Annotated in this window: 47 protein-coding genes (1 of these 47 running past the window's edge); 30 read left to right on the top strand and 17 right to left on the bottom strand. The window is 67.2% G+C overall.

Annotation, left to right across the window (positions count from 1 at the left end; genetic code table 11):
• The first annotated feature begins 11 nt into the window (after positions 1 to 11).
• The 5 genes from petA to ACUSIJ_RS08225 all read left to right on the top strand — a co-directional run bounded on the left by petA (position 12) and on the right by ACUSIJ_RS08225 (position 4351).
• Positions 12 to 572: a ubiquinol-cytochrome c reductase iron-sulfur subunit gene (gene petA / locus ACUSIJ_RS08245; RefSeq protein ID WP_449307897.1), complete on the top strand. Its 561-nt coding sequence runs from the start codon at positions 12 to 14 to the stop codon at positions 570 to 572.
• A 97-nt stretch (positions 573 to 669) separates the two neighbouring features.
• Positions 670 to 1935 (top strand): cytochrome b, encoded by a 1266-nt coding sequence (locus ACUSIJ_RS08240; protein ID WP_449307896.1) that lies wholly within the window; start codon positions 670 to 672, stop codon positions 1933 to 1935.
• Positions 1936 to 1991: 56 nt separating this feature from the next.
• Complete coding sequence (locus tag ACUSIJ_RS08235) at positions 1992 to 2930, top strand: cytochrome c1 (protein WP_449307895.1); 939 nt, start codon at positions 1992 to 1994, stop codon at positions 2928 to 2930.
• A 102-nt stretch (positions 2931 to 3032) separates the two neighbouring features.
• On the top strand, positions 3033 to 3578 hold the full coding sequence (locus tag ACUSIJ_RS08230) for an adenine phosphoribosyltransferase (protein ID WP_449307894.1): 546 nt from the start codon (positions 3033 to 3035) through the stop codon (positions 3576 to 3578).
• A complete protein-coding gene (locus tag ACUSIJ_RS08225; protein WP_449307893.1) occupies positions 3575 to 4351 on the top strand; it encodes a tRNA1(Val) (adenine(37)-N6)-methyltransferase in 777 nt (258 codons plus the stop codon). The genes ACUSIJ_RS08230 and ACUSIJ_RS08225 overlap by 4 nt, the downstream gene beginning before the upstream one ends.
• Here ACUSIJ_RS08225 and ACUSIJ_RS08220 read toward each other — a convergent pair.
• The 3 genes from ACUSIJ_RS08220 to ACUSIJ_RS08210 form a co-directional block, all read right to left on the bottom strand.
• Positions 4341 to 5207, bottom strand: coding sequence for an NAD(P)-dependent oxidoreductase (locus ACUSIJ_RS08220; protein ID WP_449307892.1), 867 nt, complete (start codon positions 5205 to 5207; stop codon positions 4341 to 4343). The two genes, ACUSIJ_RS08225 and ACUSIJ_RS08220, sit on opposite strands and share 11 nt — an antisense overlap.
• On the bottom strand, positions 5204 to 6382 hold the full coding sequence (queG, locus tag ACUSIJ_RS08215; protein WP_449307891.1) for a tRNA epoxyqueuosine(34) reductase QueG: 1179 nt from the start codon (positions 6380 to 6382) through the stop codon (positions 5204 to 5206). Before queG ends, ACUSIJ_RS08220 begins: the two co-directional genes overlap by 4 nt.
• Positions 6383 to 6559: 177 nt before the next feature.
• Positions 6560 to 7252 (bottom strand): glutathione S-transferase family protein, encoded by a 693-nt coding sequence (locus tag ACUSIJ_RS08210; protein ID WP_449307890.1) that lies wholly within the window; start codon positions 7250 to 7252, stop codon positions 6560 to 6562.
• A 288-nt stretch (positions 7253 to 7540) separates the two neighbouring features.
• Here ACUSIJ_RS08210 and ACUSIJ_RS08205 point away from each other — a divergent pair, with 288 nt between their 5' ends.
• Positions 7541 to 8356 carry an undecaprenyl-diphosphate phosphatase gene (locus ACUSIJ_RS08205; protein ID WP_449307889.1) on the top strand — a complete coding sequence of 272 codons (816 nt, stop codon included), beginning with the start codon at positions 7541 to 7543 and terminating at the stop codon, positions 8354 to 8356.
• Positions 8357 to 8922: 566 nt separating this feature from the next.
• Positions 8923 to 10431, top strand: coding sequence for an extracellular catalytic domain type 1 short-chain-length polyhydroxyalkanoate depolymerase (locus tag ACUSIJ_RS08200; RefSeq protein ID WP_449307888.1), 1509 nt, complete (start codon positions 8923 to 8925; stop codon positions 10429 to 10431).
• Positions 10432 to 10570: 139 nt separating this feature from the next.
• Here ACUSIJ_RS08200 and ctrA read toward each other — a convergent pair whose 3' ends face one another.
• The 6 genes from ctrA to ACUSIJ_RS08170 form a co-directional block, all read right to left on the bottom strand.
• On the bottom strand, positions 10571 to 11272 hold the full coding sequence (gene ctrA, locus ACUSIJ_RS08195) for a response regulator transcription factor CtrA (protein ID WP_449307887.1): 702 nt from the start codon (positions 11270 to 11272) through the stop codon (positions 10571 to 10573).
• Between the two features lie 540 nt (positions 11273 to 11812).
• Positions 11813 to 12475 carry a MarC family NAAT transporter gene (locus tag ACUSIJ_RS08190; RefSeq protein ID WP_449307886.1) on the bottom strand — a complete coding sequence of 221 codons (663 nt, stop codon included), beginning with the start codon at positions 12473 to 12475 and terminating at the stop codon, positions 11813 to 11815.
• A gap of 244 nt (positions 12476 to 12719) precedes the next feature.
• Positions 12720 to 13832, bottom strand: coding sequence for a hypothetical protein (locus ACUSIJ_RS08185; protein ID WP_449307885.1), 1113 nt, complete (start codon positions 13830 to 13832; stop codon positions 12720 to 12722).
• A gap of 392 nt (positions 13833 to 14224) precedes the next feature.
• Positions 14225 to 14608, bottom strand: coding sequence for a glycine cleavage system protein H (locus tag ACUSIJ_RS08180; RefSeq protein WP_449307884.1), 384 nt, complete (start codon positions 14606 to 14608; stop codon positions 14225 to 14227).
• Between the two features lie 22 nt (positions 14609 to 14630).
• Positions 14631 to 15239 (bottom strand): hypothetical protein, encoded by a 609-nt coding sequence (locus ACUSIJ_RS08175; RefSeq protein ID WP_449307883.1) that lies wholly within the window; start codon positions 15237 to 15239, stop codon positions 14631 to 14633.
• A gap of 99 nt (positions 15240 to 15338) precedes the next feature.
• Positions 15339 to 15872, bottom strand: a complete 534-nt coding sequence (locus ACUSIJ_RS08170) for an invasion associated locus B family protein (protein ID WP_449307882.1) — start codon at positions 15870 to 15872, stop codon at positions 15339 to 15341.
• 913 nt (positions 15873 to 16785) lie between these two features.
• Here ACUSIJ_RS08170 and coxB point away from each other — a divergent pair.
• The 11 genes from coxB (at position 16786) to tgt (ending at position 26476) form a co-directional block, all read left to right on the top strand.
• Positions 16786 to 17604: a cytochrome c oxidase subunit II gene (gene coxB / locus ACUSIJ_RS08165; RefSeq protein ID WP_449308035.1), complete on the top strand. Its 819-nt coding sequence runs from the start codon at positions 16786 to 16788 to the stop codon at positions 17602 to 17604.
• Between the two features lie 72 nt (positions 17605 to 17676).
• Entirely contained in the window at positions 17677 to 19293 is a 1617-nt protein-coding gene (gene ctaD, locus ACUSIJ_RS08160) for a cytochrome c oxidase subunit I (RefSeq protein ID WP_449307881.1), read from the top strand.
• A gap of 21 nt (positions 19294 to 19314) precedes the next feature.
• Positions 19315 to 20316: a heme o synthase gene (locus ACUSIJ_RS08155; protein WP_449307880.1), complete on the top strand. Its 1002-nt coding sequence runs from the start codon at positions 19315 to 19317 to the stop codon at positions 20314 to 20316.
• 14 nt (positions 20317 to 20330) lie between these two features.
• Positions 20331 to 20510, top strand: coding sequence for a hypothetical protein (locus ACUSIJ_RS08150; RefSeq protein ID WP_449307879.1), 180 nt, complete (start codon positions 20331 to 20333; stop codon positions 20508 to 20510).
• 13 nt (positions 20511 to 20523) lie between these two features.
• Positions 20524 to 21150: a cytochrome c oxidase assembly protein gene (locus ACUSIJ_RS08145; protein WP_449307878.1), complete on the top strand. Its 627-nt coding sequence runs from the start codon at positions 20524 to 20526 to the stop codon at positions 21148 to 21150.
• 42 nt (positions 21151 to 21192) lie between these two features.
• Complete coding sequence (locus ACUSIJ_RS08140) at positions 21193 to 22044, top strand: cytochrome c oxidase subunit 3 (RefSeq protein WP_449307877.1); 852 nt, start codon at positions 21193 to 21195, stop codon at positions 22042 to 22044.
• 110 nt (positions 22045 to 22154) lie between these two features.
• A complete protein-coding gene (locus ACUSIJ_RS08135) occupies positions 22155 to 22943 on the top strand; it encodes an SURF1 family protein (protein WP_449307876.1) in 789 nt (262 codons plus the stop codon).
• 122 nt (positions 22944 to 23065) lie between these two features.
• On the top strand, positions 23066 to 23653 hold the full coding sequence (locus ACUSIJ_RS08130) for a peptidylprolyl isomerase (RefSeq protein ID WP_449307875.1): 588 nt from the start codon (positions 23066 to 23068) through the stop codon (positions 23651 to 23653).
• 56 nt (positions 23654 to 23709) lie between these two features.
• Positions 23710 to 24204, top strand: a complete 495-nt coding sequence (locus tag ACUSIJ_RS08125) for a peptidylprolyl isomerase (protein WP_449307874.1) — start codon at positions 23710 to 23712, stop codon at positions 24202 to 24204.
• A 41-nt stretch (positions 24205 to 24245) separates the two neighbouring features.
• Positions 24246 to 25337, top strand: a complete 1092-nt coding sequence (gene queA / locus ACUSIJ_RS08120) for a tRNA preQ1(34) S-adenosylmethionine ribosyltransferase-isomerase QueA (RefSeq protein ID WP_449307873.1) — start codon at positions 24246 to 24248, stop codon at positions 25335 to 25337.
• Positions 25334 to 26476: a tRNA guanosine(34) transglycosylase Tgt gene (gene tgt / locus ACUSIJ_RS08115; RefSeq protein WP_449307872.1), complete on the top strand. Its 1143-nt coding sequence runs from the start codon at positions 25334 to 25336 to the stop codon at positions 26474 to 26476. The genes queA and tgt overlap by 4 nt, the downstream gene beginning before the upstream one ends.
• On the opposite strand, the gene ACUSIJ_RS08110 is transcribed toward tgt, so the two are convergent.
• Together ACUSIJ_RS08110 and ACUSIJ_RS08105 are read right to left on the bottom strand one after the other, a co-directional pair.
• Positions 26427 to 27620, bottom strand: coding sequence for a hypothetical protein (locus tag ACUSIJ_RS08110; RefSeq protein ID WP_449307871.1), 1194 nt, complete (start codon positions 27618 to 27620; stop codon positions 26427 to 26429). The two genes, tgt and ACUSIJ_RS08110, sit on opposite strands and share 50 nt — an antisense overlap.
• 86 nt (positions 27621 to 27706) lie before the next feature.
• Positions 27707 to 29578 carry an extracellular solute-binding protein gene (locus ACUSIJ_RS08105; protein ID WP_449307870.1) on the bottom strand — a complete coding sequence of 624 codons (1872 nt, stop codon included), beginning with the start codon at positions 29576 to 29578 and terminating at the stop codon, positions 27707 to 27709.
• Positions 29579 to 29582: 4 nt separating this feature from the next.
• Between ACUSIJ_RS08105 and ACUSIJ_RS08100 the strand changes: the two genes are divergently transcribed.
• Together ACUSIJ_RS08100 and ACUSIJ_RS08095 are read left to right on the top strand one after the other, a co-directional pair.
• Complete coding sequence (locus tag ACUSIJ_RS08100; protein ID WP_449307869.1) at positions 29583 to 29729, top strand: hypothetical protein; 147 nt, start codon at positions 29583 to 29585, stop codon at positions 29727 to 29729.
• Between the two features lie 231 nt (positions 29730 to 29960).
• Positions 29961 to 30758: an invasion associated locus B family protein gene (locus ACUSIJ_RS08095; RefSeq protein ID WP_449307868.1), complete on the top strand. Its 798-nt coding sequence runs from the start codon at positions 29961 to 29963 to the stop codon at positions 30756 to 30758.
• A gap of 160 nt (positions 30759 to 30918) precedes the next feature.
• Here ACUSIJ_RS08095 and ACUSIJ_RS08090 read toward each other — a convergent pair whose 3' ends face one another.
• On the bottom strand, positions 30919 to 32775 hold the full coding sequence (locus ACUSIJ_RS08090) for an AsmA family protein (protein WP_449307867.1): 1857 nt from the start codon (positions 32773 to 32775) through the stop codon (positions 30919 to 30921).
• Between the two features lie 452 nt (positions 32776 to 33227).
• Here ACUSIJ_RS08090 and secE point away from each other — a divergent pair, with 452 nt between their 5' ends.
• The 8 genes from secE to rpoC all read left to right on the top strand — a co-directional run bounded on the left by secE (position 33228) and on the right by rpoC (position 45900).
• Complete coding sequence (gene secE, locus ACUSIJ_RS08085) at positions 33228 to 33422, top strand: preprotein translocase subunit SecE (RefSeq protein WP_449307866.1); 195 nt, start codon at positions 33228 to 33230, stop codon at positions 33420 to 33422.
• Between the two features lie 118 nt (positions 33423 to 33540).
• Positions 33541 to 34074 (top strand): transcription termination/antitermination protein NusG, encoded by a 534-nt coding sequence (nusG, locus tag ACUSIJ_RS08080; protein WP_449307865.1) that lies wholly within the window; start codon positions 33541 to 33543, stop codon positions 34072 to 34074.
• 221 nt (positions 34075 to 34295) lie between these two features.
• Complete coding sequence (gene rplK, locus ACUSIJ_RS08075) at positions 34296 to 34727, top strand: 50S ribosomal protein L11 (RefSeq protein WP_449307864.1); 432 nt, start codon at positions 34296 to 34298, stop codon at positions 34725 to 34727.
• 10 nt (positions 34728 to 34737) lie between these two features.
• A complete protein-coding gene (gene rplA, locus ACUSIJ_RS08070; protein WP_449307863.1) occupies positions 34738 to 35436 on the top strand; it encodes a 50S ribosomal protein L1 in 699 nt (232 codons plus the stop codon).
• Positions 35437 to 35987: 551 nt separating this feature from the next.
• Entirely contained in the window at positions 35988 to 36503 is a 516-nt protein-coding gene (gene rplJ, locus ACUSIJ_RS08065) for a 50S ribosomal protein L10 (protein ID WP_449307862.1), read from the top strand.
• A gap of 48 nt (positions 36504 to 36551) precedes the next feature.
• Positions 36552 to 36932: a 50S ribosomal protein L7/L12 gene (rplL, locus tag ACUSIJ_RS08060; RefSeq protein ID WP_449307861.1), complete on the top strand. Its 381-nt coding sequence runs from the start codon at positions 36552 to 36554 to the stop codon at positions 36930 to 36932.
• 394 nt (positions 36933 to 37326) lie between these two features.
• On the top strand, positions 37327 to 41448 hold the full coding sequence (gene rpoB, locus ACUSIJ_RS08055) for a DNA-directed RNA polymerase subunit beta (RefSeq protein ID WP_449307860.1): 4122 nt from the start codon (positions 37327 to 37329) through the stop codon (positions 41446 to 41448).
• A gap of 222 nt (positions 41449 to 41670) precedes the next feature.
• Positions 41671 to 45900, top strand: a complete 4230-nt coding sequence (gene rpoC / locus ACUSIJ_RS08050; RefSeq protein WP_449307859.1) for a DNA-directed RNA polymerase subunit beta' — start codon at positions 41671 to 41673, stop codon at positions 45898 to 45900.
• 115 nt (positions 45901 to 46015) lie between these two features.
• On the opposite strand, the gene ACUSIJ_RS08045 is transcribed toward rpoC, so the two are convergent.
• Positions 46016 to 46411 carry a RidA family protein gene (locus tag ACUSIJ_RS08045; RefSeq protein ID WP_449307858.1) on the bottom strand — a complete coding sequence of 132 codons (396 nt, stop codon included), beginning with the start codon at positions 46409 to 46411 and terminating at the stop codon, positions 46016 to 46018.
• A gap of 183 nt (positions 46412 to 46594) precedes the next feature.
• On the opposite strand from ACUSIJ_RS08045, the gene ACUSIJ_RS08040 reads away from it, so the two are divergent.
• A complete protein-coding gene (locus tag ACUSIJ_RS08040; RefSeq protein WP_449307857.1) occupies positions 46595 to 47110 on the top strand; it encodes a DinB family protein in 516 nt (171 codons plus the stop codon).
• A 32-nt stretch (positions 47111 to 47142) separates the two neighbouring features.
• On the opposite strand, the gene ACUSIJ_RS08035 is transcribed toward ACUSIJ_RS08040, so the two are convergent.
• Both ACUSIJ_RS08035 and hrpB read right to left on the bottom strand, forming a co-directional pair.
• Complete coding sequence (locus tag ACUSIJ_RS08035) at positions 47143 to 47865, bottom strand: 3-keto-5-aminohexanoate cleavage protein (protein WP_449307856.1); 723 nt, start codon at positions 47863 to 47865, stop codon at positions 47143 to 47145.
• A gap of 88 nt (positions 47866 to 47953) precedes the next feature.
• Positions 47954 to 50485 carry an ATP-dependent helicase HrpB gene (gene hrpB / locus ACUSIJ_RS08030; protein ID WP_449307855.1) on the bottom strand — a complete coding sequence of 844 codons (2532 nt, stop codon included), beginning with the start codon at positions 50483 to 50485 and terminating at the stop codon, positions 47954 to 47956.
• Between the two features lie 301 nt (positions 50486 to 50786).
• Between hrpB and ACUSIJ_RS08025 the strand changes: the two genes are divergently transcribed.
• Entirely contained in the window at positions 50787 to 51797 is a 1011-nt protein-coding gene (locus tag ACUSIJ_RS08025) for a GNAT family N-acetyltransferase (protein ID WP_449307854.1), read from the top strand.
• Between the two features lie 64 nt (positions 51798 to 51861).
• Here ACUSIJ_RS08025 and hrcA read toward each other — a convergent pair whose 3' ends face one another.
• Entirely contained in the window at positions 51862 to 52956 is a 1095-nt protein-coding gene (hrcA, locus tag ACUSIJ_RS08020; RefSeq protein ID WP_449307853.1) for a heat-inducible transcriptional repressor HrcA, read from the bottom strand.
• Between the two features lie 184 nt (positions 52957 to 53140).
• Positions 53141 to 57671 carry the 3' portion of an MBG domain-containing protein gene (locus ACUSIJ_RS08015; RefSeq protein WP_449307852.1) on the bottom strand. 1757 nt of this gene lie beyond the right edge of the window, so the window shows 4531 of its 6288 coding nt (coding positions 1758-6288); its start codon lies off the right edge, out of view — the gene reads right to left on this strand; it ends in the stop codon at positions 53141 to 53143.

The following is a 57671-nucleotide window of genomic DNA, read 5'->3' as shown; positions in this document are numbered from 1 at the left end:
GGGGAGCTAACGTGGCAGAGACTGCGAACGTCGAGCCGACACGGCGAGACTTTCTCTACATCGCAACCGGAGCGGTGGGCGCGGTGGGCGTCGCGGCGCTGGCCTGGCCCTTCATCCACCAGATGAACCCCGATGCTTCGACGCTGGCGCTGAGTTCGGTTGATGTCGATCTCAGCCAGGTGACCGAGGGCCAGAGCATCACGATCAAGTGGCGCGGCAAGCCCGTGTTCATCCGCCACCGGACTCCCAAGGAGATCGAGGAGGCGCAGGCCGTCGAGGTCAGCCAGCTCGTCGACGGCTTGGCGCGCAACGACAACCTGCCGGCCGACGCGCCGGCGACCGACGAGAACCGCGCCGCCGACGGCAGGGAGGCGTGGCTCGTCATGGTCGGCATCTGCACGCACCTGGGCTGCGTGCCGCTGGGCAACTCCGGCGACTACGACGGCTGGTTCTGCCCCTGCCATGGCTCCCACTATGATTCGGCCGGCCGCATCCGGCGCGGCCCCGCGCCGGAGAACCTCCACATCCCCGCCTATCAGTTCATTTCCGACACCAGCATCCGCATCGGCTGAGGTGGCCTCCGCCGGAACAGCGCTTCGCTACGCTGCCGTCGCTCAGTGCCATAGCAGAGAAGAGCCAGATTTCGAGAAAAGCCCGCGAGAAGAGCCTATGCACGGACATTCGACCTACGTTCCACAAAGCGGCGTCACGAAGTGGCTGGAAAGCCGGCTGCCCATCATCAGCCTTCTCCATTCCTCGTTCGTCGCCTTTCCGACCCCGCGCAACCTGAACTACCTGTGGACGTTCGGCGCCATTCTCTCGTTCATGCTGGTGGCGCAGATCCTCACCGGCGTGGTGCTCGTGATGCACTACACGCCGCACGTGACGATGGCGTTCTCCTCGGTCGAGCACATCATGCGCGACGTGAACTTCGGCTGGCTGCTGCGATACCTGCACGCGAACGGCGCGTCGATGTTCTTCATCGCGGTCTATATCCACATGTTCCGCGGCCTCTACTACGGCTCCTACAAGGCGCCGCGCGAGGTGCTGTGGATTCTGGGCGTGGTCATCTTCCTGCTGATGATGGCGACCGCCTTCATGGGCTATGTGCTGCCGTGGGGGCAGATGAGCTTCTGGGGCGCGACCGTCATCACCAACCTGTTCTCGGCGCTGCCGTTCGTCGGCGATCCGATCGTGACCTGGCTGTGGGGCGGCTTCTCGGTCGACAACCCGACGCTGAACCGCTTCTTCTCGCTGCACTACCTGCTGCCCTTCATGATCGCGGGCGTCGTCGTGCTGCACATCTGGGCGCTGCACCATGTCGGCCAGAACAACCCGACCGGCGTCGAGATCAAGGACATCCGCAAGGATTCGGTGCCGTTCACGCCGCACGCGACCATCAAGGACCTGTTCGGCGTCATCGTGTTCTTCGTGTTCTTCTCGTGGTTCGTGTTCTACACGCCGAACTTTCTCGGCCACGCCGACAACTACATCGAGGCCAACCCGCTGGTGACGCCGGCGCACATCGTGCCCGAATGGTACTTCCTGCCGTTCTACGCCATCCTGCGCGCCATCCCCTCCAAGCTCGGCGGCGTGATCGCGATGTTCGGCTCCATCGCCGTGCTCGCCTTCCTGCCATGGCTCGATACGTCGAAGGTGCGCTCCGCCATCTACCGGCCGCTGTACAAGCAGCTGTTCTGGGTGTTCGCGGCGGTGGCCGTGGGGCTTGGATACCTCGGCGCCATGCCGGCCGAGGGCGGCTATGTCATCGCCGCCCGCATCCTGACGGCCTATTACTTCGCGCACTTCCTCATCATCCTGCCGCTGCTCGGCCTCGTGGAAAGGACGAAGCCGCTGCCCAGCTCCATCGCCGAGGCGGTGCTGAAGCCAGCGCCGGCGCCCGCCGCCGCCGGCAAGCAAGTCGGAGCAGGCTGATGTCGACGATCCGCGCAGATGAGAACGAAAGCCTGCTCTCTCGGGAGAAACGGGAAATGAGCCAGAACAACGATACCGGCGCCGCCGCCGAAAAGCCCGGGTTCGCAAGGGGCATCAAGCGCGTCGTGGCTGCCCTGGGCGTTGCTGCCGGACTTTCCGTCGCGGGGCTTGCGGCTGCGGGTCTCGCGCCTGCCCACGCGGCCGGCGAGGCGGTGCATCCGCCGGCGGTATCGTGGTCGTTCGCCGGCCCCTTCGGCACGTATGACCGGGCGCAGCTCCAGCGCGGCTTCAAGGTCTATCGCGAGGTGTGCGCCGGTTGCCATGCGCTGAGCCGCGTGGCGTTCCGCAACCTGGCCGAGCCCGGCGGTCCCGGCTTCACCGAGGATCAGGTCAGGACGCTCGCCGCCGAGTACCAGATTCAGGACGGCCCCGACGACTCCGGCGACATGTTCGAGCGTCCGGGCATTCCCTCCGACCGCTTCCCGTCGCCCTTTCCCAATGAGCAGGCGGCACGCGCGGCGAACGGCGGCGCCTATCCGCCGGACTTCTCGCTGCTGGCGAAGGCGCGCACCTACACGCGCGGCTTTCCGACCTTCATTTTCGATATCTTCACCCTGTATCAGGAGCAGGGGCCGGATCTGATCCACGCCATTCTGACCGGCTACGAGGAGCCGCCGGAGGGCGTCACGCTGCAGCCCGGCCAGTATTACAACGAGTACTTCCCCGGCCACCTGATCGCCATGCCGCCGCCGCTCGCCGACGAGCAGGTGGAGTTCCCCCGGGGCGAGGACGGACGCGCCGTCGTGCCGGAGACGGTGGATCAGTACGCCCGCGACGTGACGGCGTTCATGATGTGGGCGGCCGAGCCGCATCTCGAGGCGCGCAAGCAGCTCGGGTTCAAGGTGATCATCTTCCTCGTCGTTTTCGCCGGCCTGCTCTACTTCACCAAGAAGAAGATCTGGGCCAGCACCCACGCCGAGGAGCACCACGCCTGAGGCGGCGCGATTCTTTTGAGCTTGCCAGAGACCCCCGCGAGGGGGTTTCTTTTTGAGGCGGGCGGAAATCGGGTTATCCTGCCGCGGCATGAGGGGGTGTTCATGAGCCAGAGCTTGACGGGCGACATCAGGGCGGCGATCCGCTCCATTCCCGACTATCCCCGTCCCGGTGTCGTCTTCCGCGACATCACCACCCTGCTGGGCAACGCCCGTGCGTTGCGGCGCGCGGTCGACGAGCTGGTGCAGCCATGGCCCGGCGCCAAGATCGACAAGGTGGCGGGCATCGAGGCGCGCGGCTTCATCCTCGGCGGCGCGGTGGCGCATCAGCTCTCCGCCGGCTTCGTGCCGATCCGCAAGAAGGGCAAGCTGCCCTACGAGACGGTGTCGATCGCCTATTCGCTGGAATACGGCCTCGACGAGATCGAGATGCACCGCGACGCCATCGCCGCCGGCGAGCGCGTCATCCTGGTCGACGATCTGATCGCCACCGGCGGCACCGCGACGGCGGCCGTCGACCTGCTGCGCCGCATCGGGGCGGAGGTGGTGGCGGCCGTGTTCGTCATCGATCTGCCGGACCTCGGCGGCGCGGAGAGGCTGCGCCGGCTCGGCGTGACCGTGCGCACGCTGGTGCAGTTCGAGGGCGAATGACGGACGCGTTCCAGGACCTCTGCGCGGACATCGTCGAGGACAGGCTGCTCGGCGAGCGGCTGCGGCTGTTGCAGCCCCGGCGCGGGCACAGGGCGGGCACCGACGCGCTGCTGCTGGCGGCAACCGTTCCGGAGGGTTTCGCCGGGCATGCCGCCGACCTCGGCGCGGGCGTCGGCACGGTGGGGCTCGCTGCGGCGGCTCTCGCGCCCGCGGCGCGCGTCACGCTGGTGGAGCGCGACGCGCAGGCGCTCGATCTGGCGGCGCGCAACATCGGGCTGAACGGGCTTGCGGGGCGCGTGTCCACGGTGGCGGTCGACCTGTTCTCGCCCGCCGGCCGGCGCGACGCCGGACTGCGCGAGAGCGCCGATCTCGTGCTCACCAACCCGCCGTTTCATGACGAAGGACAGGTGCGCCGCTCTCCCGATGCGGCGCGCCGCGCGGCGCATGTGCTCTCGGGCGGCACGCTCGACGACTGGCTGCGCGCCTGCGCCGACGTGGCGCGGCCCGGCGGGGCCGTCGTCGTGGTGCACCGGGCCGACGCCCTGCAGGAACTGCTCGCCGGCTTCGAGGGCCGGTTCGGCGCCGTGACGGTGCGTCCCGTCCACCCGCATGCGGATCAGCCTGCGGTGCGGGTGCTGGTGGCCGGAATCAAGGGCTCGCGCGCGCCGCTCAGTCTGCTCCCGCCCGTCGTGCTGCACGAGGCCGACGGGCGGTTCACCGCCGCCGTCGCCGCGATCAACCGGGGTGAGGCGCGGATCGCAATCAGGCCGTAACCCGGCCTTCGCCGGCGGCGAACAGGGCGGCGAGCCCCTCCCGATAGGTCGGATACGTCAACGAAAAACCCGGCAGTGCCTTGAGCCTGGCATTGCTCACGCGCTTGTTTTCGAGGTGGAAGCTGCGCGCCATCTCCGAAAGTGCCGCGGTTTCGAAGGGCACGGGCGCCGGAGAGGGCACCCCGAGCAGCCGGGCGGCGAAGGTCACTACCTCGCCCTGGGAGGCCGGTTCGTCGTCGGTGACGTTGTAGACGCCGCCCGGCGCATCCGCCGCGAACGTGGCCGCGATGGCAGCGGCGATGTCGGCGACGTGGGCGCGGTTGAACACCTGTCCGGCCTTGACGATGTTGCGCGCCTTGCCTTGCGCGACGTCGCGCAGGCTGTTGCGGCCGGGGCCGTAGATGCCCGGCAGGCGGAAGACGAAGCCGCGCGCGCCCACCGCCCCGGCGAGGTCGAGCCATGCCTGCTCCGCCGCGATGCGCCATTGCGAGCGGGCGTTATGGGTCAGTGTCGGGGAATTCTCGTCGACCCAGGCGCCGGCGTGGTCGCCGTAGACGCCGACCGTCGACAGGTAGCCGATCCAGCCGGCGGAAGGCGTCACGCGGGTCCGCCCGAGCCATTCCAGCGCCGGATCGCCTGCGGGCGAGGGCGGCACGCTGGCGAGGACGGCATCCGCGCGCGCGGCGTCGGTGATGGCGGCATCGTCGCCGAACACGTGCGCATCGACGCCGTCCACGCGCAGCGCTTCAGCCTTCTCCGGTGTCCGCACGGTGCCGGCGATGTGCGAGAACCGGCCCCGCTCGCGCGCGATCAGGGTCAGCGCCGTATAGCCGAGGCCGAATACGAAAAGTCTCATGCGGCGTCCCTCTCGGTGAGCGCGGCGCGCCATTCCCCGATGACCTCCCCGTCATTCTCACGGGCGAGGCGGCCGCGCGCGAGCGCCGCGAAGGCGTCCGGCGCGAGCAGTTGCGACAGCGCCCAGACCGCCGCGCCGCGAATGAGGGGCGAGGGATCGGCGAGCAGATCGCGGGCCGCGGGTACGAGATCGGCATCGCCGGAATTACCGATGGCGATCAGCACGTTGCGGATGAAGCGCTCACGCCCGGTGCGCTTCACCGGCGACCCGGCGAAGCGCTCGCGGAAGGCGGCGTCGGTGAGACGGGCGAGTTCCGCGAGCGGGGGCGCGGTATTGTCCGCGCGCGCCATCAGCCTGGCCTCGCGGGCGGTCTGGGCGAACTTGTTCCACGGGCAGACGGCGAGGCAATCGTCGCAGCCGAACACGCGGTTGCCGATGGCGGTCCGGAATTCGCGCGCGATCGGCCCCTTGTGCTCGATGGTGAGGTAGGCGATGCAGCGGCGCGCGTCGAGCTGGTAGGGCGCGGGGAAGGCATCGGTGGGGCAGATATCGAGGCAGCGCCGGCAATTGCCGCAATGGTCGCGTTCGGGCGTGTCGGGCGGCAGCTCGGCGGTGGTGTAGATGACGCCGAGCAGGAGCCAGCCGCCGAACGCGCGCGAGACGACGACCGAATGCTTGCCCACCCAGCCGAGGCCGGCGGCCTGCGCCAGCGGCTTCTCCATGACCGGCGCCGTGTCCACGAACACCTTGACGTCCGCTCCCGCGCGGGAGGCGAGAAAACCCGCGACCTGCTTGAGCTTGGCCTTGATGATGTCGTGATAGTCGCGGTTGCGGGCATAGGCCGAGATGACGCCTTGGGAACGACGCGTGAGCAGTTCCATCGGGCCGTCGGCGGGGCCGTAGTTCATGGCCAGCATGACGACCGAGCGCACCTGCGCCCACAGGGCGCGCGGCGAGGCGCGCCGGTCGGCGGTCTCGGCCATCCAGTCCATGGAGCCGTGGTGGCCCGCCTCCAGCCAGCGGTCGAGCCGCTCGCGCGCTTCAGGGATGCTGTCCGGGCCGGTGACGCGCACCACGTCGAAGCCCTCGGAGTGTGCGCGCGCGACCAGGTCGCGCTTCAGCCGCGCGGCCTCGGATACCGGAAGGGCGGGGGAGCGGGCGTCCAAACGGGTCATCCTCTGTCGTCCATGCGCCGTGAAGGTGCACCGCGACTGACCCTAAAGGATTTCGCCGTTTCACGGAAACGGTGAAATCCTTTAGGGTCTTCAATCTGGAGCACTTTCCGATCAAATGATTCCATTTGATCGGAAAGTGCTCTGGCACGGATGCCCCCGGCGGCGAAAAGCCGGCGGTCAGAAATCGAGGTCGGCGTAGTGGCTTGCCGCCGGCATGCCGGGAACGCGGTCCGCCAGCAGGGTGCGGAAGGAGGGGCGCGACTTGACGCGCGCATACCAGCCCTTGGCGGTCTCGTCCTCGTCCCAGGGCACGTCGCCGAGATAATCGACGCTGGAGAGATGGGCTGCCGCCGCGAGATCGGCGTAGGTGAGGTCGGAGCCGGCGAGCCAGTTCCGCCGGGAGATGAGAAAGCCGATATATTTCAGGTGGTAGCGCACGTTGGCGCGGGCGGCGCGGATGGCGCTCATGTCCGGCGGGCCGCCGCCGTCGGCGACGCCGATGAAGCGCTTGTAGATCTTCTCGGTCACGAGATACCCGGACACTTCTTCGTGGAACTTGGTCAGGAACCATTCCATCAGCCGGCGCACCTCGACCCGCGCGGCGGGGCTTTCCGGCAGCAGGCGGCGGCCGTCGAGCCCGAGGCCACGGGTTTCATCGAGATATTCCGCGATCACCGTGGGGCCGGGCACGGCGAAACCCTGCTCCTCCAGGAACACCGGCAGGCTGCCGGCCGGGTTCATGATCAGGAACTCCTGACGGCGCTCCCAGGGCTTCTCCTCCATGAGAGCCGATTCGAGGCCCATCTCCGCCATGACGAGGCGGATGAAGCGCGAATGAGGGCAGAAGGGATAGTGAAACAAGGTCGCCATGGGGTCAGCCGTACATGCCGGGAAGGCAGGATTGTGGCGCGACGAAGCGCGAATGGACGTCAACAATCGTTCGGTGTGGAAGAATCCCGCCGACGAAGTCCACGCCCGCACTACCTGTCACTCATAGAGCCGGCATGCGGCGTAAACAACCGGTTTTTATAGAGGGTATTGGCGCAAAACCGGGATGTCATTAAAGGTTCGCTAACGCTACGGGCGCAGAAGTGCGGTAGCTCGGTGGAACGGCTTTGGTGATCGCTTTGGGCGGGTTCCCTGCGGAAAGGAACAATCATGGTGCTAGGAGCTGCGTTCGGCGATCTGTTTGAGGCGGCGGTGCTCGGGATCGTGGAGGGGCTGACGGAGTTCATTCCCGTCTCGTCCACCGGCCATCTGCTGCTGCTCGGGCATTTCATCGGCTTCGAGTCGAACGGCAAGACCTTCGAGGTGCTGGTGCAGCTCGGCGCCATTCTCGCCATCATGCTGGTCTATTTCGGGCGGCTCCTCACGATGGCCCGGACCATCCGCACGGACCCGAAGGTGCAGCGTTTCGTGCTCGGCGTGTTGTTGGCCTTCCTGCCGGCGGTGGCGATCGGCGTGCTGGCGCACGGCTTCATCAAGAACGTGCTCTTCAATCCCTGGATCGTCTGCGTCACGCTGATCATCGGCGGTTTCGTGCTGATCGTCATCGACAATCTGCGGCTCGCGCCGAAGTTTGACGATGCGACGCAGTTTCCGCTCAGAAATTGCGTCATCATCGGATTCGCCCAGTGCGTTGCCATGATCCCCGGCGTCTCGCGGTCGGGGGCGACCATCGTCGGCGCCATGCTGACCGGGGCGGACAAGCGCTCGGCCACGGAGTTCTCCTTCTTCCTGGCCATGCCGACCATGGTCGCGGCCTTTGCCTACGACCTGTTGAAGAACTATCAGAACCTCAGCACGAACGATGTCACCCTGATCGTCGTCGGCTTCGTCACCGCGTTCCTGGCTGGCCTCTTGGTGGTGCGCTCGCTGCTCGTCTTCGTGTCGCACTACGGCTTCGGCGTGTTCGCGTGGTGGCGCATCGTCGTGGGCGCGGCGGGCCTTGCCGGCCTCCTCGTTTTCGGGTGAGGCGGCGCCGGACCGGCGAACGCCCCGGCGCAACGGACTGACCGGGATTCCGGGCACCTGTAATCTTGCTATCTTGGACCCCATGTTAACATGGACGCCGTGGTGACGAGCGCGCGGCGCGGGCGTCCGCGCTCCGATGCGCGTCGCCGTCGTCGTCTTTGTTGCATAGCGGCACGGCGGCCGGAAAGAGGCGTGCGGAACTGCAATAAATCGTGATGCCGGCGGTCTCATCCGGCGTTGCCTCGCCGGTCGTTCTTGTGGAAAATCCACCCACCGACTGGTGTGGCCGAGGGTGGACGGAATCGGACTATTGATGTATTTTCAATGCCGATGGAAGGTACGGACCGAATATTTGTTTCGCGCCGGTACGTCTTGATCAATGTGTGATGGAGCACATCTTGATCTGGTTGACACCGTTTTGCTGCAATGCGGCAGCATTGATGCGTGAAGGTCCGCTGTAAACCGGCGGAATACGGGTGATACAGGGTCGCAAGACGACGTTTCGCTTTTTTTCATCGTCTTTCCTGTTGCCCCCGGCGGTGTGAAAACAAGAAAGATGGAACTGAATGACGGGAATTGCATCGACGACAGCCAATCTCGCCCTGTGGCGGTTGCAGTGGGAGACGCTGTTCTCCCTGCCGCATCTGCTGGACGAGAGCGAGATGGACGATGAGGAGGGCTGTCGGCTCTCGGAGGTCGAGAATTTCGGCGACAACCCCGGCAACCTGCGCATGTTCCAGTACGTGCCGGAGGGCCTCGCCCCGCAGGCGCCGCTCGTCGTGGTGCTGCACGGCTGCACCCAGACCGCGCCGGGCTACGACCGCTCTTCCGGCTGGTCGTGGCTGGCGGAGGAGCACGGGTTCGCGGTGCTGTTCGCCCAGCAGCGCGGAGAGAACAACCCGCGCCGCTGCTTCAACTGGTTCCGGCCGAGCGACATCACGCGCGATCTGGGCGAGGCGGCGTCCATCCGTCAGATGGTCGGCTTTCTGGCCGAGCAGCACGATCTCGACCGCCAGCGCATTTTCATCACCGGCCTGTCGGCCGGGGGCGCGATGGCGAACGTCATGCTCGCGACCTATCCCGACGTCTTTGCCGCCGGCGCCATCATCGCCGGATTGCCCTACCGGTCGGCGGTGACGGTGCACGATGCGCTGCAGGTGATGATGGACGGCGCCACCCGCTCGCCCACGGCCTGGGGCGACGAGGTGCGGGCGGCGTCCCCCCTCGGCGATCTGACGGACAGCAGGATCGCCATGCCCTGGCCGCGGGTGGCCGTGTGGCAGGGCCTCGGCGACGATGTCGTGAAGCCGTCGAACGCGGTGGAGATCGTCAAGCAGTGGACGGATGTCCATGGCCTCAGCGAACTGGCGACCGAGGAGGAGGACGTCGGCGGCACCAAGCGCATGCGCTGGCGCGATGCCGACGGCGAGGTCGTGATCGAGGCCGTGGCCATCGAGCATCTCGGCCACGCCGTCCCGATCGCCGCCGCGCGGGCGGACCTGCACGAGCAGCCGGGACCGCATTTCGCCGATATCGGCCTGTCGTCCACGCTCGAGATCGCGCGCTTTTTCGGTTTGCTCGCCGATGAGCCCGCATCCCGTGACAAGAAGCCCGTTGACAAGAAGCCGATTGAGGAGAAAGCCGGCGCCGCGGTGCTTTCGAGTGCGCTCGCCGCGCTGCCGCCGGTCTTGCGCGGCCGCCGTCCCCGCGCCCGGGGGCGGGAGGGCGCCGGCCGCACGCGCCCCGCCGTTTCCGGCCTGCCTCCGCCCGCGGTTCCGGACGACGAGGGGCCGCCGGTTCCGCCCGCCGCCCCGCAGCAGGCGGAAGCGCCGCCGCAGGCCGAGCCGGCGCTCGCCGAGCGTGTTGCGCTGGTCTCGCCGCCGCCGGCCGCCGCGCTGCCGCCCGAGCAGCGCGAGGCGCAAGGCGCCGAAACCGTGGCGACCGTCGAGAAGGGGGAGGCGGTGCTGAGCGCGCCGGATACTGGGGGCGGCGAAGCCGTGGACGCTGGCCAGCCGGCCGCCAGGGGCATCCTTGCCCGCATCGCGCGCCTGTTGGGGTTGACGCGCGAGAAGTAACCGCAACTATCGCATTTGAACTGCCGCATCTGAGCGGCGCCGATTCAGATTGTCTATTCGCCGTCCCCGGGCAATGAGGGCATGCCGGGAAGCGGCTTCAGCCCGATGGGCGGGCATGCGTGGGAGCAGGGGCGCGCGTTCAGCCGGCCATCCGCTCTTCCGACGATCCCGGCTCGCGCAGGACATAGCCACGGCCCCAGACGGTCTCGATGTAGTTGGTGCCGGCCGAGGCGTTGGACAGCTTCTTGCGCAGCTTGCAGATGAAGACGTCGATGATCTTGAGCTCCGGCTCGTCCATGCCGCCGTAGAGATGGTTGAGGAACATCTCCTTGGTCAGCGTCGTGCCCTTGCGCAGCGAGAGCAGCTCGAGCATCTGGTATTCCTTGCCCGTCAGGTGCACGCGCGCGCCGGCCACCTCGACCGTCTTGGCGTCGAGGTTCACGACGAGGTCGCCGGTGGTGATCACCGACTGCGCGTGGCCCTTGGAGCGCCGGACGATGGCGTGGATGCGCGCCACCAGCTCGTCCTTGTGGAACGGCTTGGTGAGGTAGTCGTCGGCGCCGAAGCCGAGGCCCTTGACCTTGTCCTCGATCCCGGCGAGGCCCGAGAGGATCAGGATCGGCGTCTTGACCTTGGCGACGCGCAGGCTGCGCAGCACCTCGTAGCCCGACATGTCGGGCAGATTCAGATCGAGCAGGATGATGTCGTAGTCATAGAGCTTGCCGAGGTCGACGCCCTCCTCGCCAAGGTCCGTCGTATAGGCGTTGAAATTCTCGGACTTCAGCATCAATTCGATGCTTTGCGCAGTGGCGCTATCGTCCTCTATGAGCAATACGCGCATGGCCTCGTCCCCAACCTCGTTTCCGAGGCTCCCTGTGCTGTTGGCCCAAAACGATCAAGCTTCAAGCTATTCGAACTTTCCGGCGATCAAGCTTCGCGACATCCAGCCTCCGGGTTTGCCGACATCGGGCACGACGGTAGCGTGAGCGGCTCATCGCCACTCCGTCGTTCGTCCCGAACGTCTTCAACCCGAAACGCTATGCTCTAATGGTTAACAAAACGTGATTCGCGCTGGCAAGTTATTTACGCTGAAAGATCGCTCTTTCGATGCAAATCTCTGTGCAAGGCGAATCGGGTGGGATTCAGCTTGGATTCGTCAAAAGGTGAAAACTCAGCCTAACCGATTCTATTGACTCAATACTTTTGCGTGGCGTGCCGGCTGCCCCCCTGACCGGCGCGGTTGGGAGAGATTCTTAAGGAGAGCGGTAAACGAATGGTTGATGCGGGCGGAAAATCGCGAATCAATCGGCTTTGCGGCGAATCAATCCGCAATGTGTGGATCCGCTGCCACATGTCCGGCTGCCCCAGGCGTTAACGGGCATTAACGGGCGATGCCCTCGAGGATGAATTCCCTGACGCCGGAGGCGGTGATCTGGACCGAGATGCAGGCGAGCAGGAAGCCCATGATCTTGGTCGTGGCCGAGACGCCTTGCGGGCCGAGGAAGCGCGACAGCATGTTGGCGCAGCGCAGCACCCCGTAGGTGAGGCCCACCACGACGCCGATGCCCATGAGGATGACGATGTAGCCGCCCACGACGTGGTTCTCGGGCACGCCCGAGGCGAAGCTGAGCATCGCGGCGATGGAGCCTGGCCCGCTCATGATCGGCATGGCGAGGGGAGAGAACGAATAGTCGATGCTGGTGCTGCGGATCTGCTCCATGTCCTCGCCCACGGACGAGGCCTCGCTGTCGCCCGAGAACAGCATGCGCGTGCTTGCCACCAGCAGGATGAGGCCGCCGGCGACGCGGATGCCGGCGAGCGAGATGCCGAACAGTGCGATGACGCCGTGCCCGGCGATCAGGAACGTCGCCAGAATGCCGAAGGCGTAGAGGCAGCACTTGCGCGCCTGCTGCCGCCGGAAGCTGTCCGGCGCGCGTTCCGTCAGCGACAGGAACAGCGGCATCGTGCTGACGGGGTTCATGATCGGCAGCAGGCCGACCACGACGGTGATCAGAAATTTCAGTCCGGTCAGAAAAAGATCCATTGATGTCTTGCAATCAGATTTGGACCGACGCCATTGGCGCGGCGGCGCAAATTCGCCCGGGAGAACCATCCGCCGCCAGCCGGTGTGGCAAGTCCTCGTAGCACACGATGAAGACTGCACCGTTATCGGGGCGGATGAAGGAAAACTGTTTCCACCCGCCTAACGGGTATTTGTGGCATAAAAATGCGCAAAACTGCGTCCGTTGCCTTCCCGATGCGGGTTCGACAATGGGTATGATCGGGAATTACTGTTCGGATTCTGGCAGCAGCGCTCTGGTATGCTCGGCAACTGTCGTCCCGATTGTCAGCAACAGCCTTTCGCCATCGATCATCAGATCGTCTTTGCGGCCAACCGAGAAACGGGAGATGGCCTTCTCGTCGCCCAGCGCCATGTCGATGCTGGAACGGAGGATCTCCTTCTCGCTCTCGGGGACGAAGGGGATGCGGCGCGGCCCGCTGCGGCCCGCCGGCACGGACCGCTCCGGCGGCGTTTGCGCACGCACGAAGTCTTCGAGCAAGGCGTCGTCGTCCCTGCTGTCTTGAGCCAGCCTCTGCAACCGGCCGATGGCGTTCACGTAGTCGATCAGGATGTCCCCCGACATGCGGTGCAGCCCGTCTGCCTCCGGAGCTGCGATGTCGACCGGAGAGCCGGCGTCGATGGCCGCGAGGAATGTGCGGAACGACTTGCTTTCCCTGATATGCCGCGCGGACGCCGCAGAGGCTGCATTGTCCTCGATGATCCTGACGCTGTCGCGCAGTTCCGCTGCCTGGCAGTCGGTTCCCGACAACAGCCTGTCCACCAGCTTCCTGCTCTCCGACGCGACATGCGCGACGGCGATGCGGGGCTCCGAGTGCCGCAGCGGCGCGAAATAGTCGAGTATTCTCATCATCTGCATGAGCTGCTGCCGGCCCACCTGTCCGCTCCGCGTCGCGGAAGGGCTTTCGGCGGACATGTACCTATGCGCGGCGACGGCGTAGATGCGGTAACGGGCGACGACGGGCCAGGCACTGGCGGCGGCAGCGTGGAAGGCTTCGGCGGCGGTTCGCGATGCTGGCGTCGCCTCCGAGAACGCGCGCCTGCGCTCCTTCGCTCTCAGCCGGCCGGTTGCGGCATGGGCATCGACTTGGGCAGTGACTTGTGCAGCAACTTGGCCATCGCCGGCGGGGCCGGACAGGCGCCGGCCGGCGAACGAGGTGGACGGGGCGCTTCCCGCAACGACGGCCCGGTTGTCGAAATGGGCGCGGTGGGCGGTTTCTGACGGCCGCCGGGGCACAGGCGTGTCCCGGCCATTGTTCACCCGGGCGATGGCGAAAGCGTCTGCCGCAGGGTCATTAGTCGCTCCGGTAGTATATGACATTGAAATAAACCTCTGGCCCCTCTGTGCCGAGCCGGGCGCGTCACATGCCGCGTTGCACGCGCGCTGTACAGGGCAAGCCCGATCGTATTTTATGCGAGAAAACAGGTATGTTTATATGCGCATAAGCTCTATTAAGTATCTCTTCTGCTATATTTGAAGTGTTTATTGCTCAATCTACGATTTATTCCATATTCCAATTACTGAAAAACATAACTGCTGACAATAAATGCAAAAAAATTTCTACTATTTTCAGAATAATATGAAAGTCGAAGGCTGTCAACGTAGCACTTATGGTCCTGCGGAAGGTTTGTGTCACGACGGTTCATGTCTTGTGGGCTGCGGGAGTTGCGCAATCCTGTCGGGTGACTGCATTGCGCCGCCCGTTCCACTGCCTACCCGAGGCTGTCCAGGTATAGCGCGTAGGCGTCGGCGTCGAAGAGCCGCGCCAGCTCGGCCGGGTCGGCGAGTTCCAGCCGGAAGAACCAGCCCGCGCCCAACGGGTCGCCGTTGACGAGGGCCGGGCGGGTGAGAAGCGGCTCGTTGATCGCCGTGACCGTGCCGGAAGCGGGGGCGAACACCTCGCACGCCGCCTTGGCGCTCTCGAAGGCCGCGATGCTGTCGCCGGCCCGCACCATAAGCCCGACGGGCGGCAGCGTCACCGAGACGACGCCGCCCAGCGCCTCGACCGCATAGGCGCCGATGCCGACCGCGGCGGCGGTTTCGGAGACCATGCGGACATATTCGTGATCACGGGTATAGAGCAGGCGATCCGGCATGGCGCTGCCCGTCCGGGGCCGGCTATCGGCGCGCCCGGCGGGCGGGCTGCGATCCCAGGCCGATCTCGATCAGCACGCCGGTGGCGTCCTCGGGCAGGTGCAGCCCTTCCTCCACGATGCGGACGATATTCTGGGCCTCGCCCGCCGGGATGGCGACGGATATCTGCCGGGTGCGGCTGTCGAGCACCGTGTCGCCGCGCTTGACGGCGATCCTGAGCGGGGCGGAGAAGGTGCCGGGCGATCCCGCCGGCCCGAGCAGGGCCAGCACCTCGACGCCGACGTTTACCGTCCGCGATCCGTCGGCCTGGGTGAAGCATTCGCGCGCCGTGGTCCGGATCGACAGCTGGTAGCGCAGGGAACGTCCCTCGCCGGAACGGGCGGCCGAACCGCCCTCGAATATGTCGAAGCCGGGGCAGACGAGATCGTCGACGGGCAGCGGCGCCTCCGGCGGCACCGTTGCGCCGCCGTAGAGGACGAAGTTGCGCAATGTCGAGCCCGTGCTTTCGCCGCCGGAAGACTGGCACCCCGCAAGGATCGACGCGGCGCAGAGCGCGGCCAGCGCCAACGTCGGCGCGCGAGGCCTGCCGGGATGCTGGCCGCGAGACGCGGGACGGGAAACGGTGCTCGTCATGGGAAGCCTCTTGCGGGTAGCCTCTTGCGGCGTTTTCTTGAGCGGTTTTCTTGCGGCGTTTTCTTGCGGGCGGTCCTTCTGTCCGTCTCCGGAGCGCGCTCACGGCAGCGCGTCGAAACCGGGAGCGAAGCCGTTCAGCGCCACGGGAATGCCGATGCCTTCCTCCGGCGTCTGGAACACGATGAAGGTCGCGGTCTGTCCCTCTTTCAGCCGGCCCAGCAGCGTATCGTCCATCACCACCTCGGCGATGCATCCAGTGTTGAGGCAGCGCACGAAGCCAGCGCGCCCGACATCGGTCTCGTCGATCTTGAGGCCGAGGCCGGCCGGCAGCAGCACCCCGAGGGGCGCGACGACCCGCAGCAGGCGGTTCTTGTTGTCGGCCGTCTTCAGCACGATCACCAGCAGCGAGATGTTCGGCCGGTCCTCCGCCGCGACGTTCTGCACCAGCGCGCACTGCTCGGCCGATGCGCCGGGGGGCGTTTCGCAGCGCATCTGCCATTCACCGTGGGTGGCGCGCACGACGCCCTGCGCCGCCGCCGGCGCGTGACCGGCGACGAGGCTTGCGAGCGAAACGCCGAGAAGCGCGGCAAGGGAGGCGGCGTGAGCGGTGAAACGGGCGATACGGCGGAACATAGGCTTCACTTCCCGAGAATCCACTTCCAGCATCCACTTCAGCATCAAGGAGGAGGCCGGTCCCTCCATTGACGGAAGGACCGGCGAAGAACGGTCGCCGGATCGCGCGCGCATATCCGGCCACGCGCCGGGGCCGCACGTCGCCGGGGTCGCATGCCGCCGACAAGATCCACCCGCGCCGGAAAACGCCTCAACCTAAACCACGCAAAGCGGCGCAAGTCAAAGACGACGCCGCGCCGAACGCCGCCGGCGATGCCGGGCCTCCCGGCCCGGACCCCCGGAACGGGGAACAGCGCGCCGGGGCTCGTCGCCCGGAGACCTGTCGCCTGAAGACCTGCCGCCCGTGCCGTTGTCAGCACCGGCGCCATGCGACACAGCATCGCACGGCCCGCCGCCTCCCGTTCCCCCTGATCCGACAGCCGATCGGTATATGATTCGGGGCGATTTAGCCACTTTCGCGCGCTCCGATCGACGATAAACGCATCGCTCCGCACAATCTCTCAGCATGTCGCAGGCGGATGGGGAAAATGAGGCGGTGCGATGATTTTCAAGGATTCCAGACTGGCGGTGCATGGCGGGACGTTGTATGGCAGTGACGGCCGCCGGATGATCGGCGCGCAAGGCGGTTGCACCGAGCGCGCGGTTGTGGTCTTTGATGGAAGTCAAAACTGGTCGTCGGGGGAAAAGGCGATGGGCCGCCGGTTCACCCGAACGGTAAAAAGCTGTCAGTATCAAACCGCTAGGGTATATTGCCTGGCGGATGTCAGTGTTGAGAGACGGGGTCATGGGCACGAGACGCCTCGCCAGTAACGGGAGCATCGGACGGACGATGGGAAACGCGTTTTTTCGCTTGCGGTCGCTCACGACCCTGATCGGTGCGGCCACTGGCGCGGCCCGGCTGGCGCTCGCTTTCATGCTGGCCGTGCCGGTCCTGTTCGCTGCCGGCAGCGGCCATGCGGCGGTTCCCGGCCAGCCGGTGCCGTGGCAGGTCGGCCTCCAGGTGCCGGTGACCGACGTCGCGCACGCGATGCACGATTTCCACACCATGCTGCTGTGGATCATCGGCGTGATCGTCGCCTTCGTGGCGGTGCTGCTGCTGATCGTGATCTTCCGCTTCAATGAGAAGTCGAACCCCAATCCGTCGCGTTTCTCGCACAATTCGCTGCTCGAGGTGGCGTGGACGGTGGTGCCGGTGCTGATTCTGGTCGTCATCGCGGTGCCGTCGTTCCGGCTGCTGCGGCTGCAGCTCATCATCCCGCCGAGCGACATCACCGTGAAGGTCACGGCGCACCAGTGGTACTGGAGCTATGAGTATCCGGAGGACCAGGGCGGTGGCTTCGGCTTCGACTCCAACGTCATTCCCGAGGACCAGCTCGGCGAGGGGCAGACGCGCCTCCTGTCCGTCGACAACGAGATGGTGCTGCCCGTGGGCAAGACCGTGCGCGTGCAGGTGACGGCTGCCGACGTGATCCACGCCTTCGCGATGCCGTCCTTCGGGCTGAAGATCGACGCCATTCCCGGGCGTCTGAACGAGACCTGGTTCAAGGCGGAGAGAGAAGGCGTGTACTATGGCCAGTGCTCGCTGATCTGCGGCCAGAACCACGCTTACATGCCGATCGCCATCCGCGTCGTCAGCGAGGAGCAGTATGCGGCATGGCTGCAGGAAGCGAAGACGCGCTTCGCGGCGGCCGACGACGGACGGCCCGCGTCGCGGCTTCTGGCGGCGAGATGACGCTGGCCGCCGCAAGATGATTATGAACTGTTCAGGACGCTGCGGGCGGATCATGGAAGGGGAGGCTTGAGCATGGCTTCTACAGTAACCGCGCATGACGGGCACGAGCATGCGCATCCCACGGGCTGGCGGCGCTGGGTGCTCTCGACCAACCACAAGGACATCGGCACGCTCTATCTCATCTTCGCGCTCGGCGCGGGGCTCGTGGGCGGCGCGCTGTCCATCCTGATGCGCATCGAACTGCAGTCTCCGGGGCTGCAGCTCTTCTCCAACGGGCAGCTCTTCAACGTGGTCGTCACCGGCCACGGCCTGATCATGGTGTTCTTCGTCGTCATGCCCGCGCTCATCGGCGGCTTCGGCAACTGGTTCATCCCGATCATGATCGGCGCGCCCGACATGGCGTTCCCGCGCCTCAACAACATCTCGTTCTGGCTGCTGGTCTCGGCCTTCACCCTGCTCGTTCTCTCGATGTTCGTGCCCGGCGCCCCCGGCAGCCTCGGCTTCGGCGGCGGCTGGACGGCCTATCCGCCATTGTCGACGTCCGGCCATCCCGGCCCGTCGTTCGACTTCGGCATCCTGGCGCTTCACCTTGCCGGTGCGTCGTCGATCCTGGGCGCGATCAACTTCATCACCACGATCCTCAACATGCGCGCGCCGGGCATGACGCTGCACAAGATGCCGCTGTTCGCCTGGGGCATGCTGGTGACGGCGTTCCTGCTGCTGATCTCGCTGCCGGTGCTCGCCGGGGCGATCACCATGCTGCTGACCGACCGCAACTTCGGCACCACGTTCTTCGATCCCGCGGGCGGCGGCGACCCGGTGCTCTACCAGCACCTGTTCTGGTTCTTCGGCCATCCCGAAGTGTACATCATGATCCTGCCGGCCTTCGGCGTCGTCTCGCATATCGTCTCGACCTTCGCCCGCAAGCCGATCTTCGGCTATCTCGGCATGGCCTATGCGATGGTCGCCATCGGCGTGGTCGGCTTCATCGTGTGGGCGCACCATATGTATACGGTGGGCCTGTCGCTCGACACGCAGCGCTACTTCGTGTTCGCCACCATGGTGATCGCCGTGCCGACGGGCATCAAGGTGTTCTCGTGGATCGCGACGATGTGGGGCGGTTCCATCCGCTTCACCGCGCCGATGGTCTGGGCGATCGGCTTCATCTTCCTGTTCACCGTCGGCGGCGTGACCGGCGTCGTGCTGGCCAACGCCGGCATCGACCGCGAGCTGCACAACACCTACTACGTGATCGCGCACTTCCACTACGTGCTGTCGCTCGGCGCGGTGTTCGGCATCTTCGCCGCCTGGTACTACTGGTTCCCGAAGATGTTCGGCTACGTGATCCCGGACTGGATCGGCCGGCTGCACTTCTGGCTGGCCTTCGTCGGCGCGAACGTGCTGTTCTTCCCGATGCACTTCCTTGGCCTCGCCGGCATGCCGCGCCACTATGTCGACTATCCGGACGCCTACCACGGCTGGCACTTCGTGGCCTCGCTCGGTTCGTACATCTTCGCGCTCGGCCTGGTGGTGTTCTTCTACGGCCTGTGGGTCGCCTACACGCGCAAGGAGCGGGCGGCGGACAACCCGTGGGGCGAGGGCGCGACGACGCTGGAGTGGACCCTGTCCTCGCCGCCGCCCTTCCACCAGTTCGAGAAGCTGCCGCGGATCACCAGCGGCGGGCACTGACGGGACGATTGGAAACGCGGCATGACGGCGGTTTCGGACGCATGGGCGGAACGCGAGCGGGCGGCGGCGACGCCGCTTGAGCGCCCGCTCGTCTCGACGGGCAGCGTGGGCGACTTCATCTCCCTGCTGAAGCCGCGCGTCATGTCGCTCGTCGTGTTCACGGCGCTGGTGGGGATGGCCGTGGCGCCGGGTGCGATCCATCCGGTGGTCGGCGCCATCGCCCTGCTGGCGATCGCCGTGGGCGCGGGGGCGTCGGGCTGCCTCAACATGTGGTGGGACGCGGACATCGACGCGGTGATGGCGCGCACCCGCGACCGGCCCATCCCGGCCGGGCGCATCATGCCCGAGGAGGCGCTGACCTTCGGCATGACGCTGGCCTGCGGCGCGGTCTTCGTGCTCGGCATCGCGACCAACTGGTTCGCGGCGGCCTTTCTCGCCTTCACGATCTTTTTCTATGCCGTCGTCTATTCCGTCTGGCTCAAGCGGTCCACGCCGCAGAACATCGTCATCGGCGGCGCGGCGGGGGCGTTCCCGCCCATGATCGGCGAGGCGGTGGTCACCGGCTCGGTGAGCGTCGACGGCTTCGTGCTGTTCCTGATCATCTTCCTGTGGACGCCGCCGCATTTCTGGGCGCTGGCGCTGGTGAAGTCGGAGGACTACGCCCGCGCCGGGGTGCCGATGCTGCCCAACGTCGCCGGCCAGGCGGCGACGCGGCTGCAGATCCTGCTTTACACGCTGGTGCTCGTGCCGGTCGCTGCCATCCCGGCGTGGCGCGGGGCCGGCGGCCCGGTCTATGCCCTCGTTGCCGCCTTCGGCGGAGCGGCGATGCTCTGGCTCGCCTTCAGCCTGTGGCGCGACGGCGGCGACCGCGAGAGCCTCAACCCGCGGGGCGTGCGCACCGCGTGGCGGCTGTTCGGGTTCTCGATCCTGTATCTCTTCATGCTGTTCGCGGCGCTGTTGGTCGAGCATGCTCTCGGGTTGGGCGCGATCGGAGCCATGCTTCCCGGAGGGCGCTTGTGGTGAGTGGAAAGTTGGCTGTGAACGGGCGAAACGACGATCGCGACGATGAGGAGGGCGTGAGCCTGACGCCGGAAGAACGCCGCCGCCAGCGGGTGCGCAACATCGCCATCGGCGTCGCGCTCGGCGCATTGTTCATCCTGTTCTATATCCTGACGATCGCCCGGCTGGGGTCCAACGTCTTCAACCGGCCGCTTTGAGGTGAGGGACGTCATGAGCGAAAAGATGCAGCAGCAACCGGAGCCTGCGCCGCGGGAAGCGGTGGCGCGGCGTGCCCGCAACACGGCGCTGATCTGCGTCGGCGTTGCCGCCGGCATGCTCGGGCTCGCCTTCGCGTCGGTGCCGCTCTACCGGCTGTTCTGCCAAGTGACCGGCTTCGGCGGCACACCCATCGCCGGCGTGAAATCGAACGGCGAGATTTCCGACCGGCGGATGGTCGTGCGTTTCGACGCCAACGTCTCGCCGTCGATCCCGTGGCGCATCGTGCCCGAGACGCCTGCCGTCGAGGTGCGGCTCGGCGAGACGCAGACCGTGTTCTTCGAGCTCACCAACAAGAGCGACAAGCCCGTGACCGGCATCGCCACCTACAACGTGCAACCGGACCAGGTGGGGCCGTATTTCGTCAAGCTCGACTGCTTCTGCTACGAGGAGCAGACGCTGGCGCCGGGCGAGACCATCATCGCGCCGGTGGTGTTCTATCTCGATGCCGATTTCGACGATGAGCGCGACTACAAGGCGCTCGATTCCGTGACGCTGTCCTACACCATGTTTCAGGTGAAGAACGGCAAGGAGCTGTCGTCGCTTCAGTGGACCAGGTCAGTGGGGCAGGAAGGGCTGTGATGCCGCAAGGCGCCAGCGACATATCTCGGAGAGCGGAAAATCATGGCTCAGGCTCACGCTAAACATCACGACTACCACCTCGTCGACCCGAGCCCGTGGCCGCTGATCGGCGCGGTCAGCGCTTTCGTGCTGGCGGTCGGCGCCATCATGACGATGAAGGACCTGACGCTCGCCGGGCTCCACGTCGGTCCCTACGTGTTCGGCGCCGGCATCATCGGCGTGCTCTACACCATGGTGGCGTGGTGGACGGACGTCGTCAACGAGGCGCAGCGGGGCGACCACACCCGCGTGGTGCAGATCCATCATCGCTACGGCATGATCCTGTTCATCGTGTCGGAAGTGATGTTCTTCGTGGCGTGGTTCTGGGCCTTTTTCGACGCCAGCCTGTTCCCGGGCGAGGCGATCCAGTTCCAGCGCGCCGAGGTGACGGGCGGCCATTGGCCGCCGGTGGGGATCGAGACCTTCGATCCGTGGCACCTGCCGCTCCTGAACACGCTGATCCTGCTGACCTCGGGCACGACCGTGACCTGGGCGCACCATGCGCTGCTTCACGACGACCGCGAGGGGCTGAAGCAGGCGCTGTGGCTCACGGTGGCGCTCGCGGTGCTGTTCACGATCGTGCAGGCCTACGAGTACAGCCACGCGCATTTCGACTTCTCGGGCAATATCTACGGCGCGACCTTCTTCATGGCGACCGGGTTTCATGGTGCCCACGTCATCATCGGCACGATCTTCCTCGCCGTGTGCCTCCTGCGCGTCTATCTCGGGCACTTCACGCCCCGGCAGCATCTCGGGTTCGAGTTCGCCGCGTGGTACTGGCACTTCGTCGACGTGGTGTGGCTGTTCCTGTTCATCGCCATCTATGTCTGGGGCTCGGGCGGCAGCGGCCATTGACAGCCGGCGCGCCGGGAGGGTTTGGTGCCGGTGCGCCCCGTGGCGCACCCGACGGGAGGCGAGGGCGGCGCGAGCCGCCCTTTTTCGTATAAGGATCGGGAGACAGGGAGATGAACGGCGAGGGAGCAGGGCCGGATCGGCCGCCATGGCGCAGCCTGCTGTGGCCGGGCGTCTTCACGCTCGCCGCGCTTGCCATTCTGGTCTCGCTCGGTGTCTGGCAGTTGCAGCGGCTTGCCTGGAAGGAAGACCTCATCGCCCGCATCGAGGCGCGCACCCGGGCCGAGCCCGTGGCGCTGCCTCCCGAAGACACGTGGACGACGACGCGGTGGGAGGGGGAGGAGTACCGTCCGGTGCTGGTCTCGGGCACCTATCTGCACGCGCGCGAGGTCTTCGTGCAGGCCAACGCGGTGCTTGGGTCCGGCGGTGCGCGCATGGGCTCCTTCGTGCTCACGCCGCTGCGCACGGACGCGGGCGGCGTGGTCTTCGTCAACCGCGGCTTCATTCCGGTGGAGCTGAGGCAGGACGCGGCCGCCTTCGCCGTCTGGCAGCGGGAGGACCGCGCCGCGACCGATGGTCCGGTCACGGTGGCCGGTTTGCTTCGCGCCCCGCAGCAGCGCGGCTGGTTCGTGCCGCAGGACGTGCCGGAAAAGGGCGAGTGGTTCGTGCGCGACCCCGACGCCTTCGCCGCCGCGCTCGGACTGGAGCGGGTGGCCCCGTTCACCATCGACGCTTTCCGCAATCCGGAACGGCAAGGCTGGCCGGTCGGCGGGCTCACCGTGGTGAGCTTTCCCAACAATCATCTCGACTACGCCTTCACGTGGTTCGGGCTTGGGGTGGTGCTCGCGGTCATCTTCGCGCTTTTCGCGCGCAAGGTTCTTCTGCGCGGGCGGGGACGATAGAACTGGAGCATCGGGGGGCGAAATGCTATCCCTGCGGCCGGGAGAGTGCGGCCAGCCAGCGCCGGCTTGCGCAAACGGAAAGCCCCCGCAACCGGCGGGATTCGTAATCGGGAGAATTTCATATGCGTTGTCTGATGCTTGCGGCATCCGTTGCCGTTGTCGCCGCCTTTGTGTCGCCGGCGGTGGCGCGGTCGCCGTCGCAGCCGGTCGTGGTCGCGCAGGCCAATCAGGCCGATCCGCGCGACGTCGTGCTGCTCGACACGGCGCATGGGCGCGTCACCATCCTCCTGCGGCCGGATCTCGCGCCGCAGCACGCGGAACGCATCAGGACCTTGGCGAGCCAGGGTTTTTATGACAACGTGGTGTTCCACCGCGTCATTCCGGGTTTCATGGCGCAGACCGGCGATCCCACGGGCACCGGGCGCGGCGGATCGGACCTGCCCGACCTGCCGGCGGAGTTCTCCAACGAGCCGTTCCGGCGCGGCACCGTGGGGATGGCGCGGGCCCAGAGCCCGAATTCGGCCAATTCGCAGTTCTTCATCTGTTTCGATGACGCGTCGTTCCTCAACGGCCAGTACACGGTCATCGGCGAGGTGATCTCGGGGATGGAGGCGGTCGATCGCATCAAGGCCGGCACGCAGGCCAACAACGGCGCGGTGACGAACCCGGACAAGATCACCCGGATGCGGCTTGCCAGCGACGGCAAATAATTGCATCTGAACGCATTGCCATTCGAGAGTCTCGAAGAATCGGAGAGGGACACGCCATGAGCGCTGAAAACACCACTGCCGCCAACGATCCCGAAAACACGCTCGTCCTGGAGACCACCAAGGGCCGCGTGGTCATCGCGCTGCGTCCCGATCTCGCGCCGCTGCACGTGGCGCGCATCAAGGAGCTGGCGCGGGCGAAGTTCTATGACGGCATCGTCTTTCACCGCGTGATCGACGGCTTCATGGCCCAGACCGGCTGTCCGCACGGCACCGGCACCGGCGGCTCCGACCTGCCCGACCTCAAGGCCGAGTTCAACGCCGAGCCGCACGTGCGCGGCACGGTGTCGATGGCGCGCGCGCAGAACCCGAATTCGGCGAACTCGCAGTTCTTCATCTGCTTCACCGACGCCCGCTTCCTCGACAAGCAGTACACGGTGTGGGGCAAGGTGACGGAAGGCATGGAGAACGTCGACAAGATCAAGCGCGGCGAACCCGTGCCCGATCCCGACAGCATCGTGTCGGCGCGCGTCGCGGCGGACGTGACGGCGTAAGGACTGGCGGCGTAACGGGAACCGGGTGCAAGCAGACGGCGATGGACGTTTCCCTGTTCGATTTCGATTTGCCGGAATCCTCCATTGCCCTGCGCCCCGCGCACCCGCGCGACAGTGCGCGGATGCTTGTGGTGGATCCCGACGACCTTGTTGCCGACCGGCGGGTGAGCGATCTGCCGGCGTGGCTGCGCCCGGGCGACGTGCTCGTCCACAACGACACGCGCGTCATCCCCGCCCGGCTCAACGGCATCCGCGTGCGCGCCGACGCGGTGACGCGGGTCGAGGTGATGCTGCACAAGCGCGAATCCGCCGACACGTGGCGCGCCTTCGCCCGGCCGGGCAAGCGCCTCCGGGAAGGCGAGCGCATCCGTTTCGGCGAGGAGAACGAGAGCTACGCCTGCGAGCTCGCCTCGCTCGACGCCGAGATCGTGGACAAGGGGGAGGGCGGTGAGGTTCGGCTCCGCTTCGCCTTCTCGGGCCCGGTGCTGGACGAGGCCATCGCGCGGCTCGGGCACATGCCGCTGCCGCCCTACATCGCCTCGAAGCGGGCGGACGACGCGGCCGACCTCGCCGACTACCAGACCATCTACGCCCGCCACGACGGCGCGGTCGCCGCCCCCACCGCGGGGCTGCACTTCACCGACGATCTGGTGGCGAACCTCACGGCCGCCGGTATCGAGCGGCGGTTCGTCACCTTGCACGTCGGGGCCGGTACGTTCCTGCCCGTCAAGGCGGACGACACGCGCGACCACCGCATGCATGCGGAATGGGGCGTCATCGATGCGGCGACCGCCGACGCGCTCAACGCCGCCCGTGCCCGGGGCGGGCGCATCGTCGCCACCGGCACGACGGCGCTGCGGCTGCTGGAAAGCGCCGCGCGCGAGGACGGCACCATCGCGCCGTTCGAGGGCGATACGGCGATCTTCATCACGCCGGGTTACCGGTTCAAGGCCGTCGACATCCTGATGACCAATTTCCATTTGCCGCGCTCGACGCTGTTCATGCTGGTGAGCGCCTTCGCCGGGCTCGAGGCGATGAAGGCCGCCTATGCGCATGCGATCCGGGCGGGTTACCGGTTCTATTCCTATGGCGACGCCTGCCTGCTGTTCCGCAACGACGGACCGGGTGGATGAGCGCGCCGCTCACGTTCGAGATCGCGGCCCGCGATGGCGCTGCGCGCACCGGCCGCATCCACCTGCCGCGCGGCGAGGTCCGCACGCCCGCCTTCATGCCGGTGGGGACGGCGGCGACCGTCAAGGCCATGCACACCAGCGAGGTGCGGGCGCTGGGGGCGGACATCCTGCTCGGCAACACCTACCACCTGATGCTGCGGCCCGGCGCGGAGCGGGTGGCGCGGCTCGGCGGCCTGCACCGGATGATGCACTGGCCGCACCCGATCCTGACCGATTCGGGCGGGTTTCAGGTCATGTCGCTCGCCAAGCTGCGCAAGATCACCGAGCAGGGCGTGACCTTCCAGTCGCACATCGACGGCGCGCGCTACGAGCTGACGCCGGAACGGGCGATCGAGATCCAGGGCCTGCTCGGCTCCGACATCCAGATGCAGCTCGACGAGTGCGTGCGGCTGCCGTGCCCGGCTGCCGATGCCGCGCGCGCCATGCATCTGAGCCTGCGCTGGGCCGAGCGCTGCCGCACGGCCTTCCTCGCCCAGCCGGGGCGGGCGGAATGGGGCCGGGCGCTGTTCGGCATCGTGCAGGGGGCTGCCGACCGGGAGCTGCGCGTCGAGAGTGCGCGCGAGCTCACCGGCATGGCGTTCGAGGGCTATGCCATCGGCGGGCTCGCGGTCGGCGAGCCGCAGGATGTCATGCTGGACATGATCGAGACGGTGATGCCGCACCTGCCGGACGGCAAGCCGCACTACCTCATGGGCGTGGGCACGCCGGACGACATCGTGGAAGCGGTGCGCCGGGGCATCGACATGTTCGACTGCGTCATGCCCACCCGCGCCGGGCGGCACGGACAGGTGTTCTCGCGGTTCGGCAGGCTGAACCTCAAGAACGCCCGCCACGCCGACGACCCGCGTCCCATCGACGAGGCGTCGGCGTGGGAACCGGCGCGCACCTATTCGCGCGCCTATCTGCACCATCTCGTCAAGTCGGGCGAGATCCTCGGCATGATGCTGCTCACGGGCATCAACCTCGCCTATTACCAGGAACTGATGGCGGGGCTGCGCCAGGCCATCGCGGCGGGCCGGCTCGACGATTTCATCGCCGAGGCGAAGGAAGGCTGGACGCGGGGCGCGAGGGACGTTTGACCACCACGTCGTAGAAGTCGTCGCCCGGCTGCGGATCGGCGAACGGATTTGCAAGAGCCTCGGCAATGCGGCTCGCGAAGGGCACGCGGTAGTGCAGCGCGTCCCAGAAGTTTTCGTCCTTTTGCGTGACCGACGAGGGCTTACGGAAATCGAGCACGGTGGCGCCGTAGCGTGCGCCGATGGCGGCGAAGCGGGCTTTGCAGGTGCTATCCTGCGCCTCCGCGAGCGATCCCGGCCGGGGCTGGGCGCTGACATGGGCGGGCGGGAAGACGAGATAGACCCGCGTCTTCGCCGGCAGACGCCCGAGCAGGTCGTCGAGCCAGTCGGCGGCCGGAAAACGCCACGCGGCGCGTTCCGCCTCGGAGACGATGACCGGCGGCTCCTGCGGCACGACCGCGGCCGGGCGGCCCTTCGATGTGTGCTCGAACCAGATGTGGGCGTGGGCGCGCGCGGCGTCGTAGGCCGCGTCCGGGGGCACGAACACGCCGTAGCCGTCCTCGCGCAGCGACACGTCGCGCAGGCCGAGATCGTAGGAAACGAGGCGGGCGGCGATCTCCAGCGTCTTCATGTTGGCCGTGTCGAGCCAGTCGTTCCAACGGTTGTCGTCATAGAAGCGCTCGGGGAAGGCGCGGAAGGTGAGGCGCTTGTCGGGCGCGTCCGCCTCCATGTCGCACCATGGCAGGTCGAGGCCGAAGACCAGAACTTTCGGCGCGGGACGCGCGCGCAGGAAAAGGCGCGCCAGCTCCATCTGCTCCCACGGGGTCGCGGCGTTCATCGCCAGATTGGCGAATCGCACCGGCGCGCTCTCGGTGCCGAACAGGCCGTCGAGCTCCTGCGGGTCGAGGAGGCGTAGCGATGAGGTGCCGAACACGGCGCTGTCGTAGCGCGTCGAGCGCGCGAGCTGCGGATACATGAAGCGCTGGTTGATGTCGACGATGGGACGCGGCGCATCGCCCGCGCCGACGCGGATGCCGTAGGGGTCGACCGCCCCGATGACCGCCGCCAGCGCGCCGACGCAGGCAATGAGCGCGAGGGCGAATGTCGCCAGGAAACGGCGCCAGAGACGGGGTTCGGGGCGGGGCGGACCGTCATGTCCGGCGGGCGTGCCGGCCTCGTGGGTGCCGGCCTTGTTGGTGAATGTCATCGATACCAGCCAATAACCTCTCGCCCCCGGAACCTCTTGCCCCCGATGCCCCCGGCGTTCAAACGTGTCTGCTCACGCGCGTCTTTTTAAGGCTTTCGCCACCAACTGTCGATGACCGGGCCGAACAGCGGCGTCGTTTCCGGGCGTCCGATCCCGGCGCGCCGGGCGATCCACTGTCCGTCGGCGTGGAACAGCGGCACGACATGGAAGCCCGACAGCAGCGCCCGGTCGAGGGCGCGGACGGAATCGGTGAATTCCTCTGTCGTCTTCGCCGCCAGCAGGGCCGCGATGGCGGCATCGACGGCGGGCGACTTCACGCCGGTGATGTTGAGCGAGCCGGGACGGTCGGCCGCCGCCGACGACCAGCGGTTCGTCTGCTCCGAGCCGGGCGAGGCGGACACGTTCCAGCGATAGAGGATGACGTCGAAGTCGAACGCGAGCAGCCGCTTCCAGTATTGGGCTTCATCCACGAGACGCACGTTCGCCGTGATGCCGGCCGGCTGCAGCGACTGGGCGAAGTTGAGCGCCAGCCGCTCCTCCTCGCGCGATTTCACCATGATCTCGAACACGAGCGGCACGCCGCCGGCGTCGCGCAGCGCGCCATCCTGCAGGGTGTAGCCGGCGCTCGCCAGCAGGTCGAGCCCCTTGCGCGCCAGCGTCCGGTCGCGCCCGGTGCCGTCGGCCTCCGGCGGGCGCCATCGCCCCTCCAGGATGTCGTCGCGCACCGCGCCGGGGAAGGGCGCGAGCAGCGCCCGCTCGCGCACTGAGGCCGGCACGCCCGCCGACGACAGCGGCGAGCCGCTGAAATAGCTCTCCGTGCGCTTGTAGAGGCCGTGGAAGAGCTGGCGGTTGACCCACGGGAAATCGAAGAAATAGCCGAGCGCCTCGCGCACGCGCACGTCCGCCAGCGCCCCCCTGCGGCCGTTGAGCGCGAAGCCCTCCATGGGCCGCGGCGTGCCGACGGGCAGCGTCTCGCGCACGACGCGGCCGTCGCTCACGGCCGGGAAATCGTAGCCCACGGCCCAGCGCGCGGCGCTCTGCTCGACACGGACGTCATAGAGCCCGGCCTTGAACGCCTCGAACTGCGTATTGACGTCGCGGTAGTAGTCGAACCGGATCTCGTCGGCATTGTAGAGGCCGCGGGTGACGGGCAGCTCCCGCGCCCAGAAGTGGGGATCGCGGCGAAAGGTGATGCTGCGCCCGGCGTCCACCGCCGCGACCACGTAGGGACCCGAGCCCACCGGGATCTGGAAGGTCGTCTGCTCGAACGTCTCCGGGTCGATCAGATGAGCGGGCAATATCGGCATCTGCGCCAGCATGAGCGGCGTCTCGCGATTCTCGCCGGTGAGATCGAAGCGCACGGTGAGCGGGTTGATCTCGCGCGCCTCCTTCACCTGCGCGAAATAGCTGCGATAGTACATCTGCCCCTTCTTGCGCAGCAGGTTGAAGGTGAACACCACGTCCTCGGCCGAGATCGCCTGCCCGTCCGAGAAGCGCGCCCGTGGATTGATGTGGAAAACGATGAAGCTGCGGTCCTCGGGCATGCGGGCCGAATGGGCCACGAGGCCGTAGACCGAGAACGGCTCGTCGGCGGAGCGCGCCATCAGCGGCTGGAACACCAGCGTGGTGATGCCCTGGGCGGCAATGCCCTTCGGCACGAAGGGGTTGAGGTTGTCGAAAGTGCCGAGCACGCTTTGCACGAGACGCCCGCCTTTGGGCGCGTCGGCATTGACGTAGGGCAGGGCGGCGAAATCGTCGGGCAGCTGCGGCGCGCCGTGCATGGCGAGGCCGTCGAGGAGGGGCAGCCGGCGCCACTGTGCGTCCTCGCCCGTCAGCGGCAGCGGGGTTTTCGCCTCGGAATCGGGCACGAGGGAATCGTCGGCCGTCACCGGCAGGTCGGGGATCGTGGGCCGGGCGGCGACGCCGGACGCGGCGGCGGAAAACAGGATCAGAAACAACGCGATGGAATATCTGCCGGGGCGCATGCGCGGCCGTGCCGCGGCCGACCCGCGCTTGACGCCGAAAAAAGTGGCCGCTACTGACAAGGCAATCGCAAAAATGACAATTACCAAAAACACACTCATGGGAACGCGGATCCTGTTGCAATGATTCGCGCGCAAGTTTATGCGATCGCGGTCTGTGTGGTGAGAACACTATCACTGTATAAACGTACCAATTGATGAACAGCGCTGGAAAGCCGCAGGGAGACGGGGTAAAACACGCGTGTCCAACCATGCACGGTCTCGCCGCCTGTCGTCATTCCGGCCACGCGGGGCGAGGCAGGCGGAGCTGCGGATCGGATTCGCCGCCCCCATCACACCTTTCAAAGAGGATCGGTCGATGACCAGCTTGAAACAATCGGCGCCGCTGCGGGCAGCCAACGGAGTAGCTTTGGCGCTGGTTGCGTTCGTGAGCGCGCTGTCGCCGATTGCGGCCCAGGCCCAGCAGGCGCCGCAGCCCGTGCAGCCGCCGGCACCGCAGCCGGGCCAGCAGCCCGTGGCTCCCACCGGCCCCACCGTGGTGCAGTTGAAGGCCGAGCCTTCGCAGCCGGACTGGGTCAAGGTCTGCGGCAAGGATGAGGGCGCCAACAAGCAAGTCTGCTATACCACGCGCGATTTCGTGACCGAGCAGGGCAATCCGGTGCTGGCCGTCGCCGTGTACGACGTCGAGGGCGAGGCGACGCGGATCGTCCGCTTCCTGATGCCGCTCGGCCTGCTGCTGCGTCCCGGCCTGCGCTTCGGTGTCGACAAGAACGAGCCGTCGGCGGGCCAGTACGCCATCTGCTTCCCCAACGGCTGCTTCGCCGAGGCGCCGGTGCCGGAGGCGTTCGTCACCCAGCTCAAGCGCGGCAACATCCTGAACGTCAGCGCCCAGAACCAGATGGCGCAGGAAGTGACCTTCACCGTGCCGCTCGCCGGCTTCACGAAGGGCTTCGACGGCAAGCCGATCGATCCCGAAGTGCTGGCGCAGCAGCAGCGCGAGCAGCTGGAGCAGCAGCGCCGCATGGAGGAAGCCCTCCAGAAGCGCGCCGAGGAAGCCCGCCAGCGCGCCCTGCAGGGCGGCGGCGGAGCCGGAGCCCCCGCGCCGGGAGCGCCCGCCGCGCCCGCGCCGCAAACCCCGGCCGCACCCGCGCAATAACGCCGGAGCGCCTGCCGATCGGTCGGAATGCGCTCAAGACTGAGGAAATGAGCAAGTCTCACCGTTTCCGTGGAACGGTGAGACTTGCTGGCGCCCCGGCCTTTGGCCGCGGTTTTCGTTTCGCCGCTCCAGATCTCCCGGCACGTTACCGGGCATCGCGTCACCGGGCATGGGGCGCCTCCCGTGTCTCTCCCGGCAGCAGGGGCGCGACGGCGCTTGAGCGCTCGATGAGCATGCGGATATCGGGCGTCACGATCGGATAGTCCCATGAGCCCGAGATCTCGATCGGAAAGCCGATGGCGTTGGCCGATTGGGCTCCAGCGTCCTTGCCGGCGTCCGCCTCCGTCGGCGCCTGGCGGACATACGCGCGCAGATCGAGCGTGTGGTGGGCAATGCCGACGTCGCCGGTGATCATGCCGACGATCCCGTCGGCCTTCAGCGCCCCCTCCAGGCGTCCGTTGCCTTCGTTGATGACGAGCGTGGACTCGACGGTGCGGAAAGCCGTGCGTCCTCCGCGCCAGTCGAGCGCCGTGGCCAGCGGGCTGTGCCGGGAGCGGGTGATGACGTCGGCGAGATCGACGCCGAGCAGGTTGCCGCCTTCGATGCGCGCCGAGATGCTGCCGCTCAGGCCCGCGGCCATGAGGCGCGCCGATTGCCCGCGGGCGGCCAGCGTGATGCTGCCGCTCGCAGGGCCCGAAAACAGCGCGCCGCCGAACAGCCGATGCAGGGTCCTCTGCGCGTCGATCCCCTCGAACGCGCCGGTGAGGCGGGCCGACATGTCGTCCCGCCCCGGAACGAGCTGCAGCCGCCCCCGGACGGAGCCGTTTTCGAGCCGCGCCTGATTGAGGGCGAATTCCATCCTGCCGTTCGACACCAGGATGCCGGCCGCCACGTCCTGCATTTCGAGCGGGCCGAACTGGGCCCTCGAGATCGACAGCCGGACGTCGACATCGTTGGCGTCGTCGTCGTTGTCGTTGCCGGGGAGGGCGTGCAGCGGCCCCCGCCCTTCGGCCAGAAGCCTCAGGGGCACCGCCAGGAACCGGTTGAAGTCCAGGGTCGCCGCGTCGAGCGTCGCGGAAACGAGCATGCGCCCGGCGTCGCTGCGCCGCGCCGCGAGCGCGCCTTCGAGCGTCCCGCCCTCGATCTCGATGCGCACGTCCGGCATCGACAGGCCCTCGCCGGTCAACCGCGCGGTGCTCTTGATGGACATCTGCCCCGCGTTGCGCGAGAACGTCAGTGGCGTGCGCAGCCAGGCGGTGGCGCGGCCGAGCGAGCCGGTGCGGAAGTTCACGAGGCCGTCGAAGGCGGGCAGGTCGTCCGCGCCGATCACGCCGGCGAAGGAGAAGGATACCGGCTGCGCCGAAAAGCGCAGGACCACCGGCGATTGCAGCCCCGCCGCCAGCGATGCCGGATGCAGCTTGTCGATGCGCAGATCGACGGGCTCGCCGCGCCACACGGCGGTGGCGTTGAAATCGAGCAGGCGATTGGCCGAGGGCCAGGTCACGCTGGCGTTGAGGCGGCGCAGCAGCGTGCGGGCGCCGCCGCGGGCCAGGACCGTGCCGTCGACAACGGACACGCGCGCGGGCAACGGCGGACCGGCGGTGTCGGTCGCCATCGCGACGGCGATGAGCCGCTCGCGCGCCAGCTGCCACAGATCCCGCGGGCGCTGGGAGCCGTCCCACATGACGCGCGGATTGTGGATCGTCACCTGTTCGGCCTCCGCCCGGCCGCTCAGCAGGCGCCACAGGCCGAGGCGGGCGGAAACCTTCTCCGCACGCAGGATGCTCTCGCCCGGCGTGTCGGGGCCGATCACGACGCTGTGAAAATCGATCCGGGGCAGGGGCAGGAGAGTGATCGTGCTGGCGCTACTGGCGACGGAATGCCCGAAGGCGGCCTCGGCCTGCTCCGCCAACTCGGCGCGGAACGGCAAACGGTCGGCGGGCCACGGGACCGACCCGGCCGCGATCAGCACGATGCCGGCAAGCGCCAGAAAGAGATAGCGTCGACGAAAGGTCATATATACCGCATGGTTCAGCCGCCTCCCCCGACGGACCATCCCGATCATATAGCACGATATGGGTGCGACCGCGCCATTATGCCATTTGCTGTATTCGCCGGACTCGGCGGCGGCGCGGCGGGCACGGGTCGCCGTTTTCCGGCGGAGCCGCGTGTCGTTGGGACTTGTAATTCCGGCTGTGGACAATTATTCAATGAGCTTCATGTTCGCACTGTATCCGGCGCGGGCATGATTCGTGCTGGGCGGGAGAGCGCCCGACAGGTCATTCGGCGCCGAATCGACGTTGCCCGCGACATGATCGCTCGTGACATGATCGTCCGGGATAGGGCTGATCCGGGATAGGGCTGATCGTGGTGCGGACCCGCTGCGGCGGGGAAGACGCATCGGGAAGACGGGGCGGCGCGTGCGCCGGCCGAGCAAGGGGCGGCCCGCTCGCGGGCAGGTGGAGAGAGATGGCGAAGACGAGTCCGGTCCAGTTCATTCAGCAGGTTCGCGCCGAAACCAGGAAAGTGACCTGGCCGACGCGCAAGGAGACGCTCGTGACCACGGCGATGGTCTTCGTCATGGTCTTCCTGGCCTGCGTGTTCTTTTTCATTGTCGATCAGATCATCCAGCTCGGCATCGGCGCGATTCTCGGGATCGGCTGATCCGGTCGAGCCTCGCCGCGGCAATTTGAGAGTTGTGGGGGTCTGCGCGGCCTTGCGCCGCCGGGCCGGGGAGAGATCCGTTGGGATCGGAGACCCCATTGATGTCGGAGACTCGTTGATGTCCAAGCGTTGGTACATTGTCCACGCCTATTCCAATTTCGAGAACAAGGTCGCCCAGTCGCTGCGCGATCAGGCCCAGCAGCGCGGGCTGGAGGACAAGTTCGACGAAATCCTGGTGCCGACGGAAAAGGTCGTCGAGGTGCGCCGCGGCCGCAAGGTGGACACCGAACGCAAGTTCTTCCCCGGTTACGTGCTGGTGAAATGCGACCTGACCGACGACGTGTACCACCTGATCAAGAACACGCCGAAGGTGACGGGCTTCCTCGGCGCGGACAAGTCCAAGCCGCTGCCGATCCCGGACCATGAGGCCGAGCGGATCAAGGGGCAGGTGGCCGAGGGCGTCGACCATCCCAAGCCCTCCGTCACCTTCGAGGTGGGCGAGCAGGTGCGCGTGTCCGACGGCCCGTTCGCCTCGTTCAACGGCGTCGTCGAGGAAGTCGACGACACCCGCTCGCGGGTCAAGGTGGCGGTGTCCATTTTCGGCCGCGCCACCCCGGTGGAGCTGGAATTCGGTCAGGTCGCCAAAATCTGATCCGCTGGGGACCGGTCCATCGGGCCGAGCCGGCCGCGGCGCCGGAATGCGATTGCATGTGACGGCGGATTGGTGTAGAGAGCCGCCTTCATCCGTTACAGGACGATCCATCAACGCGGGAGATCCGCCCGGCCTGCCTGCCGGGAGTCCGGATCGGACCGCGGACTGCAACGCCGGCAACCGGTCCTTCCGGTGCGCCGGCCTCACGAGGAGCAGCCATCATGGCAAAGAAGATCACGGGTTACGTGAAGCTTCAGGTTCCGGCGGGCGCGGCCAATCCGTCGCCGCCGATCGGTCCGGCGCTGGGTCAGCGCGGCCTCAACATCATGGAATTCTGCAAGGCGTTCAACGCCAAGACCGCGCAGATCGAGAAGGGCACGCCGATCCCGGTGGTCATCACCGCCTATCAGGACCGCTCCTTCACGTTCGAGACGCGCAAGCCGCCGGTTTCCTTCTATCTCAAGAAGGCCGCGGGCCTGAAGAGCGGCTCGAAGACGGCGGGCAAGGGCGCTTCGGCCGGCAAGGTGACGCGCGCGCAGGTGCTGGAGATCGCGGCCGACAAGCTCGAGGATCTCAACACCGACAGCGTCGAGGCCGCCGCCGCGATGATCGAGGGTTCCGCCCGTTCGATGGGCATCGAGGTTGTGGGCTGAGGAGGCACGCATGGCACATGTTGGAAAGCGCGTCGTGGCCTCCCGCGAGGGCATCGACCGCAAGAAGCTCTACCCCATCACCGAGGCCGTGAAGGCCATCAAGGAACGCGCCACCGCCAAGTTCGACGAGACGGTCGAGGTCGCGCTCAACCTCGGCGTCGACCCGCGTCACGCCGACCAGATGGTGCGCGGCGTCTGCCAGCTCCCGAACGGCTCCGGCCGGTCGGTGCGCGTGGCCGTGTTCGCCCGCGGCCCCAAGGCCGAGGAGGCGAAGAACGCCGGCGCCGAGGTGGTCGGCGCGGAGGACCTGCTGGAGCAAATCCAGGGCGGCAACATCAATTTCGACCGCTGCATCGCGACGCCCGATCTGATGCCGCTCGTCGGGCGTCTCGGCAAGATCCTCGGCCCGCGCGGCCTGATGCCGAACCCGAAGGTCGGCACGGTCACGACCGATGTCACGGGCGCCGTCGCCGCCGCCAAGGGCGGCGCGGTGGAGTTCCGCGTCGAGAAGGCGGGCATCATCCATGCCGGCGTCGGCAAGGTGTCGTTCGACGAGGACAAGCTCATCGAGAACATCCGCGCCTTTACCGACGCGGTCATCAAGGCGAAGCCGTCGGGCGCCAAGGGCACCTACCTCCAGCGCGTCGCGATTTCGTCGACGATGGGTCCGGGGGTGAAGGTCGATCCGGCTTCCGTGCTGGTGGTCTGATCGGCGGCTGCCGGGGCAAGGCCCATGTCCGCGGCCCATGTCCGGGCGATGTTGCCGTTTTTTGACGATCGCCCGGATAAGGGATAAATTTTTCGTTTATTCCCCATGAGCCTTCTTGCGTTTTGCGCGCGAGGAGAATATGTGGACTGATCGACTCGGCTTGCCGGGTCGATTGTTGTTCGAGATTCCGGTCATTGATCGGTAGGATGGCGGGTTCGGGCGCGCTTTCGGGCGCGCCGTGATCCGCCAGTGTCCTGTCCAAGACTGCAGGTGCCCCGCGTTCGGCCGTGATGGCCGGGCGTATGGCCTAAGCCCGTTCCGGAGCCTGCACAGACGGGTAAGGCTGATGTCAGTTGCCGCCGGTTTTCCGGCGGAGATGGATCGGTTCGTACCTTCGTATCCGTGCCGCGGCGGCTGCCGTGGTTCGGGGGCAGGGCTCGCAAGCGCCGTCTTCCGGTGCCGGGCCTTTGGGTATCGGGCATCGCGAGGGCGGCATGTGTAGCTGGCGGGAAGGCGTCTAGCCTGTCCGCCGATTGGAAAGAGAGAGCCCCGTGGATAGAACGGCAAAAGCAGAGCTCGCGAGCGCGCTTGGCGAGGTGTTCAGCACCTCCGGCGTGATTGTCGTGGCTCATTACGCCGGCCTGAGGGTTTCGGATCTGCAGAAGCTCCGTCAGGAGGCCAAGCAGGCCGGCGCCAAGGTGCAGGTCGCGAAGAACCGTATCGCCAAGATCGCTCTCGAAGGCAAGGAAGTCGCCGGGATCGCGCCTCTGCTGAAGGGGCCGACGCTGCTGGCCTACTCCAGCGATCCGGTGGCCGCCGCCAAGGTCGTCTCCGACTTCGCCAAGACGAATGACAAGCTCGTCATTCTGGGCGGTGCGTCGGGCGCGACCACGCTGGATGTCAACGGCGTGAAGGCGCTCGCCTCGCTGCCGTCGCTCGACGAACTGCGCGCCAAGCTCGTGGGCCTCATCCAGGCTCCGGCGACGAAGGTTGCCCAGGTCGTCAACGCGCCCGCCGCCAAGGTGGCGCGCGTTTTCGGCGCCTATGCCAATCGAGATGCGGCCTGAAGGCCGATAAACCATTCAAACTGACGAACCGATACAGGAATTTTCATCATGGCTGATTTGACCAAGCTTGTCGACGAACTGTCGAGCCTGACCGTGCTCGAGGCTGCCGAGCTCGCGAAGCTCCTCGAGGAGAAGTGGGGCGTTTCCGCCGCCGCTGCCGTTGCCGTTGCCGCTGCCCCGGCCGCTGGGGGCGGTGCCGCCGCCGCTGTCGAGGAGCAGACCGAGTTCACGGTCGTCCTGGCCGCCATCGGCGACAAGAAGATCGAGGTCATCAAGGAAGTCCGCGCCATCACCGGCCTCGGCCTCAAGGAAGCGAAGGACCTCGTCGAGGGCGCTCCCAAGCCCGTCAAGGAAGGCGTTGCCAAGGACGAGGCCAACAAGCTCAAGGAGCAGCTTGAGAAGGCCGGCGCCAAGGTCGAGCTCAAGTAAGACGGTCGGACCCACCGGCCGATCGCCGATCGGCCGGGAACGGTGTAGTTCGCTGAAGTCCCATTTTGGTCCAGCTTCTTCTGGTAAGTCTTTGAGAATAGACGCCGTTATCCGAAACCAGAAATCATGCGGTTCCGGGGGAATCCTCCCGGGACCGCGTCGTCGTCCGAGGGGCAGCCATTGCCTGGCGCCGCTCCTTGGCCGCTGAGCGGCGGAACCGTTCACTGACCTTGCCGCGGGATTTGCGGCCCGGCTGACCAGGCGGCCCGGTTTTCGGGCACCTCCTCTGCAGTCAAGCGCGCAGGCGAGCCCCGCGCAAGCGAAGACAGGCAGAGAAGGACCGCCGGAGATAGGGACCTCCTGGTCAGGCGTGCGTTGAGGAGCAAGAGTCCACATGGCCCAGACGATCACCAGCCGGAAGCGTATCCGCAAGTTCTTCGGAAAAATCCGGGAAGTTGTCGAGATGCCGAATCTCATCGAGGTTCAGAAGGTATCCTATGACCAGTTCCTGCTGATCGACGAGCCGGAGGGCGGGCGGCCCGACGAGGGCCTGCAGTCCGTCTTCAAGTCCGTGTTTCCGATTGCCGACTTCGCCAACACCTCGCTGCTGGAGTTCGTGAAGTACACGTTCGAGCCGCCGAAATACGACGTGGACGAGTGCCGCCAGCGCGGCATGACCTATGCCGCGCCGCTCAAGGTGACGCTGCGCCTCATCGTGTTCGACGTGGACGAGGACACCGGCGCGCGCTCCGTCAAGGACATCAAGGAGCAGGACGTCTACATGGGCGACATCCCGCTCATGACGGACAACGGCACCTTCATCGTCAACGGCACCGAGCGCGTCATCGTGTCGCAGATGCACCGCTCGCCGGGCGTGTTCTTCGACCACGACCGCGGCAAGACGCATTCGTCGGGCAAGATCCTGTTCGCGGCGCGCATCATCCCCTATCGCGGCTCCTGGCTCGACATCGAGTTCGACGCCAAGGACATCGTCTACGCGCGTATCGACCGCCGCCGCAAGCTGCCGGTGACGACGCTGCTCTATGCGCTCGGCCTCGACGGCGAGGAGATCCTCGACACGTTCTACGAGAAGCTGCCCTACACCAAGGACGAGAACGGCTGGCGCGTGCCCTTCGACCCCAACCGCTACAAGGGGTTCAAGGCGAGCGTCGACGTGATCGACGCCGACACGGGCGAGGTGGTGCTGGAGGCCGGCAAGAAGCTGACCGTGCGCGCGGCGCGCCAGCTCGTGGAAGGCGGCGTCAAGGCCCTGCGCGCCACGGACGAGGACCTCTACGGCCAGTACATCGGCGAGGACGTCGTCAATCCCGCGACCGGCGAGATCTATGCGGAAGCGGGCGACGAGATCACCGAGAAGGTGCTCAAGGAATTCGACGGCGCGGGCGTGACCGAGATCCCGGTGCTCGACATCAACCACGTCAACATCGGCCCCTACATCCGCAACACGCTGGCGCTGGACAAGAACACCTCGCGCGAGACGGCGCTGTTCGACATCTACCGCGTCATGCGCCCCGGCGAGCCGCCGACGCTGGACGCGGCCGAGGCCATGTTCCACTCGCTGTTCTTCGACGCCGAGCGCTATGACCTGTCGGCCGTCGGCCGGGTGAAGATGAACATGCGTCTCGACCTCGACGCCGCCGACACCGTGCGCACCCTGCGCCGCGAGGACATGCTCGCGGTCGTCAAGGCGCTCGTCGGCCTGCGCGACGGGCGCGGCGAGATCGACGACATCGATCACCTCGGCAACCGCCGCGTGCGCTCCGTCGGCGAGCTGATGGAGAACCAGTACCGGCTCGGCCTGCTGCGCATGGAGCGCGCCATCAAGGAGCGCATGTCCTCGGTCGACATCGACACCGTGATGCCGCAGGACCTGATCAACGCCAAGCCTGCGGCGGCGGCGGTGCGCGAGTTCTTCGGCTCGTCGCAGCTCTCGCAGTTCATGGACCAGACCAACCCGCTGTCGGAAGTCACGCACAAGCGGCGCCTCTCGGCGCTCGGCCCGGGCGGTCTGACGCGCGAGCGCGCCGGCTTCGAGGTGCGTGACGTGCACCCGACGCACTACGGCCGCATCTGCCCCATCGAGACGCCGGAAGGGCCGAACATCGGCCTCATCAACTCGCTGGCGACGTTCGCGCGCGTCAACAAGTACGGCTTCATCGAGGCGCCCTACCGGCGCGTGCGCGACGGCAAGGTCACGAACGAGGTGAACTATCTCTCGGCCACCGAGGAGATGAAGTACGCCGTGGCGCAGGCCAATGCCGAGATCGATGCCGAGGGCCGGCTGACCGAGGACCTGGTCGTCTGCCGCCAGGCCGGCGACGTGGTCGTGGTGCCCCCCGAGCGCGTCGACTACATGGACGTGTCGCCGAAGCAGCTCGTGTCGGTCGCGGCCGCGCTCATCCCGTTCCTTGAGAACGACGACGCCAACCGCGCGCTGATGGGCTCGAACATGCAGCGCCAGGCCGTGCCGCTCGTCAAGGCGGACGCGCCCTTCGTGGGCACCGGCATGGAGGCCGTGGTGGCGCGCGATTCGGGTGCCGCCATTGCGGCGCGGCGCACCGGCATCGTCGACCAGGTGGACGCCACCCGTATCGTCATCCGCGCCACGGAGGATCTCGATCCGACGAAGTCGGGCGTCGACATCTACCGCCTGCAGAAGTTCCAGCGCTCGAACCAGTCGACCTGCATCAACCAGCGGCCGCTGGTGAAGGTGGGCGATGCCGTGAGCAAGGGCGACATCGTCGCCGACGGCCCCTCGACGGAGCTCGGGGAACTGGCGCTCGGACGCAACGTGCTCGTCGCCTTCATGCCGTGGAACGGCTACAACTACGAGGATTCCATCCTCCTGTCCGAGCGGATCGTGAAGGAGGACGTCTTCACCTCGATCCACATCGAGGAGTTCGAGGTCGCCGCCCGCGACACCAAGCTGGGGCCGGAGGAGATCACGCGCGACATTCCGAACGTGTCGGAAGAGGCGCTGAAGAACCTCGACGAGGCGGGCATCGTCTACATCGGCGCGGAAGTGCAGGCGGGCGATATTCTCGTCGGCAAGATCACGCCCAAGGGCGAAAGCCCGATGACGCCGGAGGAGAAGCTCCTGCGCGCCATCTTCGGCGAGAAGGCGTCGGACGTGCGCGACACCTCGCTGCGCGTGCCGCCGGGCGTGACCGGCACCATCGTCGAGGTGCGCGTGTTCAACCGCCACGGCGTCGACAAGGACGAGCGCGCCCAGGCCATCGAGCGCGAGGAGATCGAGCGCCTGGCCAAGGACCGCGACGACGAGCAGGCCATCCTCGACCGCAACGCCTACCAGCGTCTCGCGGACGTGCTGGTCGGCCAGACGGCGATCGCCGGCCCCAAGGGCTTCCGCAAGGACACGGAGATCGACCGGCAGGGGCTCGCCGAGATCCCGCGCTCGCAGTGGTGGCAGTTCGCGGTCGCGGACGACGCCGTGACGGCGGAACTGGAGGCCATGCGCAAGCAGTACGACGACTCGAAGAAGCGCCTCGAACAGCGCTTCCTCGACAAGGTCGAGAAGCTGCAGCGCGGCGACGAGCTGCCGCCCGGCGTGATGAAGATGGTCAAGGTCTTCGTCGCGGTGAAGCGCAAGATCCAGCCCGGCGACAAGATGGCCGGCCGCCACGGCAACAAGGGCGTGGTGTCGCGCATCGTCCCGATCGAGGACATGCCGTTCCTCGCGGACGGCACCCATGCCGACATCGTGCTCAACCCGCTCGGCGTGCCGAGCCGCATGAACGTCGGGCAGATCCTGGAGACGCATCTGGGATGGGCCTGCGCCAACATCGGCAAGCAGATCGGGCAGGCGGTGGACGCCTACCGCAAGGCGCAGGACGTGGCGGTGCTCAAGCGGGCGCTGAACGGCGTCTACGGCGACAACGCCGTGGCGGACGACGTGCTGCCCGAGGATCTGGTCGATCTCGGCGAGAGCCTGCGGCGTGGCGTGCCGATCGCCACGCCCGTGTTCGACGGCGCCAAGGAGGACGACATCGAGGCGCTGCTGGAGCAGGCGGGTCTCGACATCTCCGGCCAGTCGACGCTCTACGACGGGCGCACCGGCGAGCCGTTCGACCGCAAGGTGACGGTGGGCATCATCTACATGCTCAAGCTGCACCATCTCGTGGACGACAAGATCCACGCGCGCTCCATCGGCCCGTACTCGCTCGTCACCCAGCAGCCGCTGGGCGGCAAGGCGCAGTTCGGCGGCCAGCGCTTCGGCGAGATGGAGGTGTGGGCGCTCGAGGCCTATGGCGCCGCCTACACCCTGCAGGAGATGCTGACCGTGAAGTCGGACGACGTCGCGGGCCGCACCAAGGTCTACGAGGCCATCGTGCGCGGCGACGACACGTTCGAGTCCGGCGTGCCGGAGAGCTTCAACGTGCTGGTGAAGGAAATGCGTTCGCTCGGCCTCAATGTGGAGCTTCTGTCCTCCAAGGAGGCCCCCGAGGACGATTTCCCGGCGGAGGCGGCCGAGTGAAGCAGCGCAAGCTGAATCGGGGCAAGCCGATCAGGGTCTGCCGAGGGGCTGTTTCGCACGTGTTGAGCGGCGACAATAGGGATTGATGGGCATCCGGCCATAAAATGGCCGGGTGTCGCTGTTGTGTTTGGATTTCAAGGCATCGCGTCCGGGCTTGGGCAGGGCGCGGGTGCCGGCGGGAGCGACCCGATGCGGAGCTCACGCAGACTTGAGGAGACGGCGATGAATCAAGAGGTGATGAATCTCTTCAATACTCAGGCTCCCGCGCAGACTTTCGATCAGATCAAGATCTCGATCGCGAGCCCTGAGAAGATTCTGTCATGGTCCTACGGCGAGATCAAGAAGCCGGAGACGATCAATTACCGCACGTTCAAGCCGGAGCGCGACGGCCTGTTCTGCGCCCGTATCTTTGGCCCGATCAAGGACTACGAGTGCCTGTGCGGCAAGTACAAGCGCATGAAGTACAAGGGCGTCATCTGCGAGAAGTGCGGCGTCGAGGTGACCTTGGCGCGCGTGCGGCGCGAGCGCATGGGCCACATCGAGCTCGCAGCACCCGTGGCGCATATCTGGTTCCTGAAGTCGCTGCCGTCGCGCATCGGCCTGTTGCTCGACATGACGCTGAAGGATCTGGAGCGGATTCTCTATTTCGAATCCTACGTGGTGCTGGAGCCCGGCCTCACGCCGCTCAAGTTGCATCAGCTCCTGACCGAGGAAGAGTACCTGCGGGCGCAGGAGGAATACGGCGAGGACAGCTTCACCGCCCAGATCGGCGCGGAGGCCATCCGCGAGATCCTGCGCGCGCTCGACCTCGAGAAGACCGCGGCCGACATCAAGGAGGAGATCGCGACGACGACCTCCGAGCTGAAGCCCAAGAAGCTGATGAAGCGCCTCAAGATCATCGAGGCCTTCCAGCAGTCGGGCAACAAGCCGGAATGGATGATCCTCACCGTCGTGCCGGTGATCCCGCCGGACCTGCGTCCGCTGGTGCCGCTCGACGGCGGCCGCTTCGCGACGTCGGACCTCAACGACCTCTACCGGCGCGTGATCAACCGCAACAACCGCCTGAAGCGGCTCATCGAGCTGCGCGCGCCGGACATCATCATCCGCAACGAGAAGCGCATGCTGCAGGAGGCGGTCGACGCGCTGTTCGACAACGGCCGGCGCGGCCGCGTCATCACGGGCGCCAACAAGCGGCCGTTGAAGTCGCTCGCCGACATGCTGAAGGGCAAGCAGGGCCGCTTCCGCCAGAACCTGCTCGGCAAGCGCGTGGACTACTCGGGCCGCTCGGTGATCGTGGTCGGCCCCGAGATGAAGCTGCATCAGTGCGGCCTGCCGAAGAAGATGGCGCTTGAGCTGTTCAAGCCGTTCATCTACGCGCGGCTCGACGCCAAGGGCCTGTCGGCCACCGTCAAGCAGGCGAAGAAGCTTGTGGAGAAGGAGAAGCCGGAGGTCTGGGATATCCTCGACGAGGTCATCCGCGAGCACCCGGTGATGCTGAACCGCGCGCCGACGCTGCACCGCCTCGGCATCCAGGCGTTCGAGCCGGTGCTGATCGAGGGCAAGGCGATCCAGCTGCATCCGCTCGTCTGCTCGGCCTTCAACGCCGACTTCGACGGCGACCAGATGGCCGTGCACGTGCCCCTCTCGCTCGAAGCGCAGCTCGAGGCGCGCGTGCTGATGATGTCGACGAACAACATCCTGCACCCGGCCAACGGCCAGCCGATCATCGTGCCCTCCCAGGACATGGTGCTGGGGCTCTATTACCTGTCCATCATGGCCGACGGCGAGCCGGGCCAGGGTAAGGCCTATGCCGACCACAACGAGATCGAGCACGCGCTGAACGCGGGCGTGATCACGTATCACTCGAAGATCCGCTACCGCTGGGTGGGCGTGGGCGAGGACGGCGCGCCGGTGTCGAAGATCCACGACACCACGCCCGGCCGCGTGTTCCTGTCGCGTCTTCTGCCGAAGCACCCGAAGATCACCTTCGACGTCGTCAACAAGCTGATGACCAAGAAGGAAATCTCGGCCATGATCGACACCGTCTACCGCAACTGCGGCCAGAAGGAATCGGTCATCTTCTGCGACCGCATCATGGCGCTCGGCTTCTATCATGCGTTCAAGGCCGGCATCTCGTTCGGCAAGGACGACATGGTCGTGCCGGAGAACAAGTGGCAGATCGTCGACCAGACCCGCCACCTGGTGAAGGACTACGAGCAGCAGTACAACGACGGCCTGATCACCCAGGGCGAGAAGTACAACAAGGTCGTGGACGCCTGGGCGAAGTGCTCGGACAAGCTCGCCAGCGAGATGATGGCGCGCATCTCCGCCGTGCAGAAGGATGACAGCGGCCGCGACAAGCCGGTGAACTCCATCTACATGATGGCGCACTCGGGCGCGCGCGGCTCGCCGGCGCAGATGAAGCAGCTCGCCGCCATGCGCGGCCTGATGGCCAAGCCCTCGGGCGAGATCATCGAGAGCCCGATCATCTCGAACTTCAAGGAAGGCCTCGACGTGCTGGAGTACTTCAACTCCACCCACGGTGCGCGCAAGGGCCTCGCCGACACGGCGCTGAAGACGGCGAACTCGGGCTATCTCACCCGCCGCCTCGTCGACGTGGCGCAGGATGCCGTCATCCGCGAGCCCGACTGCGGCACGGAGCGGGGCATCTCGATGCGCGCCATCGTCGACGCCGGCCAGATCGTCGCGACGCTCGCCTCGCGCATCCTGGGCCGCACGGCGGCCGAGGACGTGGTGGATTCCGCCGGCAACGTCATCGTGCCGACCGGCGTGATGATCGAGGAGAAGGATATTCCCGCGATCACCGCCGCCGGTATCCAGCAGGTGAAGATCCGCTCGGTGCTGACCTGCGAGTCGCGCAACGGCGTCTGCGCCACCTGCTACGGGCGCGACCTCGCACGCGGCACGCCGGTCAATCTCGGCGAGGCGGTGGGCGTCATCGCGGCGCAGTCCATCGGCGAGCCGGGCACGCAGCTCACCATGCGCACGTTCCACATCGGCGGCGCCGCGACCATCGCCGACCAGTCGTTCCTGGAGACGAACTTCGAGGGCGAGGTCAAGCTGCGCAACCGCAACGTGGCGCGCAACTCAGACGGCGATCTCGTGGTCATGGGCCGCAACGTCGGCGTCATGATCCTGGGGCCGGACGGCAAGGAGCGCGCGGTGCACCGCGTGCAGTACGGCGCGCGGCTCAAGGTGGACGACGGCGACCAGATCAAGCGCGGCCAGCGCGTGGCGGAGTGGGATCCCTACACCCGCCCGGTGCTGACCGAGGTGGACGGCACCATCGGCTTCGAGGACCTGATCGAGAACATGTCGCTGTCGGAAACCGTCGACGAGGCGACCGGCATCGCCAAGCGCGTGGTCATCGACTGGCGCGGCTCGGCCCGCACGGCCGATCTGCGCCCGGCGATCGTCATCCTCGGCCCGGACGGCAAGGTCGCCAAGCTGCCGCGCGGCGGCGACGCGCGCTACCTGCTGCCGGTCGACGGCATCATCGCCGTCGATCCGGGCTCGAAGGTGAAGGCGGGCGACGCGCTGGCGCGCATCCCGCTGGAGAGCGCCAAGACGCGCGACATCACCGGCGGTCTGCCGCGCGTCGCCGAGCTCTTCGAGGCGCGCCGCCCGAAGGACGCGGCGATCATCGCCGAGAAGTCGGGCACGATCCAGTTCGGGCGCGACTACAAGAACAAGCGCCGCCTGACGCTGACGCCGCACGACGGCTCGGAGCCGGTGGAGTATCTGATCCCGAAGGGCAAGCACATCCACCTGCAGGATGGCGACGTCATCGAGGTCGGCGACTTCATCGTCGACGGCAACCCGGCTCCGCACGACATCCTCGCCATCAAGGGCGTGGAGGAGCTCGCGGCCTATCTCGTCAACGAGATCCAGGAGGTCTACCGCCTGCAGGGCGTGCATATCAACGACAAGCACATCGAGGTGATCGTCCGCCAGATGCTGCAGAAGGTCGATATCACGGAGGCGGGCGACAGCCAGTTCCTCGTCGGAGAACAGGTGGACCGCACGGACCTGCGCGACGAGAACGAGCGCCTGGTCGCCGAGAACAAGAAGCCGGCGGAAGGCACGCCGGTGCTGCTCGGCATCACCAAGGCGAGCCTGCAGACGAAGTCGTTCATCTCGGCCGCTTCGTTCCAGGAGACGACCCGGGTGCTGACGGAAGCCGCGGTCAACGGCAAGTCCGACAAGCTGGAAGGCCTGAAGGAGAACGTCATCGTCGGCAGCCTGATCCCGGCCGGAACGGGCGCCATCGCCGCCAGGCTGCGCGAGATCGCCCAGCGCCGCGACGAGCTGATCCTGGGCCAGCGCGCCCGCGAGAACCGCGTCGCTGCGCAGGCGGCCGCGGATCACGTCACTGCGGAGCAGGTGTTCGATACCGTGCCCTCGCTCTCCGAGCCGCAGCCGGACGTGTGATCGGCTGACGCATACGAAATGAAGAACCCGCGGCTGAGAGGCCGCGGGTTTTTTATGGCCCGGCGGACGAAGCGGACACCGGGCCGGCCGAACCTCTCTCGACCCCTTGCCGCCTTCAGGGATCCGACGCGACGCAGTCCGCTTCGATCTCAACCAGCCAGTCGGGGTCGATGAAACGCGACACCTGCACGAAGGTACAGGCGGGTCGTATGGTGCCGAAGAGCTCGCCGTGCGCACGCGCCGCCTCGCGCCATTGCTCGATGTCGGTCAGCATGATGCGCGTGCGGATGACCTGGGGCAGGGTGCAGCCGGCTTCTTCGATCGCGCGGCGCACGATGCCCAAACAGAGCTTGGTTTGCGCGTAAACATCGCCACGGTGGGCGGCGCGGCCGTCCGGGCCGATCGGCGCGGTTCCGGCTACCGCCAGAAAGGAGCCGACCCTGACGGCGCGGCTGAAGCCGATCTCGGGTTCGAGCGGCGACCCAGACGTGACAAGTCTGCGCTGTTCCATGGAATCGCTCCCTACAAGATCTTTCCGTGCGGCGGTCAGCGTATCCCTACGTTACGTTACAGGCCCCTGCAAGGTCGCGTTCCACCTATTCCCGCCAATTTCGCCGTCGCTGCCGGAACGCTTGACGGAAAGCGACTTTCGCTCACCATGTGCCTTGCGAAAGAGCGCACAGAAAGGATCGCGATGCCTACTGCCGACTATGCGGTGACGATGGCGAGGTACAACCTCTGGCAAAACGACAATCTCGTGAGTGCGGCCTCGGCGCTTTCCGCCGAGGCCCGCGAGCTCGAAAGAGGGGCGTTCTTCGGCTCCATTCAGAAAACCTTCTTCCACCTGTTCTGGGCCGATCGGGCCTGGATGAGCCGGTTTACCGGCACGACCCCGCCCGAAGGCGGGATACCGCAGTCCGTTGTCTTCGACGGAAGCTGGGAGGAATTCCGTGACCGGCGCACCGAACTGGACAATCGGATTCTGCATTGGGCGAAGAGTGTCGATCCGGACTGGTTCGCGGGTGATCTCACCTGGTTTTCGGGGGCGCTCGGCCGGCAGATGACCAAGCCGAAGGGCATCCTGCTGATCCAGCTCTTCAACCACCAGACCCATCACCGCGGACAGATCCATGCGATGCTGACGGCCGCCGGAGCGAGACCCGGCGCCACGGACGTGTCATTCATGCCCGAGGCGTTTCAGGAGCCTTGAGCCGGAGCCGCCGTTCGCGGGGCTTCGGGACTTCAGGGTGAACCCTGACGGAATATCCTCACGGCATCCGCCACCAGATCGGCGTTGCCGCCCGTCACTTCGCCCCGCGCGCGGTGACGCCCGTCCTCCAGCCCGACGCGGGTGGACCAGCGCCGCTGCCGGGCGCGTTCGACGAAATGCCAGACGGTCGCATCGAACCCGTGCAGGAGGATCGGCCGCGCGACGCCCGCCTCCTGCAGAACCTGCGCTATGCCATCCGCGATCCTGTCGGCTTCCTTCGGGTCCTGCTCCTCGATCTCGATGAGAACGCGGGAAACCCGATGGCATGCGGGAAGCGCGACAAATCTCCTGGCGTCCGCCACCGTCGCAAGCCCGGCCTCGACGCGGACCCCGATGTCATGCAGCAATTCCAGGATTGCAGGCGCGTCCCGCTCGGACAGATTGGCGGAGGCATAATCCGGCAACACGCGCCAGGCCGCGATGCAGTCGCGTGTCCGCTTCTCGTCGCCCTCGATCCACGCACCCGTCGATACCCCGACGAGCGTGCCGGGACACGCCTGGCGCATGGCACGCATCGTTTCATCCACCGCCGACAGGCTCTCGCGGCCGTCCGCTCCGCGTGGGTGGACGTGTATCTCGGCGGCCCCGGCCGCGATACAGGCCATGGCATCGAGCGCCATCGCCTCGGTCGTGAGCGGCAATCGGGGATGATAGCCGAAGGGGCGCGCGCCATTGATGCAGGCCTGAACGATCATGCCGGTCTCCGAAGGCTTCCGGGAGACATGTTACCGGGCCGGCGACGATCAGCAAAGGGCCCGGATCCGGCCCGTTCGCGGGATTCTCTCACGTGCTGCGCGGCTTGGCGCGGGTGGTGGCGGTGGCGGCGGTCGGGTCGTCCGGCCAGACGTGGCGCGGATAGCGGCCGCGCATCTCGGCGCGCACGGCAGCCCACGAGCCGCGCCAGAAGCCGGGCAGGTCGCGGGTGATCTGGATGGGGCGGTGCGCCGGCGACAGCAGTTCGAGGGTGAGCGGAATGCGTCCCTGGGCGATGGCGGGGTGCTCGGTCAGCCCGAAAAGCTCCTGCACGCGGACGGCGATGGACGGGTTTTCCCCGGAATAATCCACGGCGATGCGCGAGCCCGTGGGCGCGGTGAAATGGGTCGGCACCTCGCGGTCGAGCTTCTGCTGCTGGGCCCACGGCAGCAGCGACTTCAATGCCGCGTCGAGAACCGGCACGTCGATCTGCGCCAGGCTCGTCAGGCCGACGAGGTGGGGGGCGAGCCAGTCCTCGACGGCGGCGGTGAGCGCGGCGTCGGACACGTCCGGCCACTCGCTGCCGTCTCCTGCGGCGCGGCGCAGGAAGCCGATGCGGGCGCGCCATTGGGCGAGGGCTTTCGTCCAGGGCAGCGCGGCGATGCCTGCCGAGGCGATGCCTCGCGCCAGCACGGTGGCCGAGGCTTCGTCGGCGGGGGCAGGCAATGGCTTCTGGTCGAGCAGGATCGCGTCGAGACGGCGCGTCCGCCTCGCGCGCAGCGCCCGCGCCCCGGTGTCGAAGGTCACTTCCGTGGCCTCGACGATGCGCTCCCCTGCGAGCCGCTCCACGTCCTCGCGCGTCAATGCGGCGGCGGAGACGATGCGGGCGGAGGCGGCGGAGCCGACGATTTCCGCCACCGCCAGGAACTCCTCGCGCGCGAGCCGCTCGGCGGGATCGAGCACCGCGCCGCGCCCGTTGGCGAGCAGATACGTGCCGTCCCGGAAGTCATCGCTTTTCCGCGCCCTGGCGATGCGATCGGGAAAGGCGAGCGCCAGCGGCGGCCCTGCGGGAGCATCCCCGGCAGGCGGGCCGCCCCACTGGCGGGCGAGGCGGCGCATGTCGCCGGCGCGGGGCGAGCGGTCGCGACGGAACTGGCTGACGCGCTCGGCAAGATCTATCGCGTTGCCGCCAAGTCCGCGTTCGACCAGGACGGCGGCGATTTCCGCGGCATCGCCGCTCTCGCCCGTGCGCCGCGCCTCCACCACCATGCGCGCGAGGCGCGGCGGCAGCGGCAGCGATTGCAGCGCGCGGCCGGTGTCGGTGAGCCGGTTGCGCGCATCGAGCGCGTCGAGCGAGCGCAGCAGGTTGCGCGCCTCGGTCAGCGCCGGGGCGGGCGGCGGATCGAGAAAGGCGAGGGTGGCCGGGTCCTCCACGCCCCAGCGGGCGCAGTCGAGAACGAGCGGCGCGAGATCGGCGGTGAGGATTTCCGGCGCCGAGAAGGCTGGCAGCGCGCCGTTGGCGGCTTCCTCCCACAGGCGGTAACACACGCCGGGCTCCGTGCGGCCGGCGCGGCCCCGGCGCTGGTCGACGGCGGCGCGCGAGGCGCGCACGGTCTCGAGCCGCGTGATGCCGATGCCGGGCTCGAAGCGCGGCACGCGGGCAAGGCCCGAATCGATGACCACACGCACGCCCTCGATGGTCAGCGAAGTCTCGGCGATGGAGGTGGCGAGCACCACCTTGCGCCGGCCGGGGGCGCTCGGCCGGATGGCGAGATTCTGCGCCGCGCGGTCGAGCCGGCCGTAGAGGGGCGCGATATCCACAGCATTTGCACCGGTCTTTACCGCTGGCCCGAGCGTCTCGTTCAACAGGTTTTCCACACGGCGGATCTCGGCCTGTCCGGGCAGGAAGACGAGGATCGAACCGCTCTCGGCAGCGAGCGCCGCCCGCACGGCGGCGGCGATGTCCTCCTCGATGCGGCGCGCGGGGTCGCGGCCGATATAGCGCGTCTCGACCGGGAAGGCGCGGCCTTGCGATTCGATGACCGGGGCCGGGGCGCCGGGAGAGCCGACGAGCCGCGCCACCCGCGCCCCGTCGAGCGTGGCCGACATCACCAGAATGCGCAGATCCTCCCGCAGGCCGGACTGCACATCGAGGGCGAGCGCGAGGCTGAAATCGGCGTCGAGCGAGCGCTCATGGAACTCGTCGAAAATGACCGCGGCGACGCCCGACAATTCCGGATCGTCAAGGATCATGCGGGCGAACACGCCCTCCGTCACCACCTCGATGCGCGTGCGCGGGCCGACCTTGGTGTCGAGGCGCGCGCGCAGGCCCACGGTGCCGCCGACGTCCTCGCCCAGCGTCTCGGCCATGCGCGCGCTCGCGCCCCGGGCGGCGAGGCGGCGCGGCTCCAGCATGACGATCCGCCCGTCCGCGCGCCATTCCTCGCCCAGGAGAGCGAGCGGCACGCGTGTCGTCTTGCCCGCGCCCGGCGGGGCGACGAGCACGGCGTTGCGATGCGTCGCCAGCGCGGCCAGCAGCGCCGGCAGCACATCGTCGATGGGAAGACGCAATGTTTCGTCGGTCCAGAATGTTTCGTTGGTCCAGAATGTTTCGTCGGTCATGGAGATCGGTCAGCGGTTCGGACATCGATAACATGTGAGACGGCGACAGACACGTCACCATTGTCATTGAACTGTCGAAAGCCTATGCTCTGCTGACGGGATGAAATGGTGATCCGAATCCCGGAGCGCTTTCCGATCAGGTAAAATCAGGTGGCCGGCCGGAAGTCGCTCGAAGCGGGGAATCGCAGGGCGCATTCCGATCCCGCCGGGTCGGACGTCGCGCCAAGGCCCTGACGACAAAGGGCTCGGCTTCTCGGCAGGGGGTCCGGTTCATCGCGCATTGGGGGGCGGTTGACGCAGGATGGCGAGCAGTCCGATCTATCAGAAAAATGCCGGCGCCGATGGCCCGGCGCCGGACCGCGCCGGGCGCGTGCCGGCTTTCCTTCAGCCCCGGATCTGGGGCAATCCCAAATCGTGGAACTGGGTGCAGAACGGCAAGCTGAAGGGCGGCATGCTGGCCGGGGGCCTGAAGTTCGGCGCCCTCGACACCGGCGGGCTCGACCCGGTGCTCGGCCGCCTCGGATCGCTTGAGGTGCGCCTCGCCACGACCAAGCGCGAGATCCGCCAGGCGCAACGCCTGCGCTACCGCGTTTTCTACAATGAGATGTCCGCCGTGCCCAATGCGGCCTGCATGCTGGCCCAGCGCGACATGGACGACTACGACCCCATCTGCGATCATCTGCTGGTGCTCGATCACGACGCTCCGCGAAAACCCTTCCGCCCCCACAAGCCGAAGGTCGTCGGCACCTACCGGCTGCTGCGGCAGGAGGTCGCCGACCGCTACTTCGGCTTCTACACGGCCGGCGAGTTCGACGTCCAGCCGGTGATCGACGCCAATCCGGGCCTGAATTTCCTGGAGCTCGGCCGCTCGTGCGTGCTCAAGCCCTATCGCAACAAGCGCACGGTGGAGCTGCTCTGGCACGGCATCTGGACCTATGTGCTGCATCACCGCATCGACGTGATGTTCGGCTGCGCGAGCCTTGAGGGCGTCGATCCCAAGGCGCTGGCGCTGCCGCTGAGCTTCCTGCATCATTTCGCGCGCGCCCCCGAGGAGTGGAACGTCAAGGCCCTGCCGGAGCGGTTCGTCTCCATGGACCTGCTGGCCAGGGAAAGCATCGACGCCAAGGCCGCGCTGCACAGCCTGCCGCCGCTGATCAAGGGCTACCTGCGGCTCGGCGGCACGATCGGCGAGGGGGCGGTGATCGACCGGCAGTTCGGCACCACCGACGTGCTGGTGATGCTGCCGGTGAAGGCGATCAACCCGCGCTACATCGGCCATTTCGGCGCCACGGCCAACCGCCACGCGGCGTGATATCGCGAAGGCCGGTGAGCCGTCTCTCGGCCTTCATGAATCCTGTGCAGCGCGTGAGCGCCCCTCAGCGCCCGCGCTCCAGGATGCGCGAGACCACGCGGGCGGTGTAGTCGACCATGGGCACGATGCGCGCGTAGTTGAGGCGCGTCGGGCCGATGACCCCGACCACGCCCAGGATCGTCTGGTTGGAATCGCGGAACGGCGCGGCGATCATCGAGGAGCCGGAGAGCGAGAACAGCTTGTTCTCCGAGCCGATGAAGATGCGCACGCCCTCGCCGTTTTCGGCGCGCGAGAGCAGGTCGATGACGTCCTTCTGGGTTTCGAGATCGGCGAACAGCGTGCGGATGCGTTCGAGATCCTCGGCCGCCTTGAGGTCGTCGAGCAGATTGGCCTGTCCGCGCACGATGAGCTGGCGCCCCTCGCTGGCGCCGACGCTGACGGCGAGCCCGGCGTCGATGAGGTTCGCCACCAGCGCGTCGAGCTCGTGCTCCATGCTGGTGCGCCGTTCCTCGATTTCCGCGCGCAACTCGCCGAGCGTGAGGCCGCGAATGTGGGCGTTGAGGAAGTTGCCGGCCTCGATGAGCGCGCTCGGCGGCAGGCCGGGCGGCAGATCGAGCAGGCGGTTTTCCACGCTGCCGTCCTCGCCCACCAGCACGACGAGCGCGCGCGTGGGGTCGAGGCGCACGAACTCGATGTGCTTGAGCTGCGGGTTCTGCTTGCTGGTGACCACCACGCCCGCGCCGCGCGTGAGGCCGGAAAGCATGACGGTCGCTTCCGACAAGAGCGTGTCGAGGGAAGCGCCCGCGGCCGCGGCGGCAACCTGGGCTTCGATGCGGCCCGTTTCTTCGGCGTCGAGATCGCCGATTTCCAGCATGGCGTCGACAAAGAAGCGCAGGCCGCGTTCGGTGGGCATGCGCCCGGCGCTGGTGTGCGGCGCATAAAGCAGGCCCGCTAGCTCCAGGTCCGACATGACGTTGCGGACGGAGGCCGGCGACAGCGGCATGGGCAGGATGCGTGCCAGATTGCGCGATCCGACCGGTTCGCCGGTGGACAGATAGCCTTCGACCACGCGGCGGAATATCTCGCGCGAGCGCTCGTCGAGTTCCGACATCAGGCGTGCGCTTTCGGTATTGGGGATGGTGTGAAAACGTCTGCTCATCCGGGCCTCGCCACAGCCTTGTCATGGCGCTCCCCAGCGTTACCATAAAATGCGGTGATCACAAATTGCCGCAGCCGCCTGAGCGGTTCACCGTCCGGGGGAAAGAACCGCCCGGCTCCGGCGAATGCCGGTCGATCTTGCGAAAGGCCGACGGGTCTGTCGCGCCGGCCCTTGCCCTGGTCCGTCAGCTGCACGTGCCGCCGCGCAGCTTGAGTGGCACGAAGGCCCGGCTGCCGATGCCGCCCGATCCGCCGCCGATACCCGAGGCGTCGCAAAGCTTTCTTACATAGGGGTTGTCCTCGTCGGCGCCGGCTGTGCTCGCGGCCTCTCCGACGATCTCGTCGCCGGTACGGCCGATGGTGCGCGTGTCGCTGTTGGTCGCGACGGGCGTCGTCACGCGCCGGCGCTGGGCGGGTACGGTCGCGGTCTCAACGAATGTCGCCGTCACCCGGACCGCGTCGGCGACGGGGAGCGCCGTCAGATTGCGCGCGATCTGTATCGCCATGCCGTTGCCGCCGGTGGCGATCTCCGCCAGGGCGAGGCCTTCCCAGGGCAATTGCTCCATCGGATCGCCGCTGGTTCCGGGCTGATCCGGCTCCGGCGTCGGGATTGGCCGGGCGAGGAGTTCCAGCGTCGATCCCGCCACCAGCGCAAGGGTGTAGTTGCCGCCCGCCGCCAGAGAGCCGAGCGTGATCGCCCATTGGCCCGGCGCGGTGCCGTCGTGGCCGAGCGCGCCGGAGAGCAGGGCACTGCCATCGCCGCCCTGCCAGCCGGTCGCGTCGAAGGCGATCCGGAAGGTATCGTCGTCGATCGTCTTCTGCTGTCCTGCCGCAGGGTTGATCGTCAGCAGGGCCTTGCCGATGGTCAGCGCGCCGTCCACATAGGCGATATCGTAGTTGGCCGATGTCAGGCCGCTGGCGGTGAGGGTGTAGCTGCCGGCGTCGGTCGCGCCCTGCGCCGAGCCGCCCCACACCAGCGCGCCGCCGAGCGCGGCCGCCGTCTCGCCGCCGGCGAAGCCGGCGTAGGTCACGCCGCTGCCGCCGCTCCACGGGGCCGCGTCGTAGGTCTTCGCCGCGTCATTCGCTGTCACGGTGAGCGGGGCCTTGCCGATGGTCAGCGCGCCGCTGACATAGGTGATGTCGTAGTTGGCCGACGTCAGGCCGCTGGCGGTGAGGGTGTAGCTGCCGGCGTCGGCCGCGCCCTGCGCCGAGCCGCCCCAGGCCAGCGCACCGCCGAGTGCGGCCGCCGTCTCGCCGCCGGCGAAGCCGGTGTAGGTCACGCCGTTGCCACCGCTCCACGGGGCCGCGTCGTAGGTCTTCGCCCCGTCGTTCGCTGTCACGGTGAGCGCGGCCTTGCCGATGGTCAGCGCGCCGCTGACATAGGTGATGTCGTAGTTGGCCGACGTCAGGCCGCTGGCGGTGAGGGTGTAGCTGCCGGCGTTCTGCGCGCCCTGCGCCGAGCCGCCCCAGGCCAGCGCACCGCCGAGTGCGGCCGCCGTATCGCCGCCGGCGAGGCCGGTGTAGGTCACGCCGTTGCCGCCGCTCCACATGGTCGCGTCGTAGGTCTTCGCCGCGCTGTTCACCGTTACCGTCAGCGCGGCCTTCGTGATCTCGACGCCTGCGGTATAGATGAAACGATAGCCGTTGCTGCCGGAGGTCGGGAGGCCCGTCACCTCCACCGCGCCATACGTGCCGACGTGGAGGCCCGAGAGGACGAGGCCGGGATTGGCGGCGAAATCCGCCGGCGTGCCGCCCACCCATGTGCCGGCATTCGCGCCGTAGGTCGCGGTGGCGTCGCCGTCAGCGTGCACGCGAATGACCTTTGACAGCGCGTAGAGCTCGGGCCGGTAAGTGTCGCCCGGCGGGGCCCAGACGGTGTCGAAGTCCCAGCCCTTGGCTTCGGCGATATTCATGAAATAGCCGGTGCTCGTGATCTGCGCCGTGGTGAGGCCGGTGATGTCCCGCTCGCCCGTGCCCTCGTCGAGCCCGATCGCGGCGGCCAGCCGGGTGCCGTCCTTGTCCCAGAAGCTTGCGGTGATGGTGCTGTCGCCCTCGCGGTGGTGGCCCACGAGCCCGCCGAGGTTACTGCCGCCGGTCACCCGGCCCGCGGCGTAGGCGTTGGTGATGACGCCGGCTACTTGCGTGCCCACCAGCCCGCCGGCATTCCGGTCGCTGGCATGGACGCGGCCGGTGGCGTAGACGTTGACGATCATGGCGCCATCCTCGCCGACGATACCCTGGCCGCCGACGAGACCGCCGACATGCTCGGTTCCCGCCACGTCGCCGGTGGCGTAGGCGGTGGAGATTGTGCCGTCCCTATGCCATCCGACCAGCCCACCGATTGTTATGCCGCCCGTCACGTCACCCATGGCATGGACATTCTCGATACGTCCGCCATCCTGACGTCCCACCAGCCCACCGGCGTCGCCGTGCTCTGCCGCGACGTCGCCCGAGGCCCAGGCGTTGGTGATGGTGCCGGCAACGAGATACCCCACGAGCCCGCCGACGTAGTACTCGCCCGTCACCGCGCCGGTGGCGTAGGCGTCGGTGATGGTGCCGTCGTCATGCCCCGCCAGGCCGCCGACGTTGCTGGTGCCCGTCACCGCGCCGGTCGCGTAGGAGCCAGTGATGGCACCGGCGCCACCCCCGAGCAGGCCGCCGACGCTGACACTGCCCTGCACGTTGCCGGTGGCGTATGAATTCGCGATGATATTGTCAGACGTGTTCTGGGCGCCGACGAGTCCGCCGACGAAGTTCGCCCCCGTTACGTCCACGTCCGCCCACGCGTTGGTGATGCTGCCGCCATCCATGCTCTGGCCGCCGACGAGGCCGCCGACCTCGTTGCCGGTGCCCGTTACCGAGCCGGTTACCCGGACGTTGTCAATGGCCGTGGTGCTGGCTGTCCCGACCAAGCCGCCGACGATACCCTCGCCCGTCACCCGCACATCCCCGAGGCTGAGGTTTTCGATCGTCGCGCTGCCGGTACTTCCGAACAGGCCGACGTAGCTCTGTTGCGGCCGGTGGATGACGAGACCCTGGATGATGTGGCCACGGCCGTCCAACACGCCCCCGAAATAAATCCCATCGGCAAATGTGCCGATCGGCACGAAGCCGAAGAGATTGGCGTCGGCGTCCTTCGTCGTCGCCGTGCGCCAGACGCTGCTGTCGGTGAACGCGGCGGCGAAGTCGATGTCGTTCGCGAGGACGTAGGTCCTGCCCGCGGCATAGCCGGTATCCGCATCCGTATGCGCCCGGATGAGCTGCAGCTGCTCGGCATTGCGGATGGTGTATGTGTTGCCGCCGTCGGGGTTGCCGAGCACGTCGAGTGTCATCCGCAGCATGGGCCGGGTGTCGCCGTCGACGATGTACCACGGATCGTCGACGGCGAAGATCCAGCCCTCTTCGGTGTAAGTGTCTTTCAGGTAGGCGTCGGCCGCGGTGAGGCCGGTGGCGCCCAGATCCGCGCCATCGAGATCGTCTACACCGATGACGTCGTTCTTTTCGGTGGTGTCCTTGTCCCAGAAGCTGCCGATGATGCCGCCGCTGATCCGATGCCCGATCAGTCCGCCGGCGGCGACGTCGCCGGTCACCTTACCCGTGGCGTAGACGTTGGTGATCGTGATCGTGCCGAGGCCGGCGTTGAGCTCCCCGACCAGCCCGCCGGCATAGTCGGCGCCCTCCACCCTGCCGGCGGCGTAGGCGTTGGTGATGCTGACGGAGGCGTCCGTTCCGAGGACGGGGTCGGGACCGATGAAGCCGACCAGACCGCCAGCGGGGACGGCGCCGGACACGACATTCCCCGCCGCCCAGGAATTCTCGATGCTGACGTGGGCGCCGTTGGAATCAAAGACAATGCGGCCCACGAGCCCGCCGACCCCGCCGATGTTGTTGCCCGTGCCCGTCACCTGCGCGGCGGAGGCGGAATTGCTGATCGTTCCGCCGTTATAGAACTGCCCCACTACACCACCGACGACGTCCCGGCCGAAGACCGCGCCCTGGGTGTAAACGCCGGTGATGGTGCCGCCATTCTCCCCGGTCAGAAGGCCGACAAAATTCTGACCTTCCACCGTGCCGGACACGTTGACGCTGCTGATGAGGCCGGAGGCAACCGCAACTGCCGCCCCCACATAGTTCTGGCCCGTCACCTCCACATCATCGAGGCTGACGTTCCGGATCGTCGCGCCGGTGTGGGCAACCGAAAACAGGCCGACATTCCTCTGTTGCGGCCGGTTGATGGTCAGCCCTTTCACGACATGGCCGAGGCCGTCGAACGAGCCGGTGAAGTAGCCTCCGGCAACGCCGATCGGCGAGAAGCCCGTGCCGCCGTACCAGTTCGCCGTGCCGGAGGCGTCGATGTCCGCCGTGAGCTTGTAGTGCTTGTCCAGCACCGTCGCTATGCCCTGCAGGCCGTAGACGTCGGCGATGAGGTAGGGCGTGGCGGCGCTGCCGTCGCCGTCGGTGACGCGCAGGAACGTCACCGTCGGCTCGGGGGCATAGTCCGTCACCGCCTGCCCGCCCGCGATGCGGAAGTCATTGGCCGTGAAGCCGGGGAGCGAGTCTTTCTGCACCCACGCGCCCGATTCCAGATAGAACATGCCGACGTCGATGGCGCCGCTCTCGCCGGTGGTGATGGTGGCATTGTCGACGTCGCCGTCCGCCGCTCTCAAGGTCAGGCTACCGTTCACCGCCGTGATGGCGGCGTTGATGGCGATGGTG

This window comes from Pseudochelatococcus sp. B33 (assembly GCF_053570585.1).
Note: the sequence above shows the minus strand (reverse complement) of the source record. Positions and strands in the feature narration are given on the sequence as shown.

Coding starts and splice junctions, on each gene's coding strand:
- ACUSIJ_RS08240 (WP_449307896.1), top strand. CDS start 670: ATGCACGGACATTCGACCTACGTTCCACAAAGCGGCGTCACGAAGTGG.
- ACUSIJ_RS08235 (WP_449307895.1), top strand. CDS start 1,992: ATGAGCCAGAACAACGATACCGGCGCCGCCGCCGAAAAGCCCGGGTTC.
- ACUSIJ_RS08230 (WP_449307894.1), top strand. CDS start 3,033: ATGAGCCAGAGCTTGACGGGCGACATCAGGGCGGCGATCCGCTCCATT.
- ACUSIJ_RS08225 (WP_449307893.1), top strand. CDS start 3,575: ATGACGGACGCGTTCCAGGACCTCTGCGCGGACATCGTCGAGGACAGG.
- ACUSIJ_RS08220 (WP_449307892.1), bottom strand. CDS start 5,207: ATGAGACTTTTCGTATTCGGCCTCGGCTATACGGCGCTGACCCTGATC.
- queG (WP_449307891.1), bottom strand. CDS start 6,382: ATGACCCGTTTGGACGCCCGCTCCCCCGCCCTTCCGGTATCCGAGGCC.
- ACUSIJ_RS08210 (WP_449307890.1), bottom strand. CDS start 7,252: ATGGCGACCTTGTTTCACTATCCCTTCTGCCCTCATTCGCGCTTCATC.
- ACUSIJ_RS08205 (WP_449307889.1), top strand. CDS start 7,541: ATGGTGCTAGGAGCTGCGTTCGGCGATCTGTTTGAGGCGGCGGTGCTC.
- ACUSIJ_RS08200 (WP_449307888.1), top strand. CDS start 8,923: ATGACGGGAATTGCATCGACGACAGCCAATCTCGCCCTGTGGCGGTTG.
- ctrA (WP_449307887.1), bottom strand. CDS start 11,272: ATGCGCGTATTGCTCATAGAGGACGATAGCGCCACTGCGCAAAGCATC.
- ACUSIJ_RS08190 (WP_449307886.1), bottom strand. CDS start 12,475: ATGGATCTTTTTCTGACCGGACTGAAATTTCTGATCACCGTCGTGGTC.
- ACUSIJ_RS08185 (WP_449307885.1), bottom strand. CDS start 13,832: ATGTCATATACTACCGGAGCGACTAATGACCCTGCGGCAGACGCTTTC.
- ACUSIJ_RS08180 (WP_449307884.1), bottom strand. CDS start 14,608: ATGCCGGATCGCCTGCTCTATACCCGTGATCACGAATATGTCCGCATG.
- ACUSIJ_RS08175 (WP_449307883.1), bottom strand. CDS start 15,239: ATGACGAGCACCGTTTCCCGTCCCGCGTCTCGCGGCCAGCATCCCGGC.
- ACUSIJ_RS08170 (WP_449307882.1), bottom strand. CDS start 15,872: ATGTTCCGCCGTATCGCCCGTTTCACCGCTCACGCCGCCTCCCTTGCC.
- coxB (WP_449308035.1), top strand. CDS start 16,786: ATGCTGGCCGTGCCGGTCCTGTTCGCTGCCGGCAGCGGCCATGCGGCG.
- ctaD (WP_449307881.1), top strand. CDS start 17,677: ATGGCTTCTACAGTAACCGCGCATGACGGGCACGAGCATGCGCATCCC.
- ACUSIJ_RS08155 (WP_449307880.1), top strand. CDS start 19,315: ATGACGGCGGTTTCGGACGCATGGGCGGAACGCGAGCGGGCGGCGGCG.
- ACUSIJ_RS08145 (WP_449307878.1), top strand. CDS start 20,524: ATGAGCGAAAAGATGCAGCAGCAACCGGAGCCTGCGCCGCGGGAAGCG.
- ACUSIJ_RS08140 (WP_449307877.1), top strand. CDS start 21,193: ATGGCTCAGGCTCACGCTAAACATCACGACTACCACCTCGTCGACCCG.
- ACUSIJ_RS08135 (WP_449307876.1), top strand. CDS start 22,155: ATGAACGGCGAGGGAGCAGGGCCGGATCGGCCGCCATGGCGCAGCCTG.
- ACUSIJ_RS08130 (WP_449307875.1), top strand. CDS start 23,066: ATGCGTTGTCTGATGCTTGCGGCATCCGTTGCCGTTGTCGCCGCCTTT.
- ACUSIJ_RS08125 (WP_449307874.1), top strand. CDS start 23,710: ATGAGCGCTGAAAACACCACTGCCGCCAACGATCCCGAAAACACGCTC.
- queA (WP_449307873.1), top strand. CDS start 24,246: ATGGACGTTTCCCTGTTCGATTTCGATTTGCCGGAATCCTCCATTGCC.
- tgt (WP_449307872.1), top strand. CDS start 25,334: ATGAGCGCGCCGCTCACGTTCGAGATCGCGGCCCGCGATGGCGCTGCG.
- ACUSIJ_RS08110 (WP_449307871.1), bottom strand. CDS start 27,620: ATGACATTCACCAACAAGGCCGGCACCCACGAGGCCGGCACGCCCGCC.
- ACUSIJ_RS08100 (WP_449307869.1), top strand. CDS start 29,583: ATGGAATATCTGCCGGGGCGCATGCGCGGCCGTGCCGCGGCCGACCCG.
- ACUSIJ_RS08095 (WP_449307868.1), top strand. CDS start 29,961: ATGACCAGCTTGAAACAATCGGCGCCGCTGCGGGCAGCCAACGGAGTA.
- ACUSIJ_RS08090 (WP_449307867.1), bottom strand. CDS start 32,775: ATGACCTTTCGTCGACGCTATCTCTTTCTGGCGCTTGCCGGCATCGTG.
- secE (WP_449307866.1), top strand. CDS start 33,228: ATGGCGAAGACGAGTCCGGTCCAGTTCATTCAGCAGGTTCGCGCCGAA.
- nusG (WP_449307865.1), top strand. CDS start 33,541: ATGTCCAAGCGTTGGTACATTGTCCACGCCTATTCCAATTTCGAGAAC.
- rplK (WP_449307864.1), top strand. CDS start 34,296: ATGGCAAAGAAGATCACGGGTTACGTGAAGCTTCAGGTTCCGGCGGGC.
- rplA (WP_449307863.1), top strand. CDS start 34,738: ATGGCACATGTTGGAAAGCGCGTCGTGGCCTCCCGCGAGGGCATCGAC.
- rplL (WP_449307861.1), top strand. CDS start 36,552: ATGGCTGATTTGACCAAGCTTGTCGACGAACTGTCGAGCCTGACCGTG.
- rpoB (WP_449307860.1), top strand. CDS start 37,327: ATGGCCCAGACGATCACCAGCCGGAAGCGTATCCGCAAGTTCTTCGGA.
- rpoC (WP_449307859.1), top strand. CDS start 41,671: ATGAATCAAGAGGTGATGAATCTCTTCAATACTCAGGCTCCCGCGCAG.
- ACUSIJ_RS08045 (WP_449307858.1), bottom strand. CDS start 46,411: ATGGAACAGCGCAGACTTGTCACGTCTGGGTCGCCGCTCGAACCCGAG.
- ACUSIJ_RS08040 (WP_449307857.1), top strand. CDS start 46,595: ATGCCTACTGCCGACTATGCGGTGACGATGGCGAGGTACAACCTCTGG.
- ACUSIJ_RS08035 (WP_449307856.1), bottom strand. CDS start 47,865: ATGATCGTTCAGGCCTGCATCAATGGCGCGCGCCCCTTCGGCTATCAT.
- hrpB (WP_449307855.1), bottom strand. CDS start 50,485: ATGACCGACGAAACATTCTGGACCAACGAAACATTCTGGACCGACGAA.
- ACUSIJ_RS08025 (WP_449307854.1), top strand. CDS start 50,787: ATGGCGAGCAGTCCGATCTATCAGAAAAATGCCGGCGCCGATGGCCCG.
- hrcA (WP_449307853.1), bottom strand. CDS start 52,956: ATGAGCAGACGTTTTCACACCATCCCCAATACCGAAAGCGCACGCCTG.